The sequence below is a fragment of the Thermaurantimonas sp. genome, assembly GCF_046299575.1.
GTDB lineage: Bacteria > Bacteroidota > Bacteroidia > Flavobacteriales > Schleiferiaceae > Thermaurantimonas.
In genome coordinates, this window is sequence record NZ_JBKBHX010000003.1 from 1 (window position 1) to 56,538 (window position 56,538).

Genomic DNA, 56,538 nt, shown 5'->3' on the forward strand with positions numbered 1-56,538 from the left:
CAAAAAACGGGCTGCAAAGGTAAATACTCATATCTCTTCTGTACAAGTGCTCTGAAAAAATTTTTTGAGAGAGTTATTGTAGATTGAAATTCAAAACCTTACAACAGCCTATTAAATGACCTATTCTCGTTTATGCAATGCGCAATGAAAAGTCACCTTGCAATTCAGCCATTTAAGGTATAAAAGCGATATATCTCTAACCTATTTTGTTAAACCCACAAATTACGCCCCTAAAGCCCATATTTGCATACGTGAAACAGCGAAGTGTCTTGGAATCCAAATAATTGAAAGATGATACGAGAAGTTGAAATTGGAGACTTCCTGAACTTAATTGAAATGGGATTCCCTACGATCGATGCAAGAAGTGAAAGTGAATATTCTGTCGGCCATATTCCGGGCAGCTATAATATTCCTCTATTAAACGATGAGCACAGGGCTGCGGTGGGCACCGCTTACAAGCAAATGGGACGCGAAGCAGCAGTAGAACTTGGTTTTAAATTAGTTGGGCCACTCTTTTTTGAAAAATTCAAATCATTACAACAAAAAGCAGGTAAAGAAAAGAAGTTGCTCATCTATTGCTGGCGCGGAGGTATGCGCTCAAACATCTTAGCATGGATGATGCATCTGGCTGATTACGAAGTATATGTACTGAAAGGAGGTTACAAAGCCTTTAGAAATTGGGCATTGAAATACTTTGAAGCTCCACATTCTTTCATCGTACTTGGTGGAATGACCGGATCGGGCAAAACTGAAATTTTGCGCATATTAATGACAAAAGGGGAGAAAGTTCTGGATTTAGAGCATTTAGCCTCTCATCGCGGTAGTGCTTTTGGCCATATCGACATGCCTCCTCAGCCTACAAACGAGCATTTTGAAAATCTAATAGCAATACAACTATTTCGATATCACGATTTGAAACCTATCTGGGTAGAAAATGAAAGCAGGAAAATCGGAAGACTCAAAATTCCTGACGCGCTATTTGATCAACTTATAAAAGCGCCAACTGTAGTAGTAGAAGTCCCTGAATCAATTCGAAAACGGCGAGTTTTAGATGAATATGGAAAATATGACACAATAGCCTTATCTGAAGCAACACGCAAACTGCAAAAACGCCTCGGAAATGAACGAATGAACTCAGCACTTAATGCCTTGCATAATAAAGATTTAAATAAATGGCTAGACACAGTTCTTCCATACTATGACAAAACCTATCAATATGACCTCGAAAAACGAAACTCTACTGTACTGTTTGTTCCTTTTGACTGGAACAATATTGATGAAAGCATCTCTAAACTGTTTGATTTGAGCATGAAACTATGGAAAAACGACTAACTCACTTCAGCAGCGGATCGGGATGTGGCTGCAAAATACATCCCTCTAAGCTGGAAGAAATTTTAAAAGATGTGCGTTTGGATGTGCATTCTTTTCCGAATCTTTTAGTAGGTAATGATGCATCTGACGACGCTTCTGTTTTAAAAATCAACGACGAATGGGCACTCGTTCAAACAGTTGACTTTTTTACTCCCATAGTGGATGATCCCTATGTTTTTGGACAAATCGCAGCTGCAAACGCCTTGAGCGATGTGTATGCGATGGGCGGTAAACCATTGATGGCCAATGCCTTGCTTTGCTGGCCTGTAGAAGAACTGCCAGCAGAGCAGGCGGCTAAAGTTTTAGAAGGTGCAAAAAAGGTATGTGATAAGGCGCATATCCCTTTAGCAGGGGGACATTCTATCAATATTAAAGAAATAGCCTTTGGGCTTTCTGTAACGGGCACAGTTCATCCGCTGAAAATTATGAAAAATGCCGGGGCAACTATTGGTGATGTACTATTTCTTACAAAACCTCTTGGTACTGGCATACTCAGTACAGCTCTGAAAAGGGGAAAACTGATCGAAAGTGGATACTATGCCCTCCTGCAAGTGGCTACTGAACTGAATGCTATCGGAGCAGAATTGAGTTCTATAGATGGCGTGCATGCAGTGACTGATGTTACCGGCTTTGGACTTTATGGACATTTAATTGAAATGTGTAAAGCCTCCGGGGTGAGTGCTGAAGTGTATTTTGATAAAATACCTAAAATCGCAGAAGCTGCGCAGTACATCCAGGAATTCATCTTGCCGGATAACACCTTCAGAAATTGGAACAGCTACGCTCAGTACATCGACTGCCCTCTACCTGAAGCATTTGCATGGCTCAACGACCCTCAAACAAACGGCGGACTTCTCATTGCTGTAGATGAACATACTGCCGATACATTCGCAACTGCACTAAAAAAACACGGCTTCACTCAATTTCCTGTAGAACCAATAGGCAGAATTCTGCCGATAGAAGAAAAATTAATTTACGTGAAACGCTGAACTAAAATCCCTCTTTCGCCTTAAGGATCTTTATCACTCTGGATGTAGCATCCGTGTATTTTGTGAACCAGCGATCGATGTGCTCTTTGACACTGTAGCGCAACTGAGCATTTTCGTAATGAAGAAGCCATTTCTCCAATTCAGCTGAAGTTTTGTAGGAATGAGCAAATTGTTGAGAAATGGCTTCTTCTGCCTCCCAAAATTTATGGTGCCTGGGGCCAAAAAGTACAGGAATTCCGTATGCAAGGGCCTCAACAATGTTGTGAAGCCCTGAGCCAAAAGCCCCTCCTACTAAAGCTACATCAGCATATCGGTACAACCGCGACAAATAACCGACGGTATCAATGAGTAAAACTCTTTTTTCAGCAATCTCCGAATCTTGGGTTTGAGTAAAGAGTGCTGCAGGAACCGAAAGAGTTTTAGCCAATCGCTGCACATTTGATTCCGAAACATCGTGCGGAGTAATAATCCAGCGCCATCGTGGGTATTTGTGAATTAATGGAACATATCTCTCTTCATCGCCACTCCAGCTGCTACCGACGATTATCGTGTAGTAATTCTCTCTAAAATTTTCGACCAATGAATTTGAATAGGCCGAAAGGCTTACTTCCCTTGCGCGATCAAATCGGGTATCGCCGGTTAAAAACAGATGGGTGGTAAGTCCATACTGCTGAGCCAGTTCAATGGATTGCTCATTCTGAACCATTATAGCGGTACAACTTTTCAGAATTTTTAAAACTGGATTTGCCGGTATATTCCAAAACCATTGATCCGATCTAAAGACTACACCGGCGAAAAACAAGGGAATTTTCTGAGCAATAATCGTTTTTAAAAGATTCGGCCAAAACTCATACTTGATAAACAGAACAGCTTTGGGTTTTACTATACCCAATAAGCTTTCGGCATTGCCCGGAGTGTCTAGCGGTAAATAAAACTTAACAGATACAAGACCTTCGTCTTTAAAATGATTGAAGCCTGATGGTGAGAAAAAACTCAAAACTATATGGATATCAGGCTTTTCATTTTTTAAAGCCTTTATGATAGGCCGGGCCATTTCATACTCGCCCAGCGACGATGCGTGAATCCAGAAAATTTGACCTTTAGGAAGGTTTGCTTTGAGCTTATTCTGCCAATCTTTTCTACCTTTAATCCAGTCTTTTGCTTTTGAATTCCAAAGTGATGCAAGCCAGATAGCTGCGTAGTATATCCTGATGCCTATACCATACACCAGTGAAAAAATCATCACGCAGGCTTTTTACTAAGTAGGATCAAATACCTAAAATGCTCAACGAGCGCCTGGCTAAAACGCGCATATTCTCGGTATTTGATGTTAAACTCCTCTGCTGTCTGTTTTACAATGCTGGCAATTTTTGGATAATGAACATGGCTAATGTGTGGAAACAAATGGTGTTCGATCTGGTAATTTAAACCACCTAAATACCAAGTAATCAATGGGTTGTTTCTCGAAAAATTGGCTGTAGTCTGCAATTGATGTACACTCCAGACTTTATTTTTCTTCGAGATGTCAGATATCTGCTGTACATCAGGCATCACATGGGCCATCTGAAAGATAAAGCTCAGCGTGATACCAGCGGTAAAATGCATGAGCAACATTCCCAAAAGTATCTCGTACCAGGCTCTATCGATTATTAAAAAGGGCAATGCAATGAATATGAAATAATTAACGAGCTTTGACACAATTAAGATAACAAGTTCTTTTGAATAGGTGGTGTTTGCTCTACGAAGCAATCCCTCGCGATGATAGCGATGAAGCTGCACAAAGTCTTTTATCAATAGCCAATTCAACGTAAGCAGTCCATATAAAAAGGGCGCATAAAAGGGTTGAAGGCGATGTATCGGTTTCCAATCTTGCTCCGGATGCAGTCGAATCAATCCACCTGTATCTACATCTTCATCTTTGCCATGCACATTCGTGAAAGTGTGATGCAGCATATTGTGTTGAATTTTCCAGGTAATCACATTACCAGCAAGTAAAAACATAGAATAGCCGGCAAGTTTGTTTACGGTTTCGTATCTTGAAAAGGCACCGTGATTGCCATCGTGCATTACGCCCATGCCCACTCCCGCCATACCAAGGCCCATGATGAACCAAAGTACATAAAACCAAAAAGTCGAAACATTAAAAAGTAACAAGACAAAAAATGGCAAGAGATAAGAAGTCATTAACACAAAAGCTTTAACGAATAGCTGGACGTTGCCTTTAGGGCTAAGTTGGTTTTCCTGAAAAAATCGATGAACGCGCTCGTTTAGCTTGCGGTGAAATTCTTTGTAAAGTTCAACAGCATAAGTGGGTTCAACTACATGATTTTGTTTCATTTTCAATTCTCTAAATTTTGAATAATCGTGTTAAAAATTCCATCGGATGACAGTCCTGTCAAATGTAACAACTCTGAGGGTGTACCATGCGTGATAAAGGCATGCGGGAGCGTCATAGGTACAATTTTAGGTAGTCGTTCACCATGTGCCTTCAACACCAAAGAGGCACTGAGCTTTTCTGCCAAGCTGCCTGTGAAATAATTTTCTTCAGCAATAAACAGCCAGTTTTGTCCTGCTAATTTTTCAAGCAAAGTGGAGTTTTCAACAGCATCCGGCGAGTGGAGAGAAACAAAATTCAATTGAACTCCCTTTTCAGTTAAGCGCTTAAAAGCCTTATAAGCTTGATGCGACAGTGCACCTACGACCAACAAGCTGTTAGGTGCATCGTTCCAAATAAAATCAGGAATATCGTCTTCAAAATCTGTAACAGTAGAATCTCGAGGAATTCGAAGTGCGGCCAAATGTGGCGAATTTGCCCAGTTTTGAATATCTTTTTCGAGGCAATGTGTCGAGTCAGGAAAGTACACCTTGAGACCTGGTATGGTAGAAAGTATCTGAAAATCAAATACACCGTGATGGGTGGGTCCATCTTCACCGACCAAACCGGCCCGATCAACTACAAACATTACCGGAAAGCCTTGTAAAGCTACATCATGGATCAGCTGGTCAACTGCTCTTTGAAGAAAGGTGCTGTAAATGTGTACGATCACCTTTTTACCGCCTTTTGCCAGTCCCGAAGCCACTCCTACACATGCTTGCTCAGTAATACCTGTATCGAGCACTCGATCAGGATACTTCTCTTTTAATTCTTTTATTCCTGCACCAGCTAACATTGCAGGGCTAAACACATAAAGATCAGGATGCTCTTGTAAACAAGTTTCTATTGCCTTTCGCAAGTAAGTTCTAATCGGAAGTTGCTTCGATGACGTATTGAATTCGACTTTAATTCGTTGGATGCATGTACACACGCGCAGTATTCGAGGACCACGTAATTGAATAGCTTCTTTTAATTTAGGGAGTAATTCGAGAATATTATTCCCATCTACTTCACCTAAGTATGAAAAATTCAATGCTCTGAAGAAGTCCTTATATTTTCCAAATGCGCTAAGCGCCCCAACATTAGGATCGATCGACAGTCCATTGTCGTTTAATATCACCAGAATGTCTGCATTCCACTCACCGGCTATGTTAAGTGCTTCAAAGGCCTGACCACCTGTAAGCGCTCCATCGCCAATGACAGCAACTGTTTTAAAATTATTATCGGCCAACCACAACCCTAAAGCCATGGAAATACTTGTAGAGGAATGTCCGGTGTAGAAAAGGTCGTATGGGCTTTCGGCTGGAGAGGGAAAACCAGATATGCCATCGAGTCGCCTGAGCGATTGATACATAGCCTCTCCCCTTCCCGTAAGCACTTTATGAACAGCCATTTGGTGGCCAACATCCCAGATTAAACGATCCCTTGGTGTATCGAGAAGATAGTGCAAGGCCACCGTTAGCTCGGTGACTCCCAGAGAACTTTCCAGGTGTGCCTTTTTATCGGTAGGAATTTGAGCTACATATTGCCTAAGCTCATTACAGAGTTCAGGCAGCTCCTCAACGGAAAACTGCCTGATATCAGTAGGACTTTTTATTTCTTTAGCCCGAAAAACAAATGGTTTCATTACCAAATGACAACCCGCTTATCGGCCTCTTTCACCATTGGATCACCCTCTTTGCAGCCCCAAGCTTCTCTAAATTCTTTCATCATGCTCATGGGGCCGTTTACGCGATAGCGCGCCGGACTGTGGTAGTCAGTAGTAACCTGAATGCGTAGATAGCCATCGGTTACATTGCTTTGCCATACTTGTGCCCACCCCAGGAAAACGCGCTGCTCTGGAGTAAAACCAGCTAGCATACCCGAAGGATGAGTAGCCTTATAGCGCTGGTAGGCATAATAGGCGAGTGTAAGACCTCCCAGGTCGGCAATATTTTCTCCCAAGGTCATTTTACCATTTACTGCATAACCTGGCAGTGGTTCGTACATGCTGTAATGCTCTGCCAACAGCCTTGCGCGAGCCTCAAACTGTGCTGAATCCACAGCATTCCACCAGTTACTCAGCTGTCCGAAGGCATTGTACTTTCGGCCTTGATCGTCGAATCCATGGCTGAACTCGTGGCCAATCACACCTCCAATGGCTCCGTAATTAATGGCGGCATCGGCCTTCGGGTCATAAAAAGGAGGCTGTAAAATGCCAGCAGGAAACACAATCTCATTAAAAGTCGGATTGTAATACGCATTGACTATGTGTGCGCCCATAAACCATTCATCCTTGTCTACCGGCTTACCTAAGCGACCCAGGTTGTCGCGAAACTGATACTGACGAATGTTCTGCAGGTTGCGCACATAGCTGGTCGGAGTTATTTCAAGACCTTCGTACGACTTCCACTTATTTGGATAGCCAATTTTGTAGGTAAAAGCATTGAGCTTTTCGAGCGCTTTTTGCTTGGTTTCTTCAGTCATCCAATCGCGTGTTGCGATGCGTTGACGGAAAACTTCGCGGATGTTTTCGACCATCAACTCTACATCGGCCTTGGCCTCAGGGGAGAAATAGCGCTCAGCAAAGAGACGGCCAAGAGGCTCCGAAAGTCCATCGTTCATTTTGGCCAATACGCGCTTCCAGCGAGGTTTCATCGTTTGAGTGCCATAAAGTACCCCTGAGAAGAAGTCGAAATGTCTCTTTACAAAAGCATAAGGCAGTGCATCGATATAGGCTTCATAGGTTTTCCAAACGGCATAAGCACGCCATTGCTCAGGTTTAAATTTCAGGAGTACTGAATCAAGAGCTTTTAAATAATTCACGTGGGTTATAACGATGGAATCGGTCGTTACCCCAAATTGGCGAAGGAATTCACCCGGCTTTAGATGTGAGGTCAATCGATTGGCCTCTGATATGATCATTTTGTTGTATGTGAGCTCAGGTCTGCGCATGTCCTGTCGAGCCATGTGAAGGCGTGCCAGTTCTGTCTCAATGGAATATACAGCTTCGCTCATTTCAGTCGCTAGCTGTGGCTTTCTAACACCATGTAGTGCAAAGAAATCAGCAAGAAACTTTTTGTACTCCTGCTGCTGGTAGAGGGTAACGCTATCGGTGCGCAAATAATTGTCGCGATCGGGCAGCGAAAGACCCGATTGCCCCCAATACACGATGTAGCGCTCGGGATTCTTTGCATCGGTGCGCACTCCCATGTAAAATGGAATTCGAATGCCTACCTTCATGGCGTAGGTAAACCAATCAACAAGCGTTTTGACATTTGTTATCTGATTTGTCAGACTCAGCAAGGGTTCTATTTCAACGGTAGCCTTGGACTCTATGGTAGCACTGTCCATAGCAGCAGCGTAAAAATCGGCACACAGCTGCCGGGCAGAGTATTTTTCAGAAGGCACATTTTTATTGCTGTATTCTTGCAAGATCTGATACAATCGCTCGTTGTTCTTTTCAATTAAAATGTTAAACGATCCCCATCTCGATTCACTCTCCGGAATCGGATTTCGCTCCATCCACCGAGCTGTGGTGTACTGATAAAAGTCTTCGCAAGGTGAATATTTTGGTTCTAGTAGTGATATATCAAAACCAGGAATTACCTGCTTTTCTGATTTTGTGTAAGCTCCAGCGGAATCTGTTTTTACAGATTTACAGGTAACAATAGTAAGTGAAATCGCTGAAACAACTAAAATTCTCTTCCATCTCATTGATTCAACCATTTTAAACGAAATTCTACTTCTTTTTCTGTGATGTTTTCAGAAGGTTCAAGGTAATGCTCCTGCTCGATGGTGAGCAATACCGCTTTAGCCTTAAGCATTATTTTTTTGTATTTGTTCTTCTTACCAGGGCGATTGATTTCAAAGGTCACAAGGTCACCTTCTTTGGTATTGTTAAAATAGTTCATTACTGTAGATTCAAAGGTCTCAATGGTTAAGGGCATTCCTTGAATGGAAAGAATTTCATCGCCCTGCTTTAGCCCTAATGCCTTACCAAACTCATCGAGATCGTCGGTGTCTGACACATAAATTGTTTTGCGCTCATCGTTGTAATTAAGCCTGATGCCGCCAAACGAAGGAAGGCGTTTTGAATAGGTAGGTTTATAAGTTATTCCAGACAACTTGAGCAATTCCTCAAGCGGCAGAGGTTCAGCAGCATCGAAGTAACGAGCAAAAAACTCCTTCATCTCCGGAAAAGAGTGCGCAGCAAAGACGTCAAAAAAGTCTTCATCTACAAAGAAAGTATCTCGACCATAGGTTTTCTGAAGTTTGTGGATAACGTCTCCCAAACCATTCTCTCCATTCGATAAGCTCCTCAACTTTAGATCGAGGCACATGGCCAGCACAGCACCCTTATTATATACATTCAGATATTGGTCTTCGTACACATCGAGCGCATATTTTGAGCTCGTAGTAATAGGCACATATTTATTAAAATTATCCATAGCCACAATTTTTTCGCGCATCCTTTCCAGAAAGTCTCTTACGTCGATGAGACCGCTCCTCACTTGAATCAGTTGCGAGGTATACTCCGTGACCCCCTCGTAGAGCCAAAGGTGTTTCGACATCTTCGGATGACTGAAATCAAAATTGTGCACATATTGACTTCTCAATGTTAAGGGAGTCACGATGTGTAAGAATTCATGCGCCACAATGTCGTTCATGTAACGATAAAACTCCTCCCCATCAAACTCAGGCATATAGAGCACCGTTGAAGTTTCGTGCTCCAAGGCCCCAAAGCCGGCACCAAAAATGTTTTCAGGAGAGGACAGATAAAGCAATACAGTGTAAACATCGGTAGGCAAAATGCCACCCAAATAATCGGCTGCTGCTTCGAAGATCGCTTTCATTTCATCAATGGCTTTTCGGGCGTTTACCTCATTATTTGGACTGTATACGGCTACTGAAATGATGGCATTTTTCACACGTACAGAAGCCGTATCGGGCACGGCGTACAAGATTGGATTATCGTGAATTTGAAAGTAATTCTTGCCCTGAAATACATCTTGATCCTTACCTCTGCTTATTACAGGCAGCGAAGTAGCACCATAGAGATACGAAGGTCTCTTAACCGTAAGGCGATACGGCATTTGGTGTTGCCCCTCTACATAACCAATGCTAGTAAACAGATTCATCAAAAAAACAGAATCTTTATAATCAGAGCCTGCCGGCTCAAAAATCCGCTTGCCTGACTCATCGCTGAAGGTCTCCTTCGCCTTATAGCGAATGGTAGAAAGCTTGCTGCCCGGATAGATTTTCCATTGATTTACACTCGATTTAATCACCTGCAGCGGCATACCCTGCGCATCGTAGGCTTGTAAGTCACTCACAAAGCGGCCAAAGTCATATATTTTATAAGTACCCGGCACAATGGCCGGCATGCTGTAAATCACCGTATCTTGACGCATCGCCGGTACACGCACCTCTACCGGTATCAGCCCATCCCGGTACTCATATAGCGATATTGTTACATCGTATTGTCGAATTTCTCGGTTGGTCTCTGGTCTTTTTTGCTGAGTAGTAGTCCTTGAAGGTTTTCCGTTTTGAGCGTGTACCCATCCAAAAATTAACAAAGAACTAATTACAAAAAACGATTTTCTCATAAAGATTCTGCGAAAATTACATGCGGCTAATGTACACTACACAGCCACAATCAACACCACAACCGACTACAAGTCCGTTTTGTCTTTTCATTTTAATTAAGTGAGCCTATGGTATGAGGCATAATAAAGCCTTCACATCGGTTTGTTCAGACGAGGCTGCGATATCTGACTTTGTAAGTTGCCAGTCACTTCAGGACATCTTCACTCCCGTGCTTCTGCAGCGCCTTATTCTACTGTAATTCAGCGCTTTCGCGCATGTGATATATCCTACTAGAAAACAGTTTTTTTCAACCTTTTTACCACCATGGTCTTTAATCAACAATGAACTTTTCAAGTTTAATTTATGCTTTTTCTTATTTTTTAACCTTGTCACCCTTCCAGAACATTTCACGATGATTGTAATTTAATGACATCAATCACACAATTTCAAACTACAGCCATCATTAAATTTGCAACTGCAAAGGGAAATGAAGAGAGCTCTCGTCTATTTTATACAATTCGCACTTATGATGCCCGCACTAATCGGTGCATTTAAGCTTTCTTCTTATTTTTTGGAGCTTGAGAGGTATAAAATTCAATGTAAGAATCGAGACAATACAGAAATCATCTGTAATGGATTGTGTAAACTTAGTGAAGAGCTATCGCTTGAAAGTCAAGATAATGAGCCTTCCAAACCCCTTCTTCCTCCAATTGAAAACATTATCCCTCTTTTTTACTGTACTGAAAATGATTCACTCCTTCCCGAAGTCCCTCTCTTATTTATAAAGAAAACAAACCACTATCATTACAAAGCCTTTCTCCCTCAGAACGTCATAAGTAAGCTTGAAAAGCCGCCAACCGTTGGTTGATATTTTCCATGTCTCATTTTGATAGCTTTTACATTCACATTCAATCTGCTAAAGGATTTTATTAACCAACAATAACGCATTATATAATGAAAAAACTATTTCTAATTGCCTTGGCGGCTACACTGTTTGCTTGTACTAAAGAAAACAAAAACGATGAAAATCCGGCTGAACAAACCGGAACAGTTGAAATCAAATTCGAACACGTTTGGGGAGCTAATATGGCACCCTTTGCCCTTAATCAAGAAATGACCCACCCCTCTGGTCAAAAAATGACCTTTACAACTCTTAAATATTACATTTCTAATATTAAGCTCAAAAAAGCTGACGGCACAGAATGGGTACAGCCCGAGAGCTACTATATCGTAGATGCACGTCAAAAGCCAGAAGCCGTAATCTCCATTCCAAAAGTTCCGGTTGGCGACTATGTAGAAGTAAGTTTCCTCTTAGGCGTTGACAGCCTTCGCAATACCTCAGGTGCTCAGGTGGGGGCTCTTAGTCCTGAACATGGCATGTTCTGGAGCTGGAATACAGGATATATCTTCATAAAAGCCGAAGGCACCTCTCCCAACTCGCCTACTGGCGATTTCGCCTACCACATCGGCGGATTTTCAGGTCAATTTAATGCAATCCGCGGCCGAACAATCAACTTTAATGGTGCCACCCTCATGGTGCGCAAAGACGCAGTACCATCCATCCATCTGATGGTAAATGCTGCTAGATTTTGGCATGGAGGCATTATGCTTGCTGACGTGAGCAAAATTCACGCTCCCGGGCCTATGGCTGTAACAATGGCCACCAATTTTCAAGGCGGAATCACTTTCGACCATATTCACAACTAATTTTCTCAAGTAATTGATTCGGTTCGGAACACATTTTAAGTTCCGAACCGAATATTTAATGAGTCGTTACTATGAATGTGAAAGTTTTCGTGCTATTGGCACTACTCATTTTCGTTTCTTGCCAAAAAGACATACTTAAAGACCCTGAACAGAATGAGCTAACCTTAGATATCCCTTCTTACTTCCCCACTCCTCGATATAAGTTTGAGCAAAATAGACTGACCCGTAATGGTTTTGAACTCGGTCGCAAACTCTTCTACGATCCCATCTTATCAGCTGACAGCAGCATCTCATGCGGCACCTGTCATGCGCAAGTACACGCCTTTGCCGATCACAATCAGTCCGTAAGCACCGGAGTGTTTGGGCGCATCGGCACCCGTAATGCCCTGCCGACTTTTAACCTCATCTTCGCTCCCTTTTTTCACTGGGACGGTGGCATTAACCACATCGAGATGCAACCCACAGCCCCGCTGCTCAATCACGATGAAATGGACATCTCCATGGCCGAAGCACTTCGCAGGTTGCGCAATCATCCTGAGTATCCCGGACTCTTCAAAAAGGTATTTGGAACCTCTGAAATTTCAGCTCGCGACTTTTTGTATGCTCTCACGCAGTTTCAAGGGGCAATTATTTCGGCTAATTCTAAATACGACCGCTACCTGCAAGGCAAGGCTCAGCTTACTGCCGACGAACTGGCCGGACTTAAACTCTTTGAAAAACACTGTGCCACTTGCCACTCTGGTGCTTTACAAACTGATTATGCTTTCAGAAGCAATGGCTTAGAATGGAACGGTAAAGAAGAGGGTCGATATCACATTACGCTCGACTCAGCTGACTTTCAAAAGTTCAGAACACCCTCCTTACGAAATGTTACACTCACCCGGCCGTACATGCACGACGGGCGATTTAATTCCTTGCAAGCAGTGCTCGATCACTACGCCGACTTAGGCAAAAACAAACCAGCACCACCTTTCACCGACCCTAAGCTTAAAAATGGCCTACCTCTCTCAGAAGACGACAAGGAAAAAATAATTACTTTCCTACACACCTTATCAGACTTTAGCCTTTTAGCCAATCCCATGTATTCAGAACCTAAAGCAAAATGAAATTACGATACAAATTCTTCGCTTTACTAATTGCCCTTTTTACAGTTCCAAAAATTCATCAAGGCTGTGACATATGCGGCTGTGGCGTGGGTGGCGGCTATCTAGGCGTTCTTCCTCAGTTTCAAAAAAACCTCTTAGGTCTTCGCTACTTACATAGCAGCTTTCACCATCCGGCCACCCTATTAAATTCTACCGATGGTCAACTCCTCAAGACCGACTTCTATCATTCAGCAGATCTATGGCTTCGCTACTATATGACTGATAAGTTGCAAGTTTTCACTTTTTTGCCTTACAAAGTGAACGTGAGAAGCTATGAAAATGGTTACAACGAGTGGCTGGCTGGTGTGGGCGATATTCAGCTGAATGCCCTGCACCAAGTAATCAATCAAGGCGCTGATCCAACCAAACTTTTGAGACATATTTGGTTTGTAGGCGGTGGAGTTAAACTGCCCACTGGTAAGTATATGCAGCGCGACAGTGGTCGCCGAATGTTTCCATTGCCTATTCAAGTTGGCTCGGGAGCATGGAGTTTTATATTCCAAAACCTGTATATCCTCCGTTTTAAAAATTTCGGATTTCAAACCGATGTTCAATATCGACATCAGCTGGCCAATGAACTTCAATACAGAATGGGAAACGCAGTAGTGGCAAGCGGCTCGGCCTTCTACTGGTGGCAAGTAAGTCCTCACATAGCCGTCTTACCAATCCTGGGAGGGCAATTCGAATATCTCGAAAAAGACACAGAATATGGTTACACGAAAGAAAATACTGGTGGCAAATACATACTTCTAACCACCGGGATGGATGTTTACTATCAAAAATTGATCTTCCAATTCTTTGGCCAATTTCCGGTGGTAAGCCAGTTACAGGAAGCTCAGCCGACGGTTGGCGCTCGGGTGGGATTAGGGATGGCTTTTTTTTGGTGACTATCTTACTATTGACTCATGCTGACCAAATGCGAAAAGGTATAATAGTCGTTTAATCCGCTCACAGCCACATGTCCCAATCTTTGATGATCGATGCTGCCGTTATTGCACACGGCAGCATCGTCTTTTATATGCACATCGATGACTTCACCTACCACTAATTGCGTTTGATTTGCAGCAATAAGGTGCTTTTCAACAAAGCGAAGCAATAATCTCAATGGACTTTCGGCTACTGCCGGCACGTTTGGGTTACAGCCGAAATACCAAGCCGTAAAACCCAAGATATCGAATTCATCTTCGCACGCTTCGAATTTCTCGGCTGTGCGATGGGCATTATACATCAGCTCTGAAGTAACGGAGTTAAGTGTATAAAACCCATATTCATAGATATTTTCAAGTGTATGGCGTGGCACGGTATGTGGCCTGAAAATCACACCTAATAATGGTGGAGAGGCTCCGATATGGACTAAAGAGTTAAACAGGCCCAGGTTTTTCACTCCATCATTTCTCTGCGTACCGACCATCCAAACCGATCTTACGCCTGAGAGTGTGTTAAAAAAGTTGATTCTGAAGTATTTGTCTTTGTCTTCTAAATAATCAAATAGAGTTTTCATATTTTCAGCGAACTCATACCACCGTCAATATGCAATATTTGACCAGTCATCCACGAACTTAAATCAGAGAGCAGCCAAATCACCGCATTTCCTACATCTTCAGGAGTGCCGAAACGCTTTAATGGATGCCGTTGTCGGGCTGAATCTTGCTTGGCTTCAGTATTTAGCAATTTAGAGGCTAGTGGAGTATCCGTCAAACTAGGGGCAATAGCATTTACGCGAATAGTAGGAGCAAGCTCAGCCGCTAAACTCCTTGTAAGGCCTTCAATAGCACCTTTAGCTGATGCTATACCGGCATGAAAAGGCATACCTATTTGCACAGCCACAGTACTAAAAAGCACAACGGATGCATTGGCGCTCTTCTTTAAAGCAGGAAGACACGCCTGAAGTATTCGAAATGCCCCAAAAAAGTTGATTTCAAACTCTTCTCTCAGCTCAGCATCCATTATACGATTAAAAGGTTTCAAATTGATGGTACCAGGGCAATACACGAGCCCGTCTAAAACCTCTGGAAGTTGTGAAATAGATGTCTGACTTGTGACATCGCAGATTATGTTTTTCACACCGGGTAAATCTGCACTTTTTCGCTGTGCAGCATATACGTTGTTACCACTTTTCAACAGCGATTCTGCCACAAACTTTCCAATACCTGATGAGGCTCCTACAACTAATATGTTTTTCATTTTTTTGCGATGATTGATAGAAATTCCTGTCGCACCAGACTATCTTTAAGAAACTTGCCGCTGTAGTGAGTAGTCACTGTAGTGCTTTGCGTATCCTCTACCCCGCGTGTCTTTACGCAGAAGTGCTCTGCATCGATATATACAGCCACATCTTCGGTCTGCAAAACCTTTTTTAGCTCCTCAGCGATTTGCTCCGTAAGTCGCTCTTGCACCTGAGGTCTTTTGGCAAAATAGCGAACTATTCTATTGATCTTACTTAGGCCAATTACCTTGCCACTGCTGATGTAGGCGACGTGAGCTACCCCAATGATTGGTACCAGGTGGTGTTCACAATACGAATGGACAGTGATATTTTTTTCCACCAGCATCTGATTGTACTGATAGGGATTGTCGAAAAGCTGCACTGAGGGTTTACGCGCAGGATGCAAACCGGAAAAAACCTCCTTCACATACATTTTCGCCACCCTTCGAGGTGTATCTTTCAAACTGTCGTCTTGCAAATCAAGACCAAGTATGTGGAGAATCTCAGCAAATTTTTCGGCTATCAAATCGATTTTTTCATCGTCTGTAAGGTCAAATGCATCAGGCCGTAGGGGCGTTTCCTTGCCAGTACACACGTGATCGTCGCAGCAAGCATCATCTGTGTGTATATGTAGAGCGTGAGCTGTATTTCCATTCAGATGGGGTACGCCATTACGCTTCTTCTCCTGAGTACTCAACATAATTTCTTGGCGTTTCATAAAGGGTGATTTTGAGTTTTAAGTTGGGTGAAATATGTGGGCGCAACCAGTCGTAAATGACAATTGCTATATTCTCAGCCGAAGGAATCAGATTCTTAAACTCTTCGACTTGTAAATTGAGATTTTTGTGGTCTAACCGGGCTTCTACGTGTTTTTTTATCAATTCGGTTAATTCTTTCATATCCATCACATAACCAGTATCCGGATCAACCGGACCAGTTACACTAACGATGAGCTCATAGTTGTGTCCGTGAAAGTACTCATTGTTGCAGAGTCCGAATACTTTCTCGTTTTGTTCACTGTTCCATGCGGGGTTGTGAAGCCTGTGCGCAGCATTGAAGTGCGCATGCCTTGATACTGTAACCAGCTTCATGTCAATCTTTTACGTGGGAATAAAAACGGTCGAAGATGATTTTGAACCACTCGGTGTAGTTATCTGGATTTTCCTGTAAATCGCGTTTTACCTCATCGAGTGGCATCCATTTGTATTCTGCTACCTCTTTGGTATTTATTTCCGGGTTTCCGTTAAAATACCCCACAAAAACATGATCGAATTCATGCTCGGTTAGCCCATCGGAGAAATCTGCTCTGTAGACGAAGTCTAATACCTTTTCCAGAGTACAATCAAATCCCATTTCTTCTTGCAGACGACGGTGGGCAGCAGCCTCAACATCTTCATCTTTTCGCGGATGGCTGCAACACGTATTGGTCCACAGTCCTCCGCTGTGATATTTGTCTAATGCTCTGCGTTGTAGCAGCAATTCTTTTTTATCGTTGAGCACAAAGACACTGAAAGCTCGATGTAGCAGGCCTTTCTGATGTGCTTCCATCTTCTCCATCAGTCCTAGCTCACGGTCGTGAGCATCGACCAGGATAACGTGTTCAGTCATGATTTACAAGAGATTAAGAGCGTGTTTTATATATGATTTAAAGAGTAAACGGATTTTTTTGTTGTTCGGTATGCGAATTCTTTTGTTGAGAATTTCAGCGGGAGGCAAGTTTTTAATTCTTTGAAACAGCTGGTAATAGTACACGTAAGCGACATAAACTCCCAGTCTGCTCGACTTGGGCAGCCTTCTAATGCCTTCAAAGCCAAGGGCAAAATCAATTTCGATGTCTTTTTCAATGGCTTGCTTGGTTTCGTAGTCAAACTGGCGCATATCTACGCCCGGAAAATACACTCTGCCAAGCTGAAAGTAGTCAGCATTTAAATCGCGCAAGAAGTTGATTTTCTGAAAAGCACTGCCGAGCTTCATAGCGTAATACTTCAGTTCTTCATATGCTTTTTGATCGCCCTCTACAAAAACTTTCAAGCACATCAGCCCAACTACTTCGGCCGATCCCAATATGTAGCGCTCATATTGTTTTTTGGTGTACGTGTGCTTGTAGAGGTCCATCTCCATACTTTGGAGAAACGTTTCGATCAAATCGAGATCGATGTTGTATTTATTCACAACCTTTTGAAAGCTGTGAAGCACCGGATTTAGACTTATACCCTCATGTATGGCACGATAGGTATCTTCTTTAAAACGCATGAGCAGCGACTCTTTGTCGTAGTCGTGAAAGGTATCGACAATCTCATCTGCAAATCGCACAAAGCCATAAATTGCATAGATGGCGTCGTGAAATTTTTTGTCTAGAAAATAAATGCCCAACGAGAAGGAAGTAGAGTACTTTCGCGTGACCATTTTACTGGTCTTGAAGGCAATTTTATCAAATAGGTCTTTCATAGCAGGGTGGTATTTAAGTAGGGTTGTTAAACATAAGAAAAATTCATATCCTTCACCACTTCATTAGCCACCACCCATCCGGATATGAGTGAGGGAGGAACACCCGGCCCTGGCACTGTCAATTGCCCGGTGTAGTACAGATTGTGCAACTTTTTGTTTTTTAACGAGGGTTTTAAAATAGCCGTTTGCAGCAGTGTATTTGCCAGCCCGTACGCATTGCCTTTAAATGCGTTATAATCGTTGATAAAGTCGTTCATAGCATATGAACGCTTCACCACTACATATGGTCGTATCTCCTGGCCAATGCGTTTTTCCAGTCGATCCATAACCACGTGATAGTACTTCTCACGCATTTGTTCACTGTCTTCCAAACCAGGCGCGAGCGGAATTAAAATCGTGAGATTTTCACAACCTTCGGGTGCAGTTTTTTCAGTTTTTGAAGTTACTGAAATGTAAAACAAGGGCTCTGTCGGCCATTGGGGCTTGCCGTAAATTTCTTCTGCGTGCAGGGCAAAATCTCTGTCGAAAAACAATGTATGGTGAGGCAATCCTTCGATGCGCTTGTTCACTCCTAAGTAAAACAACAAGCTGCTCGGTGCCATCTTGCGGGTTTGCCAATATCTTTCTGAATAGTTGCGATATTTTTCGGGCAAGAGCTGTTGATCTACATGGTGATAATCGGCACCGGCCACCACCACATCTGCATCATATCTATTATTTTCCGTCAGTACAGCTTTAATTTGGTTATTGGAAATTTCAAATGATTTAACCTCTTGATTGTAAAGTATTGTGACACCCTTTTCTTCAGCCAGCGAAACGAGCGCCTTTACCACCGAATACATCCCCCCTTTTGGATACCAGGTGCCAAGTACTAAATCAGCGTAGTTCATCAGTGAGTAAAGAGCGGGAGTTTTCCATGCCCTTTCCCCCAGAAAAAGAACTGGAAATTCGAGGAGCTGTATAATGTATGGATCGTTGAAATAGCTTCGAATGTGCTTGCTTATGTTAGTAAGAAGGTCCATTTTTAACAGACCTGTTAAGACTCGCCAGTCTGCAAATTCAAAAATGCTACGACCAGGTCTGTACACTAAGTCATTAATTCCTACCTCATACTTATAGGCTGCTTCTTTGAGAAATTTGTCGAGTTTGGCCGCGCTCCCGGGCTCACGATGCTCCATCCAATTTTTAAGCTTAGTAAGATCAGCAGGCACTTCCACTTCATCGTCTTTAAAAAAGACTTTATAAGCTGGATCTAATCGATATAATTCGTAATAATCTGAGACTTTCTTGCCAAATTTTGAAAAAAAAGCTTCAAAAACGTCGGGCATCCAATACCAAGATGGCCCTAAATCAAAGATGAATCCATCTTTCTGCCATTGCCGGGCTCTGCCCCCGGGCATGTTGTTTTTTTCCAAAAGAGTAACTTCATACCCTTTGTGCGCCAAAGAGATGGCTGCCGAAAGTCCTGCAAAACCACTTCCTATTACAACTGCTTTGTCTTTCATATAGTGCGAAGCGATGAAACGTTTTTACCGGTAATCTTTTAAGCGCTCCATCATTTTCTTTCTGGCCAAGAATATTCTGCTCTTAACAGTTCCGAGAGGTATATTCATAATTTCAGCGATCTCCTCGTACTTATATCCGTTATAATACATCATAAACGTTTCTAAATAAACTCGGTCGATGTCTTCAATGCGCTTCATCAGATACTCCATATCTAAATTCTTATCAGAATATACCTCTTTATCTCTTGGTGATTGGCTTATAAAGAATTTGTTGTCTGTTTCGTCTATAAAGGTATTTTGAAATTTCTTTTTGCGGTACTGGTTTATAAAGGTATTTTTCATAATTGTGTAGAGCCAACCCTTGATGTTGGTGCCCTCCTCATATTTATCCTTGTTTTTAATTGCTTTAAAAAAAGTTTCCTGAATTAAGTCTTTGGCATCATCGATGTCCTTGGTGAGCTTCATGGCCAGCTGATGCAGGAATGAACGATGTGATGATATCAGGTTAGTAAACTCAAGAGTTGACATAGCATATTTGTTTATGTTTTTATGCAACAAAGTTAAACAAGGAATCCATTTAAACAAGACTTTTGTTTAATTTTTTTCACCATTAATTAAACAAATATTGTATTTATTTGATAATTAGTGTAATAATTATTTATATGTATGTACAATTATAATAATTTTTTGGATAGCGTAGCAGGCTGAAGGCTCTTTTTAAAAAAAAATTTCTGAAAGCCTCAGATAAAACTTGAATTCGATGACTTTTAGAAAGAATCGCAGATCGACTCTACCGTCGGATGGATGTGAAAACGCTCTTTATTTATCTGTAAATCAGATGAATTTTGTAATTGATACCCAGTAAAATGGAACCAACAATCGTTCTCACCAAACAATTCATCCAGCTTTTTAATGTAGTCTTCTACTTCTTCTGAAAAAGGATTGGAAGTAAATATTGAAATAAAAAGGCGCCTGCCTGTTTTGTCAAAAAGTTCTTTTAAGTTCTCAGCCGGTACAGATTGTCCTAGGTAAAGTACTCGATAGCCTTTTTTCTTTAGATTGTAATAAATGTAGAGCAAACTTAGTTCATGGAGCTCGTTATCAGGTAAATACAATACTACAGGCTCAGTATTGGGCTTCGGCGTAACGATCATTTGGTCGATGGCCGCGAAGAGTTTTTGCTTAATCAGGTTTGAAATAAAGTGTTCGTGAGCAATGGAAATTGAGTTTGTCTGCCACAATATGCCTATTTCGGCTATGAATTTGCCTAAAATTTGATTGAAAGTGACGTCAGGGCCAAAGGTGAAAAAGCATTGACCTAATAGTTTATCAAAGTACTCTACATCGAAGTCAATCATGGCCATTTTTAGTCCATTGATTTGAGCTTCGTATTCTCCTCTGTAGCGGGAATATTCAAGTACTAATGCTTGGATTTCTTCGTTGCTGAGTTGTGAGATTTTGCTAATCTTAATACCTTTTTTTACTAAAACACTGATATTAAGAAGCTTTTTCAAATCGCTATCTAGGTAATAGCGAATATTTGTTTCTGTCCTTTTAGGAGTAATCAGCTTGTAACGTTGCTCCCAAATCCGAATTGTATGAGCTTTAATTCCAGATAATTGTTCTAGATCTTTTATGGAATATCGATTGGTCATTTAATAAACTACACACATTAATCCGACAAAAGTAATGGTGTTTAAATTTAAACTTTTAAAGGTTAAACAATTTAAATTCATTCAAAGTAACCTCTCAAAAGTTGAAATGTTGACGAAAACAAATAATTTTCTAAAACTTCTCATCTGTCACTTTCGATACTGATAAAAGTTAGCATTTAATGTGATAATTACTACTGCCCAAGTCTTTTAAAGAACCCGAATTTTGTTTACGAAAATTTAACAATTAAAAATGGTACGACTATGGTAGTAGAACAGATTTATACCGGATGCCTCGCTCAAGGGGCATATTACATCGAAAGCGAAGGAGAAGCAGCTGTAATTGACCCACTTAGAGAAATACACCCCTACATCGAGAGAGCTGCAAAGTCGGGAGCACGAATTAAATATGTATTTGAGACCCACTATCACGCCGATTTCGTATCAGGGCACTTAGATTTAAGCAAAAAAACCGGTGCAAAGATCGTTCTCGGTCCGGTTTTGATCGAACCAGGATACGATGCTTACATTGCTAAAGATGGTGAAGAGTTCCAACTCGGTAAAGTTAAGATTCGCTTGATCCACACTCCCGGCCACACTATGGAGAGCAGCTGCTACTTGCTCATCGACGAAAATGGCAAAGAGACAGCTCTCTTCACCGGCGATACTCTATTTATAGGTGATGTAGGTCGTCCTGACCTGGCACAAAAGGTAGTTGAAGACCTCACTCCAGAGAAGCTGGCTTCGCACCTGTATGATTCCATTCACAACAAGATTCTGCCACTCCCTGATCATCTGATCGTATATCCGGCACATGGAGCCGGCAGCCCCTGTGGTAAGAAGATGAGCAAAGAAACTTCTGATACACTAGGCAATCAAAAAAAGACAAACTATGCTCTCGATCCCTCCCTGACACGCGAACAATTCATCGCGAAGCTGCTCGACGGACTTACACCTCCGCCGGGTTACTTCCCTGCAAACGTGATCATGAACGTCAAGGGCTACGAGTCTATTGACAATGTGTTTGAAAAGGCCAAGAGAGCTCTCAAACCAAAAGAATTTGAAATCGTAGCTACTGAAACTCGTCCGGTAATATTGGATACTCGCAATGCCAATGATTTTGCTAAAGGACATATCCCAAACTCAATTAATATTGGTCTCGATGGCAGCTTTGCCATCTGGGTGGGCACACTCATTCCTGATGTAACTACACCTTTGTTGCTCGTTTGTGACGAAGGCCATGAAGATGAGGCTATCACTCGCCTGGCTCGCGTTGGTTTTGACAATGTAGTTGGCTATCTAAAAGGCGGTATTGAAGCCTGGAAGAACGCGGGATTTGAAATTGACACAGTTGAACAAGTTACCGCTGAAGAACTCGCTGAACTATACGCAAAAGAAGACATCAATATAGTAGATGTGCGCAAAAACAGCGAATACAACAGCGAGCACGTAGTAGAAGCTATGGTAGCTCCGCTCGACTATATCAACGACAGCATGAAGCTGCTCAACCCTGAAAAGAAATACTACATTCACTGCGCAGGTGGCTATCGCTCTATGGCGTTTATTTCCATATTAAAGAGTAGGGGCTACGACAAACTAGTGAATGTAATCGGTGGTTTTAAGGCAATGAAAGAAACTGGAAAGTTTCGCGTAACAGATTACGTTTGCCCAACTTCCGAGTTATAATTATGTGATTTATTGAGATTTAATAAAACCACTTGCCAAAAGTGCAAGTGGTTTTTTCTATTTGTAACATAAGTACCAAAAACATGACATAAATCAGCCTGACATTTGCAATAGAAATTTTAAAACAATAAGAAGTATGTTTTTCCAGCACGTTTATGATAAAACTTTAGCACAAGCCAGCTATGTAATCGGATGTCAGGCAGCAGGCGTAGCTGCAGTAATTGATCCTCGCAGAGATGTAGACGTATATCTTGAAATTGCAAAAGCCAACAAGTTAAAGATTACCCACATCTTCGAAACACATATTCACGCCGATTTCCTTTCCGGAAGCCGTGAATTAGCACACCTAACCGGAGCTCAGATCTACCTGAGCGACGAAGGTGGAGCCGACTGGCAATATCAGTTTCCTCACATCGGGCTCAAAGATGGAGATGAGGTAATGGTAGGCAATCTGAAAATCAAAGTGATGCATACTCCAGGTCATACACCTGAGCACATCAGCTTCTTACTAACCGATACTCCTGCTAGCCCTGAGCCTGTAATGATTTTTACCGGTGACTTCGTATTCGTAGGTGATATCGGAAGACCTGACCTGCTCGAAAAAGCCGCCGGACAAACTGGTACACAACGTGCCGGAGCTGAACAAATGTTTGAATCACTTAAAAAGTTTGCAGCTCTTCCAGACTTTGTACAAGTATGGCCCGGCCATGGTGCAGGTTCAGCCTGTGGTAAAGCCCTCGGTGCAGTACCCAGCTCAACTGTAGGTTATGAGAAAATGCGCAACTGGGCATTCCGCTACATGAACGATAAAGAAGGGTTTATAAGCTATCTGTTGGCCGATCAACCCGAGCCTCCCCGCTATTTCGCAATGATGAAAAAGCTCAACAAAGTAGAAAGAGCCCTGGTAACCGAAGTTCCAAAATTTAAAAAGCTGAGCGACAGTGAATTTATGGAGGCTTTCAATCAGGGAACTCCTTTGATTGATACCCGCAATAAGGTTGATTTTGCCAAAGGCTTCATACCTGGTAGCATTAACATTCAAAACAATAACTCTCTGGCTACCTGGGCAGGTTGGTATCTTGACTATGACAAGCCTTTCATGCTGCTGGCTGCTGAAGATCAACTCGAAGATATCGCTCGCAAGCTGATGCGAATCGGCCTCGACAATGTAAAAGGATACATCGATTCTACAGAACCCTTCACAAAAAATGGAGGCAAACTGGCAACCGTTGAGTTTGTAGACAAAGAAGAATTAAAGAAACTGCTCTCTTCTAATAACATTCAAGTTGTTGACCTGCGTGGTGCCAGCGAATACAAATCAGGCCACATCAAAGGTGCTGACCATGTATTTGTAGGAACTCTTCCCAATAATCTCGAAAAAATCAAAAAAGATAAAAAGGTTATTATCCATTGCCAAGGAGGTGACAGAGCGTCAATCGGCTACTCACTGCTCACCAAATATGGATTTAACAACATCGTAAACTACTCTCCGGGCATCAACGAATGGGCTGCTGCCGGCGAAGAGTTAGTTTTTGAATAATCTAATGTTGGGTAAGGCCTATGGGCCTTACCTCTTCTTTCCTACAAACAACCACAATGGAAATCTTAGGCTATATAGCATCAATACTGATTGGAGTTTCTCTCGGCCTCATCGGCGGTGGTGGAAGTATTCTCACAGTTCCGGTTTTAGTATATCTGCTTCAAGTAGAGCCGGTGGCAGCTACCGCATATTCACTTTTCATTGTAGGTCTGACTAGTGCTATCGGTTCGTACACCTATTTCAAAAATCAACTTGTAAATGTTCGTACAGCTATAGTATTTGGTATCCCATCCATCGTAGCTGTATTCGCAACCAGGGCCTACATAGTGCCAGCTATACCGAAGGAGGTGTTTGCCATAGGCGATTTTGTTGTGACCAAAAGTCTTCTTCTAATGCTGCTCTTTGCAGTTTTAATGATTGCTGCATCCTACAGCATGATCAAAAAAGACAATCCTGGTAAACTAGGTAATGATGAAACCGGAAAACAAGATTTCAATTATCCGCTCATACTCCTCGAAGGCACAGTAGTAGGCATTCTTACAGGTATGGTGGGTGCAGGTGGTGGATTCCTCATTATACCAGCGCTTGTAGTACTCAGTAAGTTACCAATGAAAGAAGCCGTAGGTACTTCACTGGTAATAATCGCAGCTAAATCGCTCATTGGCTTCTTCGGAGAAAGTAGTGAAACACCAATGAATTGGCCACTGATACTGATGGTATCGGGTATGGCTATCGTTGGAATTCTCATTGGCAGTGCACTTTCAAAAAAGATCGACGGAAAAAAACTTAAACCTGCCTTTGGCTGGTTTGTGCTCGTCATGGGCATCTACATCATTTTAAAAGAAACAATAAAATAAATTCCTACAAATATGACAGAGACAATAAATCTCAAAGAAATCATCAACCAGGAAGGCACCCTTTTGGTAGATGTACGAAGTCCAAATGAATTTATGGAAGGTTCTGCTCGCAATGCGATCAACATTCCTGTTGATCAGATTCCATACCACCTGTCTGAATTTCAAAACAGAGAGAATATCGTGGTATTCTGCCGCTCTGGAAACCGAAGCGAAATGGCTAAGCAAATGCTCACCAGCTACGGTATTAAAAATGTGTATAATGCCGGTACATGGCAAGATGTTTTGAGAAATCAATATTGATTGCGATGAAAAAAATCATTTTCGCATCCATATTCACTTTGTTTGCAGTAGTAACTGCAATTGGTCAAATGCAGCAGGGTGAAATAGATTATCGCAAAGCACTTCTTGTTGATGTACGCACACCTCAGGAATTTGCTGAAGGCACAGCTAAAGGCGCCATTAACATTCCACTGCAGGAAATACAATCGCGTATCAATGAATTTAAAACAGATAAGCCGATTGTAGTTTTCTGCAGAAGTGGCGCCAGAAGTGCACGAGCCGAGCAAATACTAAAACAAAACGGGATCACAAACGTGATAAACGGCGGAACTTGGCTCGATGTTGATCGAAAGGTAAAAGGCCAGAAATAAACTGTAAAAAAGTTCTTTTCAAAGGATGTTTATAGATAAAAAGCCGGCTAAATGCCGGCTATTTTTTGCATAAGTTTACATTTGAAAAGATTATGAATTAATAAAGCTAATTTGCCCTTTAAAATTAATAAAATTGTTAACTTTTTTTAATAAAAGTAATATCTTAGCGAATTAGAGAAAATTATATGTCAATTATTAAAATTAAACATTAAATCGAATTATTAAACTAAATATTTCAATACAATGAAGCCAATAAAAATTCTAATTCCATCCGACTTTTCCATTCAATCAGAATATGCCTATATTCTGGTTAAAAAGTTGGAAGAAAAACTTCCGGTGGAAATTCATTTCATTCACGTACTCAATACACCGGAAACAGTTACCATTGATGATAGTGGAAAAATTACAACATGTGGCGACATAGCACCTGCCTTTGTACAAAAACAATACGACCTGGCCGTTCAAAAATTTGAAGAATTCAAAAAGCGGATCGGCGGCTATGTGCACACTCATATCCGCTCCGGCAAAATCACGGAGGGCATCATCTCTTTCGCTGAAAAAAACAACTTTGACCTGATAGCAATGGGTACCAAGGGCGTAGAAGGACTGCGAGATAAAATAGGCGGTACTGAAACACAGTTGGTAGTACGCAAATCAAAAGTACCCGTGCTCTCTTTGAGCTGCAATCGCAGTCAACTGGAAATCAAAAACATTCTGTTTGTTCACGATTTTCTGGCCGATGAAGACTTCGACATAAGTCTGATGAAGCGCATCAGAGAAGCTTTTCAGTGCAAAATTCACATGCTCCACATCCTTACATCGCATACCAAAGCTCAGGATGTAGAGAGTATAAAAGCAAAAATGGAAAGCTTCGCCAAAGAGAATCAGCTAGAAAATTATTCCGTCAATGTACTGAAAGACAAAGATGTAGAACAGGGTGTATTTCACTTCGACCAAATGAATTCCATGGATATCATCTGTATTGGTACCCACGGAAAAGGCAGCCTTTTCTACTCTAGCATTGCTGAAAAATTAGTAAATCACATGTATAAACCTTTAATAACCTTCAGACTCTATGAAAAATAGCTTTATAGACTTTATAATGAATCCATGGCCGTGGTGGTTTTCAGGTGCATTAATAGCGGCCACAATGTTTGCCCTCTTATTTTTCGGTAAACAATTTGGATTTTCATCAAACTTAAGGACAATTTGTGCTATTGCAGGCGCCGGAAAACGAGTTAAATTTTTTGACTTCGACTGGAAATCTCAAGCCTGGAATTTGATGTTCCTCACCGGATCAATCATTGGTGGCTTTGTGGCAAAAAACTTTTTAAGCTATCAGGAGCAGCCTGTAGATATTTCACCAAAAACTATCGAACGGCTGGCCGAAATGAACTTTCAGGCTCCTACAGGCATGCAGCCCTCTGAGCTAATGGACTGGAGCAATGTACTAACAATCAAGGGATTCCTAATTCTTGCCCTCGGTGGTTTCATGGTAGGATTTGGCTCGCGCTACGCTGGTGGTTGTACCTCAGGCCATGCAATTTCTGGCTTGAGCAACTTGCAACTTCCCTCACTGGTGGCCGTAATTGGCTTCTTTATCGGCGGCCTTTTAATGACGCATATCATTTTACCCATGTTGTTTTAAAAATTTTAAAAAACTTACTACCTCGCTATGAAATACCTAAAATTTTTACTTGCTGGAGTTTTCTTTGGTATCATCATGGCCAAGTCGGAGGCCATATCCTGGTACAGAATTTTTGAAATGTTTCATTTCGACGCCTTTCACATGTATGGTATCATTGGTACTGCCGTTACATTAGGAGCGACAGGCGTTTGGATCATTAAAAGGTTCAAAATCCGCGATATCGAAGGTAATCCTATTACCTTCTTTCCGAAAGATAAAACCTACAAGCGCTACATCTTTGGAGGTACCATTTTTGGACTTGGATGGGCTCTAAGCGGTGCCTGTCCGGGACCAATGGTAGTAAATATCGGTTACGGTTATTTACCTTTTATCATTGTTTTTGCCTTTGCCGTAGTTGGCACCTATTTATATGGATTTTTTCAAGACAAACTTCCTCATTAATAATTACTTATAACCATGAGCACAACAAGAGTAATTGTTTGGCTAATGGTGCTTGTCACCGTAGTAGCCTTGATCGTGGTTTGGGTCGAAAATTCAAAGGGAGATGCTTCGACCACATCCGAGGTTACCGCTACAGAACAACAGGTTCAGACTGCCACAGTTGAAGAGCTGTGGCAGGCACCTGATCCTGAAAAAATTTCAGATGAAGCACAACGCGAACTTGTTTTATACGGAAAAGATTTAATCGCACATACAGCCAAATACCTCGGACCTAACGGATCAGTGGCAAAAATTACCAACGGGATGAATTGTCAAAATTGCCATCTTGAGGCCGGCACTAAGCCTTGGGGAAATAATTACGGATCCGTGGCTTCAACCTATCCAAAATTCAGAGCCCGAAGCGGTGGCATGGAAGACATATACAAGCGCGTATCCGATTGTTTTGAAAGAAGTTTAAACGGAAAAGCACCTGATACTACTAGTCGCGAAATGCAGGCCATAAAAGCTTACATCGAATTTTTAGGAACCAACGTAAAAAAGGGTGAAAAAGCTCCCGGTTCTGGTTTAAAAGAGTTTGCAATGCTCGACAGACCTGCTGACCCCGCCCGCGGTAAAATCGTGTACGAACAGAAATGCCAGAGCTGCCATCAGGCTGATGGACAAGGTTTAAAGCATCCTGATGGAGTAGAATATCTCTATCCACCTCTTTGGGGCAAAAATTCCTACAACGATGCAGCTGGCTTATACCGCATTACCAATTTTGCTAAATACGTGAAATTCAACATGCCTCTCGGAGCAAGCCATACCATGCCAATGCTGACCGACGAAGAAGCATGGGATGTAGCGGCTTTTGTGAATTCACAGCCGCGCCCGCATAAAAAAGTGCCGAAAGACTGGCCAGACATCAGCAAAAAGCCTGTGGATCATCCCTTTGGCCCATACGCAGATACCTTTAGCGAGCAACAGCACAAATACGGACCCTGGCAACCCATCATCACTTTTTACAAAGATTTGGAAGCTATATCACAGAAAAAACAGTAATCTTTACATGACATTTGGAAAAATATTTGAAAAATGAAAAAGTTTTTGTACCCGTTTGTTCTTCTTTCGTTTTTAGTAAATCCCGCTTTTGCTCAGAAAAAGAACAAGAAAGCCGAAGAACCACTGAAAATCATTTTTCAACTAACTACTGATGATACACTGGCTCACAAAGCCTTGATGAAACAGCTCTCTAACATCACAAGTGTAGAGCCAGGAGTTCAAATTGAAGTAGTATGCCATGGACCGGGATTGACCCTACTACAAAAGTCCAAATCAACACAAAAAGCCAAAGTGACTGAATTTGCCAATAAAGGTATAGCATTTAAAGCCTGCGAATTCTCAATGTCTGAGCGCAACGTGTCAAAAGAAGATATTCTCGATGAGGCTGGATTTGTAAAAGCTGGTATAGTGCACATTGTACGCAAACAGCGCGAAGGCTGGAACTACATAAAATCTGGTTTTTAGTAGATCTTAAAAAAACTTTTTTGGATTGATGAGAATATTTCCGTTTGGGAAAGCTTTTACTTTATTACTCCTGTTTCAGACAGTTTTTGCTCAACACCAAGACATTCTCGAAAAACCAAATATCTGGAAAGGCCCGGAGAGAAATCCAAAAAATCAAAATTCACCTTTGAACGCCTTTAAAAATGGGACGATTCACGGGCATTTCCGATACTTCTACAGTCATACTGATAACAATGGACTTCTAAGTGATTATTTCGCTAAAGCCTTTGGAGGAGGTTTTAAGTACGAAAGTGCTCCTTACAAAAATTTTCAGTATGGTTTGGGAGGATTTTACATCTTTAACCTGCACTCATCACCCCTCGACCGTTTGGACTCTCTTAGCAACAAGGGGAGTCGTTACGAACTTGAACTTTTTGACATTACCGATCCGCGCAACAGACATGAAATGGATCGGTTGGAGGAATTTTACATAAAGTACAACTTCGGCAAAAAATCATCCCTAAAAGTAGGCCGTCAACTCATCAACACACCATTTATCAATCTCCAAGACGGAAGAATGCGCCCAACGGCGATACAAGGCATTTGGAGCGAAATCAATGAATTTGAAAGTTTTTCAGTAGATGCGGGTATTTTTAATTCTATTTCGCCCAGAAGTACCATTTCTGTATACAAAATTGGCGAATCCATCGGCCTGTTTCCACAAGGATTTGATGAGACTGGACATCCCAATCATTACCACGACCACGTAAAAGCTCAATACGTCGCCCTTGCCGGACTCTTATATCATCCTAAAAAATATCTTCAGATTTCCAATTGGCACATGCTCATCGACAATGTGATGTATTCCACTTTCGTTCAGGCTGATGCATTTACACCAACCCGATTTGGAAATCTCTTCAGTGCTGTGCAAGGCATCTTTCAACATGCCATAGGAAACGGTGGCAACGATGACCCACAATTCCGATATATTCCAATACATCATAAGGCAGCTACATATGGATTAAAAGCTGGTTTAGATCTTGAAAAATTTCAATTTTCGCTTAACTACAACAGAATCACGTCACAAGGCAGATATATCATGCCCAGAGAATGGGGACGCGAACCGTTCTTCACCTTCATACCTCGCGAGCGAAACGAAGGTGCCGGCGATGTTCATGCATATGCCTTAAAAATAACTTATGAACCTTCAGAATCATGGGTCATAGCTTTTCACTCGGGATATTTCGATTTACCTAACATCGACAATGTTCGACTGAACAAATACAAAATGCCCTCTTATTACCACATCAATCTCGACGTTTACCATGAGTTTAAAGGCGTTTTGGAGGGTTTAGATATGCATGTATTGATAACTTCTAAAATCAACGCTCAAGATCAATCCCTTACACCTGATCTTGAAATCAACAGGGTAAATATGTTGCTTTACAACGCTGTAATAAATTACCATTTCTAATTTTTCCTTTTAGCTATCAATCGATTTCCACTTAATTGACTAAATTCCTTTTTTTTTAATTTGGGGGCTAAAAAGGAATTTCTATAATCAATTGATTGACTGTGCGAAAACTAATCTTCTGAAAGACCTAAGGTCAGGATTTCAAATTTTTCTCTTGGCACTACCCCTTAGCCTGGGCATTGCCAGAGCCAGCGGATACCCACCTGCTATGGGCATACTCACTGCCATGATAGGCGGCATGGTTACATCGCTTTTCAGAGTTACACCCCTTGCCATCAAGGGGCCGGCGGCTGGTCTGATCACAGTAGTGGCAGCAGCTATAGCAGATTTCGGTGGCATAGACTCGGCCTGGGGTACAATCTCAGCCATTGTTTTGCTTGTGGGTGTTGCACAGATTCTTTTTGGGATTTTTAAACTCGGTAGTATAAGCGAGTATTTTCCCGAGACAGTGGTTCATGGTATGTTGGCAGCCATTGGCTTAATCATAATTCTGAAGCACATACCCATACTGCTCGGTGTGGATCCTGCCTTATATAAAAATCTCAGTCCTGTGGAGTTATTCGTGTCAATTCCTGTTTTTTTTGAAAACATTCAGATGCAAGTGGCAATCATTGGATTCCTCAGTTTGGGACTTCTGATCATTTACCCGTTTATTACAATAAAATCGATCAGGAGATTACCTGCTCCCATATGGATACTGACAGCGTCCATCGGATTGGCAATATACTGGCAGATGAAGACCAATGCATTGACCTATGAATTGGTGCACATCGGAAACTTCTGGGACTCCATCAATATCAGGCCTGATTTCACTGCAGTAAAGCAAGGGTTATTCTGGAAATATTTTATCATGTTTCTGTTTGTGAGTACGATTGAATCCTTACTTACCGTGAAAGCGCTTGAGTCAATAGATCCTAAGAAAAGAGAGGTCAATCCAGATGGGGATTTAATCGGACAGGGTGCCGGAAATATGTTTTCGGGTCTGCTCGGCGGACTGCCGATGATTTCGGAGGTTGTGCGCAGTACTTCGAATGCATCTTTTGGGGCACAGAGCAAATGGGCAAACTTTTTCCACGGTTTTTTTATGCTCCTTGTGATGCTTCTGTTTATCCCGGTCATTGAATGGATTCCGAATGCATCTCTTGCTGCTCTACTGCTCTTCGCAGGATACAACCTGGCTTCCCTAAAACACTTCATCCATGTCTATAAAATTGGAAAAGAGCAATTTGTAATTTTTTTGGTGACAATATTTTTCACCTTATATGAAGATCTGCTGGTGGGCGTGGCAGCCGGAATGCTGATTAAAGCCGCAATTGAAATGCATTATGGTCTTACATTTAAAAATCTCTTCCGTGCTGCCTATACATTGGAAAAATCCGCTACATCACTCACTATCAGGATGAAAGAAGCAGCCATATTCACTCACAGAAATGCCATTAAAAATTTGCTGGAATCAAATAAAGAATTTCCTCACCTGATCATCGATCTTTCAGCTGTAAAAATCATTGACCATTCGTTTATGGTGATGTTAGATTCTCTAAAAAAAAATAAATATGGAGATAGATTGACAATAATTGGTTTTGAAAATTTCAGAGCCCTCTCTGAGCATTCGCTTTCGACCAAAGTTTCAACGGGTTAATCAGCTTTTTCTTTTTTCTTAAAATCGCTAAACCGCGTGGTAACACTAAACAAGTTAGCCGCGCCACTCACATGATATACCCCTCTGGAATATTGTATCATAAACTTACTGACTCTGAAACCAAATCCAAACGTCAGACCGGCGGATGACCTTCGAGTATTCATTCGCAACTCTTGCTGCATGCGAAAGTTGTACCCGATAGCGACATTAAAACCTTTGGTAGGAGACAGCTCTGCCCCGAAACTGAGATGACGGAATACTTTGTTGGCCAAAGTGATGTTTTCTTCGATAAGCTGGCTGGTGATAGGATCCCTGCGAGAATTGGCGGGATTGATAAAACTGACATCGGGTCTGTGCAACTGATCAGCCGTGATGTGCCAACGAAGCGGCAGATGTCTGAACCGATTGCTCACACCGATCTGGAGGTCAAAAGGCAGGCGACCGCGCTCTGTCGTATAGGGATCCCATTGGAAGCCGGCATTTCTGATCAATAGACTCCATGTCAAAAGTTTTTCAGGTATGTGATAGGTCACCCCAAGGTCAGTAGCCAGCCCAAAGGAACTGTACTGCTCATAGGCCGAATTTATGATTTTTAAATTGGCCCCTGCATAGAGGTTTTCATAAACTTCGCGGCCATGACCAAGAGTGATGACAAGATCTGAAACATCAAATTCACCGGTCTGCACACCAAACTGATTGGCCGCCACAAATTTTCCGTACTGAAAACTGCGAATGCCCAGTGTGAAAGTACCTGCCTTATCAAAGTGATGAGCATAGTTGGCACTTCCGATGAATATATCAGCCGGAAAGCTCACTGCATTCAAGCTAAGCGAGCCATGAAGCTGAGCGTGAATCAATGCTGGATTGAGGATGGCAAAATTTACATCCGGCTCCCAGTAGGCTATGGGCAGCCGACCCATAGCCACCACTCTGGCCTCAGGGGTGATATTCAGAAACTGGTACACCTCTCGCCCACCGATCTGGCCTGAGAGCCCTGCCGATGCTAATGAAAAGAAGACCGTAAATAAATGCCTGAACTGCATCAATCTAAAAACTACAATTTTGATAGCTTATTGCGCGGCCAGCTTTGCATAGTTCTTAAAAAACAACGGAATAGTCTCAATTCCGATAAAGTAGTTGAAAAGTCCGTAGTGTTCGTTGGGTGAATGGATAGCATCGCTGTCGAGCCCGAATCCCATCAGGATTGATTTCACGCCGAGTTCACGTTCAAAGAGTGCTACGATGGGTATACTGCCACCGCTGCGTACCGGGACAGGTTTTTTACCAAAAGTCGCTTCCATCGCTGCACTGGCTGCACGGTATTCTGCACTATCCAGAGGTGAAACGTACGGATCGCCTCCATGGTGGGGCTTTACTACTACGGATACACAATCAGGGGCAATCGCTTCAAAGTGCTTTTTGAAGAGTTCGGTAATTTTTTCGGGATTCTGATTGGGCACCAATCGCATTGAAATTTTGGCAAAAGCCTTGGAAGGAATCACTGTTTTGGCGCCTTCTCCGGTATATCCGCCCCAGATGCCGTTTACATCCAAAGTAGGACGGATAGATGTGCGTTCAGGTGTGGTGTAGCCTTTTTCACCCCATGTATTTTTAAGGCCTATGGATTTTTTAAAGGCTTCATCGCTATGCGGTGCCTGAGCCATTAATTCTCTCTCCTCTGCCGAAAGCTCTACCACATCGTCATAAAAGCCCGGAATGGTAATATGGTTGTTTTCATCATGCAGGGAAGAGATCATCTTTGCGAGGATATTGATTGGATTGGGCACGGCACCGCCGTACAAACCGGAGTGCAGGTCTCGGTTTGGACCGGTCACTTCCACTTCTACATAACTCAATCCGCGCAGACCGGTGCATATAGATGGAGTATCATTGGACAGAATACCTGTGTCTGAAATAAGTATTGTATCGCACTTCAGGCGCTCACGGTTATTGACCACAAACCAACCCAAATTGGCAGAGCCCACCTCTTCTTCACCTTCAATCATAAATTTTACATTGCATGGCAAAGTATCGGTAGCAATCATGGCCTCTACGGCCTTTATATGCATGAAAAACTGCCCCTTGTCGTCACAGGCACCACGAGCAAAAATGGCTCCCTGCGGATGAATATCCGTTTTTTTAATTACCGGCTCAAAGGGGCCTGATTCCCAGAGATCCAATGGATCCGGTGGCTGCACATCGTAATGGCCGTAAACCAGTACAGTCGGCAATTTCGAATCCTTTATGTATTCTCCATAAACTACCGGATATCCAGGCGTAGAGCAAACTTCCACATCTTTTACACCGGCTTTTTTAAGAAAGTGTGCGGTAAGCTGTGCAGCCTTTTCCACATCGCTTTTGTATTTAGGGTCAGCACTCACGCTCGGTATGCGCAGCAATTCCATGAGTTCTTCTAAAAATCGATCTCTGTTGGTCTGGATATAGTTTTTAATTTCAGCGTGCATGAATGATTGATTAGGAATGTGCCAAAGATAGGGAGTACTGCATACAAGCTGCATTTTGATTAGCTTTTTTCCAGATGGGATAAATCTGGTAAGGCCTGATTCGTTACATTCGTCCAAATTTCTGCGCGATGAAACTCCGGATGCGCATAACGCTGTGGTTTACTTGTATTACGGGGATCATACTATTGATTTTTGCTGGAAGCATGTACTACAGCGCCAGTTCTACCCGCGAGAAGGAATTTTTCAACTATCTGCAAAACGAAGCCATCACCAAGTGCAATCTCCTCTACTCCGCCGGACTGGAGCCTACTACCTTGCAAAAAATCTACAAGAGCAACCGAATGCTTCAGATCGAAGCTGAAGTAGCCGTGTACGACACTTCCTTTTCGCTTTTGTACCACGACGATGTCAATATCGATTTCGTTAAAGAGACACCCGAACTACTAAAGCAAATACTTATTCTTGGAGAAGTAGGCTTCTATCAAAAGGATTGGCAGGTAATAGGGCTAAAGCATCAAATCAGTGATCAGACCTATTTAATAACAGCCGCTGCGTACGACCGATACGGATATGCCAAACTGCACAGTCTGCTGTTGACCATGATAGCTTTATCCATTCCGGCACTTGTGATGATTTATATATCCGGAATATTTCTGTCGAAAAAGGCCCTTGACCCTATCAAGGAAATCACACGGCGAGCTCGACGAATCACCGCCACAAATCTCGACCTTCGATTACCTGATTACCATACACGCGACGAGCTTTCTGAATTGGCTCAGACTTTCAACGAAATGCTCGCAAGGCTTGAAAATTCCTTTGAAGCTCAGAAGGCTTTTGTATCAAACATAGCCCATGAGCTACGAACCCCTCTTACATCCATAATTGCAGAACTCGAATACTTGCTGGCCAAACCACGCTCACCTGTAGAACTCCACAGATCCCTTCAATCTGCACTTACAGACGCACGCAGGCTGTCTCGAATGTCATCCAGTCTGCTGGATTTAGCCAGAGCCAGTTATGACCCTTCAAAAATTGCATTTAAAAATGTGCGAATCGACGAAGTACTACTCGATGCCCGTGAACTCCTGCTGAATGCAAATGCTGAATACTCCGTTGAAATTTCTTATAACCAAAACTTTACAACTGAAATGGTGGATGTGCTGACGTGCCGTGCCAATGAATATTTGCTGAAAACGGCTTTTCTGAACCTTATGGAAAATTCCTGTAAATATTCCCCGGATCATACATGTATCGTACGCATTTCGGCTGAATCAAATTCAGCAGACAAAGGAACCGGTCACGTATTGTCAATTCAATTTATAGATCATGGCCCGGGGATACCTGACGACGAAGTTGAAAAGATATTTATCCCATTTTACAGGGGCAAAAACAAGCATCTATCCAATGGATCCGGAATCGGCCTCTCATTAACCAAAAAAATAGTCGAGCTTCACAAAGGCACCATCAGTGTCGAATCCGGAGACCAGGGCAGCACCTTTACTGTGAAAATCTGAATTTGAATGTACTGGATTTCGTAAAAATTTTGGTCATTATTTCCTGACCGGCATCACAGTATCCGAGAAAGCTTTAAGTATGGCTACCAGCTGACTTTTTTCCTCATCGGTCAGCATCAGCGGACGGATCAAAGGCGACCTGGCCGGATGATTTTTTCCACCACTGTTGTAATGCTCCACTACACTTTCCAGAGTTAAAACACTGCCATCGTGCATGTAAGGTGCTGTGTAAATTAAATTTCTCAAAGTTGGTGTCTTCATTTTTCCGATATCAGCCGAATCCCTGGTTCTTCTAAAGAGTCCTACATCTTCATATTTTTCATGTAGGCCGATATTCTGAAGGGAGTAATCCGTCAGGTCAGGCCCGTTGTGACAGCTGATACAGCCGGCTTTTCCGGTAAAAAGCCTCCAACCGGATAATTCATCTTCTGTCAGAGACTTTTCGCTCAGATAATACCATGCATCCCAGCGCGAAAAACCTGAAACCAAGGTTCGCTCATAAGTGGCAATAGCCCTGCTCAGGTGATAGAAATCCACTGTATCTACGCCATAGGCTTTTTTAAATAGTTTTCGGTATTCTGAATGGGCATTTATCCGATCGATGAGCATGGGAACATTTGTGGCCATTTCTTCAGGATTTTCAAGCGGCCCAAGCATCTGTGACTCCAGTCGTGGATTTCCACCTTCCTTAAAAAAATAAGGATGCCATGCCACATTGAATAGAGTAGGCGCATTTCGGGCAGTCGTTTGACCAGCATGGCCGATGCTTTTTTCAAGTCCATCGGTAAAGGCTAATTCCGGTTTATGACACGTACCACAGCTAACTGTAGAATCGATTGATAATCCCGGGTCAAAAAACAACTTTCGTCCCAGGGCTACCCGCTCTTCCGATGGTAGGGCATCGGCCGGATAATGCACTACAGGAAAGCCCAAATGTGGCCCTCTCCAAAGAGCTGTCGCATCATCTTTCTCTCCAGAGCATGCAGCTACTATAATCGCTAAAAGATTCGCCCAAGAAACTCCCCACCATTGCATCTTATGGAATTCCTATGTATTTATGCGTTTGCAGTGAAACCCTCCACTTCGGATTTGCCATCACATACTCAGCAATGATGGGCATCACTTCCTTTCGACGGCTCCACTCCGGCTGCAGGAAGAGCGCACATTGCTTTCCTACTTTCTCAGCGTGCATTTCAGCCCACTTCAGGTCGTGGCGATTGTACACGATTACCTTTAGTTCATTAGCCAGTGCATACCACTCAGGCAGAGGAGGCTTTGTCTTTTTGGGCGAAAGGCACACCCAATCCCATGTGCCGGTGACGGGATATGAGCCTGAAGTTTCAAGGTGTATTGTTATTCCACGCTCTTTTAATGCCTTAGTCAGTGGCCCCATATTCCATGTTAAGGGTTCCCCACCAGTTACTACCACAGTAGTTGAATGTTTTGCCGAACGCTCGGCAATTTCCTCAACTGCGGTCGGCGGATGCAAAGCAGCATTCCAACTCTCTTTCACATCACACCAGTGGCAGCCCACATCGCACCCACCGATGCGCACGAAATAAGCTGCCTTGCCCGTGTGAAATCCTTCCCCCTGAATGGTGTAAAACTCCTCCATTAGAGGAACATATCGTCCATCAGCTACCAGTCTTTCATTTACTTCTTTGTCGTGCACATTCATACGCCACAAAGGTACGTTGGCTCCTTTCAGTCATTTGGGTGTATTTTTTTTGTTGATATTTTGATATTGTCCCAGGTTGGGTGCCTTATTCGCCTTGCAGGTGGGCGCATTACAAATGACTGAATTGTCTGCCCTACGGGCTAGTTCTTACAAGGCAGCTAAAGCTGACATCGTATGGAGTTGCTATCTGTACCCTTATACCACAGCACCCACCTGCTGCGGCTTATTTCTGCCATCCGTCAGGCGGCAGCAGCGTGAGAGGCTTATTGTTCATTTCCGAAAACATACGAATTCCTTACGAATGCCTCCATTTACCCGTGCCAAATTGATTTTAATCCACTTCGTGTCTTCTACAGCTATCACCAATTCTACAGCTCACCCAAACCACAATAAACAATTTTCCAATATTTTTTCTTTTAATGAAAAATCACAAAAAATTATGTACCAACTAAAAGAAGAAGTACTCATTCAAGATACTATGGACAACGTGTGGAAATTTTTTGCCACACCCTTTAATCTTCAAAGAATAACACCACCAGATATGGGCTTCGTAATCAAAACTCCTGTGCCCGATGAGATGTACGAAGGTCTCATCATCGCATACACTGTTCGTCCGCTTTTCGGCATACCCACCGAATGGGTCACCGAAATAACCCATATTCGTCGGCACGAGTTTTTTGTGGATGAGCAGCGTATTGGCCCTTATGCCATGTGGCATCACGAGCACCATTTTAAGCAAACCGACCAAGGCATTCTCGTCACTGATATCGTAAGCTATCAGCTGCCACTTGCACCTTTAGGCAACTTTTTGCACCCGGTCTTAATAAAACCTAGACTCCAAAAAATCTTTAGCTATCGCACCAAAGTTATCAAAGAAATTTTCAAAACCAAATGACATGCCTGCCACCTGAATGCGTTCTCTTTGGTGTTGATTTTGGCAGTCGGTATGCCGGCACCACTGTGATAGCAGTTTATGAACCCTTTAAAATCTATTTTCTTAGCTGTAAAAAAGAGGAAGATGCTGATGCATTTATTGAGCAGTCAGCAATTCACTTTTCACCAGATTGCATTTTTCTCGACGCGCCCCTCTCTCTACCTGGCCGGTATGTCGGTCTTGAAGGGTTCGACGATTACTTCTATCGCAAAGCAGACATCCAATGTGGAGCTATGTCGCCAATGTTTTTAGGCGGACTTACCGCCAGGGCTATAAGACTGCGCGATAAACTAGCTCTGATGGGTATTTTTGTTTTTGAAACTTATCCCAAACTCCTTGCAAGCGAACTCGACCTATTAGTTCTCGGCTATAAAAAAGATAAAACTCACCTACAGACCTGCCGTGCAAAAATTGCATCGCTCTTTAACCCTGCCATCTCTTTAAAAGAATCATCTATTGAATCTTGGCACCATTTCGACGCCCTCCTTGCTCTAATGTCGGCCATGAAATACATCTGTAAAAAAGCCAGCGCTCTAGGCGACCAGAAGGAGGGTCTTATTTTTTACTAACAAGTGTACTTTTGACCTTAAATTTCAGCAAATTCACCCCAAAATGATTCAATACCCCTTTAAATTATTGTGGACCACTACTAATTCACTTTTTTCTCAATGTTGCTTTAGCACTTTTTTTATCCTTTTCATTTCAATAAGTACATCGATTAATCATGTTGCAGCTCAATCTTCTCAAAGTTGGGTATATGAATGCCGATATTTATGCAGTTTCGATTGCAGAGGTAAGATGTTTATGGAAGGTGTTGATATTAAGTGTGCATGTGACGATTGCCAGCCTATGCTTACGCGTTATGAAGGAACCCGACTGGTTGCAATTTACGCGGGCCGACGAGCAATGGAAGAGGTTTCTAGGGCAGGACAAAATTTCTACCACTACACCGATGAGCTGAACGAATATATTGCAAAATTCTGGCCTAACGACGGCTATCAGATCACCAGAGTAGAGTATCACCTCACAACCGATGCGCGCTTTGTAAAGTACTTTATGCAAAGTCTAAGTGGTCAAAAGACGGCTGTAATTTTTATGACTGACAAACTCTCGAGTCACTATCGCCTCCGCTGCCGTGAAAACTGCCCACTTGGGCCGGAAATCACCGTCGTTGACAGAAGGCCTCAAGAACACTGTTCACAAAAGGATTGCAAGACTTTAAAAGAAAAAATCCAGTTGCAACAGTTTTAAAAGGCTACTTCGGAATGTTCTCCTAACCTAAGGCATGTCATTTGCCGTTTTATAAGTTGATAAAAAAAATGACACACATGAAAAGAATCTCTATCTTTCTTATCACAGTCTTTTATTCAATCTTTTTATTCGTATCAGGTGGTCCGATTAAAGAATACGAACTTAAAAAGAAGAAGCAACTGGAAGAACTGAGAAAGAATCCGCATCAAGAGCTTAAAAAGATGCTACGCGCTGCAAGCAGGTCTTCCTCTCTGTATCAACAAAAGCCTGCTAACGTTTTGATTCCCGATTCGATTGTCAACTATTCTTTCGATGGAACCCAGTATAATCTCATCGGCTATGAAATTCTTCAGTATTCCGCACTCCAAAAGGTGGATTTTGTAAAAACGTATGTGCAAGGCAACCTTACTCAGACCATTGATTTTCAGTATCCAGGAACACCCTTTGCTACCACAATACTTGTAAATTCGAGTCCGTCTTCGAGTTCACAGCCTAACGAAAAAATGGAATTATTCTTCGACAGTCAAAACAAGCTTATTAAAACAAAAACCTACATGTGGGTAAACAACAGCTGGCAACTATCGATGGCCGATTCTCTTCATATTATAAACAATACTGCAAACCCACCAAAGCCTCAAGAAATCAGATATTTCGTATCAGAACAAGGCGGCCCGTACAAAAATGTAATGTCGATTAAAAACATTACTTACGACGCAACTACTGGTCTTGAGAAAAACGTGACTTTTGCCATTGACCTTGCTCAATTAGGAGTGCCAATTGATTTCATCAAATATGAAAACTGTACCTGGGAGTTAGGCCATCTCGATTTACGGAGTATTTTTCTTAATTATGAGGAGTTATGCAAAAGCATATATCCAAGATATGAATTGTTTGAAACGTATAACTATGCTTACAACAATGGCCCTACCAGCTATCAAGCCAGTGAACTCGATCCGGCAACCATGCAAATGAAGCTAACAGAAAGACTTCTGCCCAGCTACAGTGGCAGTGCTATCGCCTTTTTAACCAGACAAGAGCACAACGGTACAGCATGGGATACTGTAGGCAGAATCATCCCCACTGTAAATGCCGGCAAAGTGCAAGTCATCGATTATCAAAAAAAGGTAGGCACATCATTTGTGCTCGAAAACCGCAAACTCATTTTATATGACGCTCAAGGAAATTACAGCGGTGAGTTGTACATATTCTACACCGCGCAGTCAGTAGATACCTCAGGAAACAAATACGAAAGAACTTATACTGGTGGCAAGCTTACTGAAGAGATACTCATGTTTTACACACCTGGAATAGGTTATCAACCTAGCACAAAAGATGTTTTCTTCTATAGAAGCAACATTTCAGTAAATGAGTTCAAAGACGATCAAAACTATATAAACATATATCCTAATCCAGCCTCTACAAGCATTCACCTGACCCTGCCGTTTGATGCCGAGTGGAAAATCTCTTTAACCGATTTAACCGGAAGACCATTAAAAAATGATGTTTTATCCGGCCAAATGGGAGAAATTTCACTCAACGGTCTTCCGGCAGGCACCTATATATTGACAGCAAACAGTGCAGAATACATAGCAGTTAAAAAGTTGATTGTTCGATAAGCAAACTCAAATTTATCAATTTAACCCTCCCGCTTTTATTCGGGAGGGTTTTTATTTACGCAAAAAAAAAAATCCCAAATGTCATATTATGCTTGAAGAAATTTTGTTTTTTTTGAAATAGTTAAAGCTTCAAATAATAATGTACTGCTTTTCAAAGAACTTCCTACTTCCCTTTTTAGCTATATTACCTATCTTTATTCAAAGCCAATTTTTGCAAAATTATCCAGCCCCAGTTGCTGATCATATTACAGCTAGATTTCTGGATACCAAATCGCACTTCAATGGATACCTTGCGCAAAAAAAATTAACCAATGAGCTACAAGTGCAGCTCACCCCTGATTCAATCGTTCATTTAAAATACAATCACCTGACACAATCATATAACCTCTACCGATACGATGTGTTGCATTACACCTCTGATGGTCGAATAGCATATGTTTATTCAAAACCTGATTCGGGTCAACCTCGTTCCATACATTTCTATTATTCTTCAGGAAGATATCCAGATTCATTAATCGCCTACCTCGAACCATGGCGTACACCATATCCAATGAAATATTATTTTATCACTGATCACAATAAAAACCTAACAGTAATTAAACGTTATTCGCAAAGACCTGACGGGGTATGGATTGAAGTGGAAAAAGATTCCATTTTTATTGAATATAATTTTTTACAAAAACCTGCAAAGGTTTTTAATCAAAAAGGCCAATTAGTTTTTACAAATATTCAGTATCATCCTGTCACCGGATTGCCTACTTCCGACAGACAATTGTCTGGAGCTGATGAATATGGTGAAATGGAAGATATGACATGGGAATATGGATATATCGACAGATATACTCTGGACCATAAATTTAAGTATATATGTACTCAGCTATATGACTATTATTTTAGGTTTACTTAATCGTATTATGAAGATTTAAATACAGGATTTGGACCTACAACTTATACATTTTACATGAAATTTTACTTCCTTAGTCCATTTGAGAGAGTGATACCATATTATCAAAACGGAAAACTTTTTCAGACGGAATATGAGTTTTTTAACGGAAAATGGCTAAAAATATCTAGAGGTACCTTCGTATATGAAGGTGACAGAATAAACAAAATAATCACCGAAAGTTTTAATAATTCAGATAAAAAATATACATATTCAGGTGATTTGTTTTTCTATTACGACAATTTGGGCTATTTATGCGGCCGAGTTTACGTACAAAAAGACTCGCTTTACAAAAATGGTACAGAATGGATTAGAACTATCGCGAACGATAGACTTTTGGAAGAATATGACTTGACTTATGAACAAAGTAATAACCCAAAAAGAAACAATAAAATTCTCTATTTTTATCGTGGCACTTTGAGTCAAAAAGAGGAAAATATCGTTGATAAAATTTTAATTTTTCCCAATCCAGCAAGAGATTTTTTTGAAATACAATTCCCAGTACAATCTTCTGCCAAAATAGCTATATTTGACATCACAGGTAGAGAAGTGTTGGCCATAAATACTGAACGGGTTACTGAAAGAATTTCAACCGAAACTCTGGCAAGTGGTCTCTATGTGGTAAAAGTTGATTTTTTAAATCAATATTTTACCAAAAAACTACATATTCAACGATAGTCTTTCTACTGCACTTCTTCAAGTTTTCTCAAAATAAATTCTGTCCTTTTTTCGGGCGTGTAAAAAGGAATTGACACGAGCTCGTAACCAAATTTTGTGTATGTTTCGGAAAGTAATTCATGGATGCGCACCGCAGTGGCCCAATCTTCTCTTCGTTCAGGGTCCCGGTTGTATATTTCGCGCCAAGGGGGTGCAATAAAAACAGTAGGAAAATACTTGTGTTGCAAAACCCAGGCTGTCATCTCTTCGTCGGGATTCAAATTGTCAAGAGGCAAATAGGCCAATGTATCGATCACAGATCGGTCGTAAAAGCTCAATCCATTATTCGCTGCGTGATATTGTTTAGCCCTTCTGAAAAAAACCTCGCGGGAAAAGTCCAATAAATTATCCCAGGGCAAAATATCAGAGCCAGATTGCAGACTCTGCCGAATTATCTCTCTGGAGATTTCTTCAAAAACAGGAAAACCTCTCTTTCGCAGTTGGTTTAGTATGGTGGTTTTTCCGCTCCCGGGCCCGCCGGTGATGACCACCCTTTTTGGCTCAATATGCATCTGTTTTTTAACACCCTATAATAAAAAGAAAGGGCAAGCTGACCATATCACACCGCTGCGACCCGCCACCCTTGCTTCATTCCTGACCTGGGGGATTCACGAGGAGCTGGTTGTATGGGACTTGCCCGACTGCAAAAGTAGTAATGCGCTTGGTTTAATAAAAACTTAATACCTATCAGGGCTTATGCCAGTGAAAGAGCGGAAACTCACGCATGAATTTCTTCACCTTTTTGTGAATTTCGCTGAGCATCTTGTCGTTGTCGTGGTGGCGCAAAGCCTCGTCGATCCAATGGGCAATTTTTTTGCAATCATTCTCGTCCAATCCACGAGTAGTAATAGCTGGTGTACCGATGCGAATGCCAGAAGTGATGAAGGGCGATTTGTCATCAAACGGTACCATGTTTTTGTTTACTGTGATTCCGGCTTTGCCTAAGGCAGTTTCTGCAGCTTTTCCACTGATGTTTTTGTTGCGCAAGTCAATGAGCATCAGGTGATTGTCAGTGCCACCTGAAATAACGTGATAGTCCATCTCAATCAAGGCGCTGGCCAAAGCCTTTGCATTTTTCTGTACTTGAAGAATGTAGTGCATGAAATTGTCAGTCAGTGCTTCGCCAAAAGCTACAGCTTTAGCGGCAATTACATGTTCAAGTGGTCCACCCTGAACGCCCGGAAATACGGCTGCATCGATCAGAGATGACATCATGCGAATTTCGCCTTTGGGTGTTTTAAGTCCGTAGGGATTTTCAAAGTCCCTTCCCATCAGAATTAATCCTCCGCGCGGACCGCGCAAGGTCTTATGGGTAGTGGTGGTTACAAAGTGGCAATGAGGTAGCGGATCGTTTAATACCCCTTTAGCGATCAGACCAGAAGGGTGTGAGATATCAGCTAGTAAAAAGGCACCTACTTCATCGGCAATGGCTCTGAATTTTGCGTAATCGATATCGCGGCTGTAAGCTGATGCTCCACAAATGAGGAGTTTAGGCTTTTCAGCCAATACGCGCTCACGCACTTTATCGTAGTCGATTAAACCGGTCTCTTTTTCAACACCGTAAAAAGTCGCCTGATAAAGCTTTCCACTAAAACTTACCGGGCTGCCATGTGTGAGGTGCCCCCCATGTGACAGGTCAAAGCCCATGATTTTGTCGCCAGGCTTAAGCACGGCGAGATAGACTGCAGCATTAGCTTGCGAGCCGCTGTGTGGCTGCACGCAGGCATATTCTGCCCCAAAGAGCAACTTTGCCCGATTAATGGCTTCGGTTTCTACTTCGTCCACGACCTCACATCCGCCATAGTAACGCCTTCCGGGAAAGCCCTCAGCGTATTTATTGGTCAAAACACTACCCATGGCTTTCATCACCTGCTCGCTCACAAAATTTTCAGAGGCAATGAGCTCAATTCCGTCGATTTGGCGTTTCTTTTCTCTCTTTATTAAGTCAAAAAGATAGTCGTCTTTCCACATAAATCTGATGTAGGTTTGCGTTGTAAATTTTGGTCAAATATCCAAATCAAATGCATACACGCGTAGTAAAAAACCTCAATAGCTGGATAGAAGTTTCGCCAAAACACCCCTTTCCGGTGTATAACCTGCCATATGGAATCGGGCTCTTTGAAGATGGCACGCACTCAGCCATTACTCGCATCGGCGACTTTATAGTCAACTTATCGCTGCTTTTCCAAAGTGGACTTCTGAGAGCTGATGGCCTCACGCTGAAACACTTGGCAGCCGAATATTTAAATGCTTACATTGCTTTACCGAAAGCGACCCATCTGGCTGTAAGAGAGCGGCTAATCGAACTTTTGACAGAAAAAAATGCCGGACTTTATAAACTTGACAAAGATCTGAAAGACAGCATTTTGGTGCCACATGGCAAGGTTAGATTGCTCTTACCTGTAAAACCAGGTGACTATACTGACTTTTACTCCTCTAAAGAACATGCTACCAATGTGGGCATCATGTTTCGGGGGCCCGAAAATGCACTAATGCCCAATTGGCTGCATATGCCCATCGCCTATCACGGGCGCTCATCGAGCATAGTGGTATCGGGCACTAACCTTCATCGACCATGGGGCCAAATCGTTCCACCTAATGCTGAAAATCCCATCTTTTCTCCCAGCAAACAGGTTGACTTCGAGCTTGAAGTGGCCTTTGTAACGCGTAGCGGTAAACCTTTAGGCCAGCCCATTAAAGTAAATGAAGCCGAAGACTACATTTTCGGACTTGTGCTTTTTAATGACTGGAGTGCCCGTGACATTCAGAAGTGGGAATATCAACCCTTAGGACCTTTTCTAGGAAAAAATTTCGGCTCCACCATTTCGCCCTGGATAGTGACTCTCGAAGCCCTCGAACTCTTCAGATGTGAAGGTCCTGCACCAGAAAAGGAACTACTCCCCTATTTACAAATCTCCGGAAAAAAGACTTTTGACATTCACCTGGAAGTTGATATTACTCCAAACAATGGCAGACCTACAACAGTGTGCAGAAGCAACTTTAAATACCTGTATTGGAACATAAGCCAACAACTTGCCCATCACACCGTAAATGGCTGCAACATTCAAGCGGGCGATATGATGGCTTCTGGTACAATCAGTGGACCCTCACCCGATAGCTTTGGCTCAATGCTAGAACTTGCCTGGAAGGGCACTAAACCCGTAAAGTTAGATGACGGAAGCGAGCGCACCTTTCTTCTCGACGGCGATACCGTAACCCTTCGCGGATACTGCGAAAACGATGGTCTCTACATTGGCTTCGGAGAAGCAACTACTACCATACTGCCGGCTATTGATTACTACAATTCGATCTATTAATCACTGCTCATGGAAACTCAACACTCTGAAACACCTATCTTAGAGCATTCCCGAATCTGCCACATCATCGAGCGCATGGCATGGCAGATTTTTGAAAACCACTACAAGGCTACGGAGATCTTCTTCGTTGGAATTACGCCTCGAGGCAATATCCTGAGCAACTTGCTAAAAGAGCACTTGCAAAAAATAGCTCCCCTGGCCATACACTCCTACGAACTAAGCCTCAATAAGGAAGCTCCCCACATGCATCCCATAGTTATCATTCCGTCATTACCTGATGTAAGTGGAAAGCATGTTGTACTTGTGGACGATGTACTCAACAGCGGAAGCACCATGTTTTATGCGTTTAAACCTTTTTTAAATTTCAATCCTTCCTCGCTCACTACCGTAGTTTTAGTCGATCGAAACCATAAGAGATTTCCGGTTTTTAGTGACGTTGTGGGCATTCAGTTGTCCACGTCGTTACAAGAACATGTTTTTGTAGATTTGACAGGCAATCACTATAAAGTAATTTTGAAATGAAAAGAATTTTATTTCATTCATTGCTTGCACTTTTTGCAATCGGAACTGTTCTGAGCACTTCAAGGTGTAAACAAGACCTTGAGACTGCCCAAGCCGATGTAACTGTGGAAGTTACTGCTGAAGGACCTCTTTATGAAGGGTCAAATACTTCAATAGGAGTATGGAAAGTGAACTTAGGTGAATTGTTCCCTGAGATCGATTTCTCGAAGACAAAAATCAAATCAGCGCGCATCGAAGAAGTAACCCTTGAATTCGATCCGTCTTATAAAGTAAAAGCTGCAAAGGTGGAAATCTCAGGCAGAAATGTGGACATGCAGAAAATAGCCTTTGCAAACAATATAGGCGAAAATGAATCGTCGGTAAAACTTTTGGTCGCTGAAGAACAAAAAGACATTGAAAAGTTTTTACTACTTGATGCCGTGAATGTGGTGACCGATGTGGATTTGGCAGAAGATTTGGAGTCAGACTTTTCTGCTGTTGTTAAACTTAAAGTTTCTATTAACTACTAAAACCTAAAAGTTATGAAAAAAATCCTGCTTACACTTACAATTACTTGGCTTACAGTCTGTTTTGCAAAAGCTCAAAATGTAGAAGCCGACCAGCTTGTCGGCGTATGGGAACCCTCACATGGAAAAGCCCGTATAAAAATCGAAAAAATCGGAGATAAATATTACGGTAAAATCGTATGGCTGCGCGAACCTATTGATCCGGTAACCAATCAACCAAAAGTGGACAAAAACAACCCCGACGAATCAATGCGCCAGGTGCCGCTCAAAGGTTACAGAATTCTCAAAGACTTTCAATACAGCGGTAAGGGTGAGTGGACTGACGGAACTATCTATGACCCAGAAAATGGCAATACCTATAACTGTGTGATAAAGATGCGCGATGAAAATACACTGGACATCAGAGGCTACATCGGTGTAAAAGCTTTAGGTAGAACAGATGTGTGGACCCGAGTAGCGGTGAAGAAAAAAGACTAATCTATGGCTAAGCGATTAACACACTGGACCATTTTGCTCTACCTTGCAGCGCTACCCATGATGGCGCAAGTAATTACTGAGACAAAAGAAGATGAAGAGGAAGAGGAAGACGAAGAAGACTACGGACAGGTAGAATATCTCGGTAAGCCCACCAAGACATACGCTAATGCTCGCATCTTTGGATTGTCGCCACAGCGGTTCGTTTCGCTGGGCTGGGATGTACAGCTGCCTTATGAAATGCGCTTTACAGAGTTGGGCACCTATTCCACAGATAGCACTGATCTGAACTTTGATGCAGAAAAAGGATTAGCCAACTATACCGGTGGATTTCGGCTGCAACTCATGACACCTGTTATCTCAAACAACCGGTTCTTGTGGCAGTCGATGCTAAATATGTGGGATGTACAGTACACCGCCCGCAAACGCTCACATGAAAGCTGGCGCGACTCTCTCATGCACTTGACAGATACCCTCAACAAATACGGCCTAAAAACGGCCAACTGGGTAAATACGTTTTATGTGCCCTTCGACGATAAGAACTTTATCATCGCTCAGCTACAACTCGACCTGAGTGGAAACTACGACTGGCTGAATCCGTTAGAAGGTCAATTACTGTATTCAGGAGCGATATTGTACGGCCAGCGGCCGAATGATAGAAAGCAATGGGCAGTGGGTCTGTCACGTACATACAGGGCTGGAGGCATGAACTATATTCCACTGTTGCTTTACAACTGGACCTCCCTGAGCCGCAAGTGGGGTATTGAGTTCCTGTTACCAGCGCGTGGACATGGGCGTTATACTTTCAATCCTCGCTCTATGCTGCTATTTGGCTATGAATTAGAGGGCTCAAGCTATCGAATCAGGCAGTTTAGCAACGATGAAGTCAATTTTTTGATTCGCCGTGGAGAACTGCGTTTCAGGTTGGACTATCAGCGGCAGATTGCCGGTTTCTGGTGGCTGGGCTTGCAAGCCGGCTATCGGGTGATGTACTCTTTCGATGGCGACAGATTAGAAAAGGGACAACCTGACTTTTTCAACTTGCTGCGCACACACCCCTATGCCATGCGAAACCAGACGGATGGGACTTTCTATTTTAACATTTCGATCAACTATGTAAGTCCCTAAAAATTCAATTTTTAATTACGCATGAAAAAAGCCGCCCTTGAGAAAATGGCGGCTTTTTCATTTTTTAGAAAAGACTTAGGCAAACACTATCAGAATTTAACTATATGCAAAGAGGCCAGTACTTGAGTCTGCGTGAGGGATAGTGGCGGATATGAGCCGCAGTGGGTGGGCATGCAGCACATGGGCGAGGCTGGCTGCCATGAGGGCAGACAACGCAGCCCATACAAAATAAGCGAGCGCTGATTTAATAGTCAACCCCAGAAGAATAACTATGTGGCATATGTAGGGCAGGCTTGTTGTGCTGCGCCCACGCACAAGGCGAATATGAGCCACTAGCCCGACCGAAGCAGTTGCCCAATTGGGCAACCTGCGGAGGGCACGCCCAAAAAATAATTATAAAGCCGGCTCAGAAAAATGACCGGCTCTTGATTAAAAAATGGCTAAAAAAATTCAAGCTGAAAAAGTGCTTGCTGCTTCGGCTATATAGTCGATATCATCGAGGGTGAGTGCATTGCTGAGGAAGTAACTTTCGAAGGCTGAAGGGGGCAAATAAACTCCCTGGCCGAGCATATGGTGAAAGAACCGACGGAAAGTCTCTTGATTGGCAGCAGCAGCTTCTTCGAAGTTGGTGACCTGCTCTACATCGAAGTGAAAGGAGAGCATAGAACCCAGCCGATTGGAGATAAAGCGCCAACCGTTGACTGAAAGTGCTTCTGAGAGCTTTTGCTCGAGGAGCTGGGTTTTGTGATCGAGCTCGGAGTAAATCTGCGGATTGTTGTGGAGGATGGATAGGGTGGAATAGCCGGCAGTCATGGCCAGGGGATTTCCTGAGAGGGTGCCTGCCTGATACACCTTGCCGAGGGGAGCAATGGCGCTCATAATGTCGCGATTGCCACCAAAAGCCCCAACGGGAAGGCCTCCGCCTATTACCTTGCCAAAGGTGACTAAGTCGGCCCTGACGCCAAGGCGCTCTTGTGCGCCACCCGGAGCGAGTCGGAAGCCGGTCATTACCTCATCAAAGATGAGTATAATGCCGTAGCGATCGCAGATGATGCGCAATTTCTCCAGAAATCCGGGTATAGGGGGCACACAGCCCATATTTCCAGCCACAGGCTCGACTATAATGGCGGCAATGTCGCCAGGGTTTTGATCAACCAAATTCTGCACAGCATCAATGTCGTTGTACGGGGCAGTAAGGGTGTCGTGTGCCGTGCCACCGGTCACTCCGGGTACCGTTTGAATGTCAAAAGTGGCAACACCGCTGCCTGCCTTTACGAGAAAGGGGTCAGCATGGCCATGATAACAGCCTTCGAATTTGATGAACTTATTTTTTCCAGTGTATCCACGGGCCAGGCGTATGGCACTCATGCAGGCTTCGGTTCCGCTATTTACCATACGCACCAGTTCCAGTCCGGGCACCATCTCTTTCATGAGCTCGGCCATTTCGATCTCGAGGCGCGTCGGAGCCCCAAAAGAGAAGGCTTTATGGACCTGACGGACAACGGCCTCAACTACCTCTGGATGTGAATGGCCTAAAATCATGGGACCCCAGGAGGCGATAAGGTCTATATAGCGGTTGCCATCTTCGTCATACAAGTAAGCGCCTTGTGCTTCTTTAAAAAATACAGGAGTGCCGCCAACACTTTTAAAAGCGCGCACTGGTGAGTTTACACCGCCAGGTATGCTTATTTGAGCACGTTCAAACAGTTGATAGCTAGTTTTTGTGGAGTTTTTTAACATCATTGGATGGTTGAGTTGAGAGTTAACACAGCTGTAACAGGATAATGGTCTGACAAAATAGGTCGCTGGGCTACTGTATAGCGAATGGCTTTAAACTGAGGGCTGTGCAACACATAGTCGATGCGAAAGGGATAGCGCGTCCGATTGTATGTATGGCCGATTCCAGTACCAGCTTGAGTAAAAGGGTCTTTAAGCTGCTGGGTGAGTACTTTGTAGGTGTACGAAATTGGCGTATCGTTAAGATCGGCCAAAAGAACAACAGGGTAAGGGCTATCTGCTATAAAACGCTTGAGCTCACGCACTTGAAGGGCTCTCTTTTCAAAAGCCTTGTTGATTTTACCGATCAGTGTTACGTAATCTGACTTAAGCTTTTCAGCATTCTCTCCGATATCGGGTTTCTCGACTAGATTAAGGTCTTCGTTGGTCAATTTAAAAGAAACCAAATGAGCGCAAACGACGCGAATGAGTCCGAGCTTTGTTTCGATATCAGTGTAGATAAAACCCCCGCGATCTTCAGCAGCATCGGCATCGAAGGGCACAAAATCTTTTTTACGCATTGGATATTTGGAGAAAATTGCTAGACCGAAGTCTTTGTTTTCATATCCGGTGACAATGTGACTATATTTAAATTCTGAAAGATCGGGTGAGAGGTGACTTTTGTAATACTCCTGTATACCAAGTATTTCTGTACCAAGCGAATCCAGAAGCCGGGGCATCTCCTGTTTTACATCTGCATCTACCCAATGCCAAAAGTTAAAAAGGCGCACATTGAATGAGGTAAAGGTAACAGCATCAGAGTTGTACACCTCTTCATTTCGCAAAAAATTTTGAAAAATGGAATTGACCTGAGGAAGTACAGCCGCCACTGTGACGATCGTAAGCAGCACTTTTAACTTTAATCGGATAAGCCAGTACAGGCCAAACAACAGGTTCAGGAAAAACAAAACAGGAAAGATCAACCCTGCTATGCCAGCGTATTTGAGAATATCGGGAGGTATATAGCATGAGTAAGCTGACAAAAGCATCAGAAGAGCTATAACAATATGGAGCGTGTAAAGCAGAGAACTAAACAAAGTTTTCAAGGGATCGAAGGAGATTATTGCTTGCCGATTTTAAAAAGGAATTCTTTTTCTTCTTTGCTCAAGCTATCGTAGCCAGATAGGGAGATTTTATCCAGTATTTGGTCAAGCCTTTGTCTATCTGAAAGGTTTGCATCTTTAGAATATACGCGCGTGTACCCCTTAGAGGCATACACTTTTTTGAGTTTTTTGGGTTTAAAGATTCGCATAATAAAATCGGATAAGTCAAAAACCCACTGAGTGAGGCTTATGCCTTTGTTGTACGACTTGGCCATTAAATAGCCAAAGATCGCCCCTCCAAGGTGCGCGATATGTCCGCCGGCATTGCCGCGCTCAATGCTGGCTAAATCAAAAAGCACAGAGATTACAGCCACAACCCATAGACGAATTTCGAGCACGAAGAACAGCCGGACAGGAAAATTGGGTGCATATGCAGCGGCTGCTATGATGATGGCCATCACTGCGGCTGAGGCACCTCTATTGGTAGAAGTAGCGACCACTGGCTCGAAAACGGGAAATATGTTATACGATAAAATGTACAACAATCCGCCCATAAGACCACCAGTGATATATGTACCCAAAAGCTGACGTTCGTTAAAAAAATTTAAGAAGATCAACCCACCAAAGTAGAGCCATAGCATATTAAAAATCAAGTGGAAGGGAGCCTCGTGCAAAAACATATACGACAATAAACTCCACGGCCTCAGAATAAGTGAAGGCAGAAAAGTGGGAAGAGTAAACCAGACGATAATCTGATCCGCAAAATTTTTTTGAAGAAGAAATTGAAACAGTTTTACAAAAACTACCGCGACGAACACAAGCACGTTGATCACGATCAATCGAGTGAGCATGTCGCCTTCGCGCATCAATCTCTGAATCTCTGACCTCATTTGAAGTAGTTTTTTACAAAGTAATGCATAAAGTAAAGATCGGAAAAAATTGGATTAATAATAGTCCGGATCGGTTTTGTTTTGCCAGTATTTGATCAGGATATATCCAAAGAGCATACCGCCCAAATGCGCAAAATGAGCTATGTTTGAAGAAGGATCATTACTCAGCCCATTGATCAGCTCAAGTGCACCGTAAATCATTACAAAATATTTGGCTTTGATGGGAAATAGAAAATAGATAAATATGTATTGATTGGGAAACATCATTCCGAATGCTAAAAGAACACCAAATACAGCTCCCGATGCACCCACAGTAGGTATATTGAATTTCAGATAATATTGCTGAATCACCTCTTTCGATACAGCTATAGCTAAGCCCGGATCGACCTGTCCGTTGCGCACCATCGCCAGGTCAGCATTATCGAAACCGGCACTGCGCAATATAGACTCAAGCTGAAGCATTTCCCAGTAATTCACACCTAAATGAAGTGCAGCCGCTCCGAGACCGGTAAATAAATAATAGACCAGAAAGCGTTGCCCACCCCAATAGTTTTCGATACTGGTTCCAAACATCCATAGGGCAAACATGTTGAAGAAAATATGGCCAAAATTGCCGTGCATAAACATATGAGTAACAAGCTGATAAGGCTTGAAATGGGGTGAGCCGGGCAAGTAAAGACCCAGAATTTCATTCAAGTCAAGGCCAAAGGTATTTCTAAAGGAAAATGTGGCGAAGTAGAAAATACCATTGATAATCAAAAGATTTTTAATTACTTCAGGAAGTAAATTAAATCGTACGGGTTGATAATACATCAGTGCTTTTAATATCAGTTAAACCATTTATCTATATCGGTGGATTGTAGTTGTATAAAAGTTTTTTTTCGGCGAATGCCTGTTGCCGGATTTTCGAGTTTAAACAAATCTGCAACCATGCGAGCCATCACTTCGTGGTGTAAGACCTGACCCGAACGATAAGCCGAGGCAATAGCTATCTGCCGGCAAAGAACATCTTTGATTACTTCTTCAGCATCCGTAATTTCAGTCAGGTTTTGACATAGATTTTTAAAAATCTCTTCTGCGTGTTCGATTTGTAAGTCTACGGGCATACCATAGAGCGCAATCTCATTTCGGCCGATCCATTCAAAGTCAAAACCAAAGTCGTTGAGCTGATGCTTGATTTTGCTGAGATACTCAATTTCGTGTGAAGTAAATTCAATTTTTACGGGTATTAGCATTTGTTGCGTGAGAATCGATCCATTGCGAATAGACTTTTGAAAATTTTCGTATAAAATGCGCTCATGTGCATATTGCTGATGAATGATGAAGACCTGTGAGCCCTTTTTATACACAATGTATTTTTTAAATAATTGAAAGATCTCTGTCTCTTCGTTAAGTAATATTTCGCTTTGCTCCGATTGAGCAATTAAAGCATTCTCTGCTGAATGCAAATTATACACTTCAGCCTGCTTGAGTGCTGCTATTTTATATAGTTCTTCCCATTTTTTGGAAATTTTAACGGTAGGAACGTGAAGTTTATCGACAGACCGGTCCTGTGGTGCTGGATTAGTAAAGGGATTGTAATCTGGGTGAACTTCAATTGTCGGAATTTTCGGTGTTTTGTTTTGGTCAAAAGGTATTTGAAAAGCAGGTTCCACATCGAAGTCCATGGGTTGAGAAACTGCATTGATACCTAAAGTTTTGCGAGCAGCTGCTTTCATTAAGTGATATACTGTGCGATCGTCTCTGAATTTAATCTCTGTTTTAGTTGGGTGGATATTCACATCTATTTCAGCCGGATCAATATCGATGAAAATGAAATAAGACGGATAGCTCTCAGGCTGTAAAAGGCCTTCATATGCAGCCATAATGGCGTGATGAAGGTAGCTGTTTTTTACAAAGCGCTTATTGATGAAAAAGTATTGTTCGCCTTTTATTTTTTTTGCAATCGAAGGTGTGGTAAGAAAGCCCGAGATAGAAAGAACAGTGGTCTGCTCCCGTATTTGTAAGAGGTTGTCAGCCATTTTGTTGCCAAAAATGGACATGATGCGCTGCTTGTGAGTACCTGATATAAGGTTGTAAATCTCAGTGCCGTTGTTGATGAGTTTGAAGCGTTTATCAGGATGGGCAAGTGCAATACGGATGAATTCCTCATAAATATGGCGCAGCTCTACACTATCTGATTTTAGAAAGTTTCGTCGTGCGGGGATGTTGTAAAAGAGATTCTTCACGGCAATAAAAGTTCCCGTTGTGCAAGCTTCGGGGAGCTGTTCTTTTACTTTACCGCCTTCTAGTACAATGCGTGTACCGGTTGAACTTTCTGGAGTTTTAGAGATGCATTCTACCTGACTCACCGCTGCTATTGAAGCCAGCGCTTCACCTCTGAAACCCATTGTAGTAATAGCAAAGAGATCTTCAGCTTTTCTTATTTTGGAAGTTGCGTGCCTTTCAAAAGCCAACCGAATGTCTGTTTCACTGATTCCGCATCCGTTGTCAATCACTTTAATTAAGCTCTTACCGGCATCTTCTATTTGCAATGTAATTTGAGTAGCCCCGGCATCAACGGAGTTCTCCATCAGTTCCTTTACCACCGAAGATGGGCGCTGAACTACCTCACCGGCTGCGATCTGGTTGGCAATGTAATCTGGTAAAAGCTTAATGACACTGCTGCTCATGGATAAATGGGTTTGTTACCCTTACGTGTAAATTTCTTCAAGAGATTACCGGCTTTAGCAAGTACCAGAATAGAGAAAGCAATACAAGCAATATGAGCAGCAGGCGAAAATTTTGTGATGTTCCTAAAGCAGGCTTTGAGCTGCGAAGCCGCTGAATGTTATTTCTCAATTGGATACGTAGAGCTTCTCGATCCACCTTTCCTGAATCAGAAGAATCTGATGCATTGAGTTGTTTTTTTAAATTTTCAATTCGCTCTTTACTCTCGTCGTAATACAATGGCTTATAAGAAAATCCTTTAGGTTTTGGAGTTCTAAAAAAAATAAATTTACTCATGAAATCAACTAAACAATACCACCGCCCAAAGATACAATTTAGGCAAGAAAATGAGCAGGCCAGCCAGTGCAGCAGCAGCAGCGGCTATAAGTACTGCACCTGCTGAAATATCTTTAATGCGCTTTACCAGAGGGTGGCGCGATGGCATTACCAGATCACACGTAGTTTCGATGGCTGAGTTAATCGCCTCAGCCGTAAGTACCATTCCTATGCAAACAAGTAGCACTGCCCATTCTAAAAAACTAACCTTTAGTAAAATCCCAGAAAGCACCACTACTGCAGATGCAATGAGATGGATTTTAAAGTGTGATTCTTGAAGTAACTCATTAATACCATAAAAGGCAAACTGAAAGGCATGTTTTCGTTTTACGAT

At 42.4% G+C, this 56,538-nt stretch carries 58 protein-coding genes and 1 other RNA gene (1 of these 59 only partly in view); 31 read left to right on the plus strand and 28 right to left on the minus strand.

The genetic code is table 11. From position 1 onward, the window contains the following. Nucleotides 1-291 precede the first annotated feature (291 nt). Nucleotides 292-1,332 (plus strand): tRNA 2-selenouridine(34) synthase MnmH, encoded by a 1,041-nt coding sequence (gene mnmH / locus ACK4EX_RS05015; RefSeq protein ID WP_409770388.1) that lies wholly within the window; start codon nucleotides 292-294, stop codon nucleotides 1,330-1,332. After that, on the plus strand, nucleotides 1,317-2,360 hold the full coding sequence (selD, locus tag ACK4EX_RS05020) for a selenide, water dikinase SelD (RefSeq protein ID WP_409770390.1): 1,044 nt from the start codon (nucleotides 1,317-1,319) through the stop codon (nucleotides 2,358-2,360). The genes mnmH and selD overlap by 16 nt, the downstream gene beginning before the upstream one ends. Nucleotide 2,361: 1 nt before the next feature. Here selD and ACK4EX_RS05025 read toward each other — a convergent pair whose 3' ends face one another. Genes ACK4EX_RS05025 through ACK4EX_RS05045 form a run of 5 tightly spaced genes read right to left on the minus strand, consistent with a single transcriptional unit; the run spans nucleotide 2,362 to nucleotide 10,322 of the window. Further along, a complete protein-coding gene (locus tag ACK4EX_RS05025) occupies nucleotides 2,362-3,603 on the minus strand; it encodes a 3-deoxy-D-manno-octulosonic acid transferase (protein ID WP_409770392.1) in 1,242 nt (413 codons plus the stop codon). Beyond that, nucleotides 3,603-4,697, minus strand: coding sequence for a fatty acid desaturase family protein (locus ACK4EX_RS05030; RefSeq protein ID WP_409770395.1), 1,095 nt, complete (start codon nucleotides 4,695-4,697; stop codon nucleotides 3,603-3,605). Before ACK4EX_RS05030 ends, ACK4EX_RS05025 begins: the two co-directional genes overlap by 1 nt. Nucleotides 4,698-4,699: 2 nt before the next feature. Beyond that, nucleotides 4,700-6,361 (minus strand): 1-deoxy-D-xylulose-5-phosphate synthase N-terminal domain-containing protein, encoded by a 1,662-nt coding sequence (locus ACK4EX_RS05035; protein WP_409770396.1) that lies wholly within the window; start codon nucleotides 6,359-6,361, stop codon nucleotides 4,700-4,702. Then, nucleotides 6,361-8,430, minus strand: coding sequence for a M13 family metallopeptidase (locus ACK4EX_RS05040; protein WP_409770399.1), 2,070 nt, complete (start codon nucleotides 8,428-8,430; stop codon nucleotides 6,361-6,363). Before ACK4EX_RS05040 ends, ACK4EX_RS05035 begins: the two co-directional genes overlap by 1 nt. Beyond that, nucleotides 8,427-10,322, minus strand: coding sequence for a hypothetical protein (locus ACK4EX_RS05045; RefSeq protein WP_409770402.1), 1,896 nt, complete (start codon nucleotides 10,320-10,322; stop codon nucleotides 8,427-8,429). Before ACK4EX_RS05045 ends, ACK4EX_RS05040 begins: the two co-directional genes overlap by 4 nt. A 113-nt stretch (nucleotides 10,323-10,435) precedes the next feature. Between ACK4EX_RS05045 and ACK4EX_RS05050 the strand changes: the two genes are divergently transcribed. The 5 genes from ACK4EX_RS05050 to ACK4EX_RS05070 all read left to right on the plus strand — a co-directional run bounded on the left by ACK4EX_RS05050 (nucleotide 10,436) and on the right by ACK4EX_RS05070 (nucleotide 14,041). Continuing rightward, a complete protein-coding gene (locus ACK4EX_RS05050) occupies nucleotides 10,436-10,561 on the plus strand; it encodes a hypothetical protein (protein WP_409770403.1) in 126 nt (41 codons plus the stop codon). 267 nt (nucleotides 10,562-10,828) lie between these two features. Continuing rightward, entirely contained in the window at nucleotides 10,829-11,170 is a 342-nt protein-coding gene (locus tag ACK4EX_RS05055) for a hypothetical protein (RefSeq protein WP_409770405.1), read from the plus strand. Between the two features lie 86 nt (nucleotides 11,171-11,256). Continuing rightward, nucleotides 11,257-12,009 carry an MbnP family protein gene (locus ACK4EX_RS05060; RefSeq protein WP_409770407.1) on the plus strand — a complete coding sequence of 251 codons (753 nt, stop codon included), beginning with the start codon at nucleotides 11,257-11,259 and terminating at the stop codon, nucleotides 12,007-12,009. A 71-nt stretch (nucleotides 12,010-12,080) separates the two neighbouring features. Then, entirely contained in the window at nucleotides 12,081-13,115 is a 1,035-nt protein-coding gene (locus ACK4EX_RS05065) for a cytochrome-c peroxidase (RefSeq protein WP_409770409.1), read from the plus strand. Next, nucleotides 13,112-14,041 (plus strand): hypothetical protein, encoded by a 930-nt coding sequence (locus tag ACK4EX_RS05070; protein WP_409770410.1) that lies wholly within the window; start codon nucleotides 13,112-13,114, stop codon nucleotides 14,039-14,041. Before ACK4EX_RS05065 ends, ACK4EX_RS05070 begins: the two co-directional genes overlap by 4 nt. Nucleotides 14,042-14,049: 8 nt before the next feature. Here ACK4EX_RS05070 and ACK4EX_RS05075 read toward each other — a convergent pair whose 3' ends face one another. The 9 genes from ACK4EX_RS05075 to ACK4EX_RS05115 form a co-directional block, all read right to left on the minus strand. Next, nucleotides 14,050-14,655 (minus strand): flavin reductase family protein, encoded by a 606-nt coding sequence (locus ACK4EX_RS05075; RefSeq protein ID WP_409770412.1) that lies wholly within the window; start codon nucleotides 14,653-14,655, stop codon nucleotides 14,050-14,052. After that, a complete protein-coding gene (locus tag ACK4EX_RS05080; protein WP_409770415.1) occupies nucleotides 14,652-15,338 on the minus strand; it encodes an SDR family NAD(P)-dependent oxidoreductase in 687 nt (228 codons plus the stop codon). Before ACK4EX_RS05080 ends, ACK4EX_RS05075 begins: the two co-directional genes overlap by 4 nt. Further along, on the minus strand, nucleotides 15,335-16,078 hold the full coding sequence (gene folE, locus ACK4EX_RS05085; RefSeq protein ID WP_409770417.1) for a GTP cyclohydrolase I FolE: 744 nt from the start codon (nucleotides 16,076-16,078) through the stop codon (nucleotides 15,335-15,337). The genes ACK4EX_RS05080 and folE overlap by 4 nt, the downstream gene beginning before the upstream one ends. Then, nucleotides 16,032-16,451, minus strand: coding sequence for a 6-pyruvoyl trahydropterin synthase family protein (locus ACK4EX_RS05090; RefSeq protein WP_409770418.1), 420 nt, complete (start codon nucleotides 16,449-16,451; stop codon nucleotides 16,032-16,034). Before ACK4EX_RS05090 ends, folE begins: the two co-directional genes overlap by 47 nt. A gap of 1 nt (nucleotide 16,452) precedes the next feature. Continuing rightward, nucleotides 16,453-16,971: an isopentenyl-diphosphate Delta-isomerase gene (gene idi, locus ACK4EX_RS05095; protein ID WP_409770930.1), complete on the minus strand. Its 519-nt coding sequence runs from the start codon at nucleotides 16,969-16,971 to the stop codon at nucleotides 16,453-16,455. Beyond that, nucleotides 16,972-17,808 (minus strand): phytoene/squalene synthase family protein, encoded by an 837-nt coding sequence (locus ACK4EX_RS05100; RefSeq protein WP_409770420.1) that lies wholly within the window; start codon nucleotides 17,806-17,808, stop codon nucleotides 16,972-16,974. It lies immediately after the preceding gene. Between the two features lie 26 nt (nucleotides 17,809-17,834). After that, the gene (locus tag ACK4EX_RS05105) at nucleotides 17,835-19,313 is read right to left on the minus strand and encodes a phytoene desaturase family protein (protein WP_409770422.1); all 1,479 of its coding nucleotides are present in this window, start codon (nucleotides 19,311-19,313) and stop codon (nucleotides 17,835-17,837) included. A 24-nt stretch (nucleotides 19,314-19,337) separates the two neighbouring features. Then, complete coding sequence (locus tag ACK4EX_RS05110) at nucleotides 19,338-19,841, minus strand: RNA polymerase sigma factor (protein ID WP_124398604.1); 504 nt, start codon at nucleotides 19,839-19,841, stop codon at nucleotides 19,338-19,340. A gap of 239 nt (nucleotides 19,842-20,080) precedes the next feature. Beyond that, nucleotides 20,081-20,968 (minus strand): MerR family transcriptional regulator, encoded by an 888-nt coding sequence (locus ACK4EX_RS05115; protein ID WP_409770426.1) that lies wholly within the window; start codon nucleotides 20,966-20,968, stop codon nucleotides 20,081-20,083. Nucleotides 20,969-21,229: 261 nt separating this feature from the next. On the opposite strand from ACK4EX_RS05115, the gene ACK4EX_RS05120 reads away from it, so the two are divergent. The 12 genes from ACK4EX_RS05120 (at nucleotide 21,230) to ACK4EX_RS05175 (ending at nucleotide 32,385) form a co-directional block, all read left to right on the plus strand. Next, complete coding sequence (locus ACK4EX_RS05120) at nucleotides 21,230-22,651, plus strand: MBL fold metallo-hydrolase (protein ID WP_409770429.1); 1,422 nt, start codon at nucleotides 21,230-21,232, stop codon at nucleotides 22,649-22,651. Nucleotides 22,652-22,787: 136 nt separating this feature from the next. After that, complete coding sequence (locus tag ACK4EX_RS05125) at nucleotides 22,788-24,191, plus strand: MBL fold metallo-hydrolase (protein ID WP_277028455.1); 1,404 nt, start codon at nucleotides 22,788-22,790, stop codon at nucleotides 24,189-24,191. 56 nt (nucleotides 24,192-24,247) lie between these two features. After that, nucleotides 24,248-25,048 carry a sulfite exporter TauE/SafE family protein gene (locus ACK4EX_RS05130; RefSeq protein WP_277028456.1) on the plus strand — a complete coding sequence of 267 codons (801 nt, stop codon included), beginning with the start codon at nucleotides 24,248-24,250 and terminating at the stop codon, nucleotides 25,046-25,048. A gap of 12 nt (nucleotides 25,049-25,060) precedes the next feature. Next, nucleotides 25,061-25,348, plus strand: a complete 288-nt coding sequence (locus ACK4EX_RS05135; RefSeq protein ID WP_277028458.1) for a rhodanese-like domain-containing protein — start codon at nucleotides 25,061-25,063, stop codon at nucleotides 25,346-25,348. A 5-nt stretch (nucleotides 25,349-25,353) separates the two neighbouring features. Continuing rightward, nucleotides 25,354-25,698 carry a rhodanese-like domain-containing protein gene (locus tag ACK4EX_RS05140; RefSeq protein WP_277028460.1) on the plus strand — a complete coding sequence of 115 codons (345 nt, stop codon included), beginning with the start codon at nucleotides 25,354-25,356 and terminating at the stop codon, nucleotides 25,696-25,698. Nucleotides 25,699-25,941: 243 nt separating this feature from the next. After that, nucleotides 25,942-26,784 (plus strand): universal stress protein, encoded by an 843-nt coding sequence (locus ACK4EX_RS05145; protein ID WP_409770432.1) that lies wholly within the window; start codon nucleotides 25,942-25,944, stop codon nucleotides 26,782-26,784. A gap of 4 nt (nucleotides 26,785-26,788) precedes the next feature. Next, nucleotides 26,789-27,346 carry a YeeE/YedE family protein gene (locus tag ACK4EX_RS05150; protein ID WP_409770933.1) on the plus strand — a complete coding sequence of 186 codons (558 nt, stop codon included), beginning with the start codon at nucleotides 26,789-26,791 and terminating at the stop codon, nucleotides 27,344-27,346. Between the two features lie 27 nt (nucleotides 27,347-27,373). Beyond that, on the plus strand, nucleotides 27,374-27,787 hold the full coding sequence (locus tag ACK4EX_RS05155; protein ID WP_277028466.1) for a DUF6691 family protein: 414 nt from the start codon (nucleotides 27,374-27,376) through the stop codon (nucleotides 27,785-27,787). Between the two features lie 15 nt (nucleotides 27,788-27,802). Further along, nucleotides 27,803-28,828 carry a c-type cytochrome gene (locus ACK4EX_RS05160; RefSeq protein WP_277028468.1) on the plus strand — a complete coding sequence of 342 codons (1,026 nt, stop codon included), beginning with the start codon at nucleotides 27,803-27,805 and terminating at the stop codon, nucleotides 28,826-28,828. Between the two features lie 33 nt (nucleotides 28,829-28,861). Continuing rightward, nucleotides 28,862-29,293 carry a DsrE family protein gene (locus ACK4EX_RS05165; RefSeq protein ID WP_277028469.1) on the plus strand — a complete coding sequence of 144 codons (432 nt, stop codon included), beginning with the start codon at nucleotides 28,862-28,864 and terminating at the stop codon, nucleotides 29,291-29,293. Nucleotides 29,294-29,321: 28 nt separating this feature from the next. Beyond that, nucleotides 29,322-30,746, plus strand: a complete 1,425-nt coding sequence (locus tag ACK4EX_RS05170; RefSeq protein WP_409770436.1) for an OprD family outer membrane porin — start codon at nucleotides 29,322-29,324, stop codon at nucleotides 30,744-30,746. A gap of 91 nt (nucleotides 30,747-30,837) precedes the next feature. Next, a complete protein-coding gene (locus tag ACK4EX_RS05175; protein ID WP_409770439.1) occupies nucleotides 30,838-32,385 on the plus strand; it encodes a SulP family inorganic anion transporter in 1,548 nt (515 codons plus the stop codon). On the opposite strand, the gene porQ is transcribed toward ACK4EX_RS05175, so the two are convergent. After that, entirely contained in the window at nucleotides 32,382-33,428 is a 1,047-nt protein-coding gene (porQ, locus tag ACK4EX_RS05180) for a type IX secretion system protein PorQ (RefSeq protein WP_409770442.1), read from the minus strand. The two genes, ACK4EX_RS05175 and porQ, sit on opposite strands and share 4 nt — an antisense overlap. A 27-nt stretch (nucleotides 33,429-33,455) precedes the next feature. Next, on the minus strand, nucleotides 33,456-34,850 hold the full coding sequence (locus ACK4EX_RS05185) for a dipeptidase (protein WP_277028619.1): 1,395 nt from the start codon (nucleotides 34,848-34,850) through the stop codon (nucleotides 33,456-33,458). Between the two features lie 128 nt (nucleotides 34,851-34,978). Here ACK4EX_RS05185 and ACK4EX_RS05190 point away from each other — a divergent pair, with 128 nt between their 5' ends. Beyond that, nucleotides 34,979-36,364 (plus strand): ATP-binding protein, encoded by a 1,386-nt coding sequence (locus ACK4EX_RS05190; protein WP_409770444.1) that lies wholly within the window; start codon nucleotides 34,979-34,981, stop codon nucleotides 36,362-36,364. A 36-nt stretch (nucleotides 36,365-36,400) separates the two neighbouring features. Here the strand turns inward: ACK4EX_RS05190 and ACK4EX_RS05195 are convergent, their stop codons facing one another. Continuing rightward, a complete protein-coding gene (locus tag ACK4EX_RS05195) occupies nucleotides 36,401-37,399 on the minus strand; it encodes a cytochrome-c peroxidase (RefSeq protein WP_409770446.1) in 999 nt (332 codons plus the stop codon). A gap of 1 nt (nucleotide 37,400) precedes the next feature. Then, nucleotides 37,401-38,042 (minus strand): 7-carboxy-7-deazaguanine synthase QueE, encoded by a 642-nt coding sequence (locus ACK4EX_RS05200; protein WP_277028474.1) that lies wholly within the window; start codon nucleotides 38,040-38,042, stop codon nucleotides 37,401-37,403. Between the two features lie 115 nt (nucleotides 38,043-38,157). On the opposite strand from ACK4EX_RS05200, the gene ACK4EX_RS05205 reads away from it, so the two are divergent. The 6 genes from ACK4EX_RS05205 (at nucleotide 38,158) to ACK4EX_RS05230 (ending at nucleotide 43,464) form a co-directional block, all read left to right on the plus strand. Then, the gene (locus tag ACK4EX_RS05205; protein ID WP_277028475.1) at nucleotides 38,158-38,937 is read left to right on the plus strand and encodes an SRPBCC family protein; all 780 of its coding nucleotides are present in this window, start codon (nucleotides 38,158-38,160) and stop codon (nucleotides 38,935-38,937) included. Further along, nucleotides 38,934-39,545: a hypothetical protein gene (locus ACK4EX_RS05210; protein WP_409770448.1), complete on the plus strand. Its 612-nt coding sequence runs from the start codon at nucleotides 38,934-38,936 to the stop codon at nucleotides 39,543-39,545. Before ACK4EX_RS05205 ends, ACK4EX_RS05210 begins: the two co-directional genes overlap by 4 nt. 235 nt (nucleotides 39,546-39,780) lie before the next feature. Then, on the plus strand, nucleotides 39,781-40,227 hold the full coding sequence (locus ACK4EX_RS05215) for a hypothetical protein (RefSeq protein WP_409770450.1): 447 nt from the start codon (nucleotides 39,781-39,783) through the stop codon (nucleotides 40,225-40,227). Between the two features lie 77 nt (nucleotides 40,228-40,304). Next, nucleotides 40,305-41,843 (plus strand): T9SS type A sorting domain-containing protein, encoded by a 1,539-nt coding sequence (locus ACK4EX_RS05220; RefSeq protein WP_277028479.1) that lies wholly within the window; start codon nucleotides 40,305-40,307, stop codon nucleotides 41,841-41,843. 211 nt (nucleotides 41,844-42,054) lie between these two features. Continuing rightward, nucleotides 42,055-42,750 carry a hypothetical protein gene (locus ACK4EX_RS05225; RefSeq protein ID WP_409770452.1) on the plus strand — a complete coding sequence of 232 codons (696 nt, stop codon included), beginning with the start codon at nucleotides 42,055-42,057 and terminating at the stop codon, nucleotides 42,748-42,750. A gap of 54 nt (nucleotides 42,751-42,804) precedes the next feature. Continuing rightward, nucleotides 42,805-43,464 (plus strand): T9SS type A sorting domain-containing protein, encoded by a 660-nt coding sequence (locus tag ACK4EX_RS05230; protein WP_409770455.1) that lies wholly within the window; start codon nucleotides 42,805-42,807, stop codon nucleotides 43,462-43,464. A 5-nt stretch (nucleotides 43,465-43,469) separates the two neighbouring features. Here the strand turns inward: ACK4EX_RS05230 and ACK4EX_RS05235 are convergent, their stop codons facing one another. The 3 genes from ACK4EX_RS05235 to glyA all read right to left on the minus strand — a co-directional run bounded on the left by ACK4EX_RS05235 (nucleotide 43,470) and on the right by glyA (nucleotide 45,474). After that, the gene (locus ACK4EX_RS05235) at nucleotides 43,470-44,015 is read right to left on the minus strand and encodes an AAA family ATPase (protein ID WP_277028481.1); all 546 of its coding nucleotides are present in this window, start codon (nucleotides 44,013-44,015) and stop codon (nucleotides 43,470-43,472) included. A 28-nt stretch (nucleotides 44,016-44,043) separates the two neighbouring features. Then, an RNA gene (gene ffs, locus ACK4EX_RS05240) (signal recognition particle sRNA small type) lies at nucleotides 44,044-44,142 on the minus strand. A gap of 48 nt (nucleotides 44,143-44,190) precedes the next feature. Next, nucleotides 44,191-45,474 carry a serine hydroxymethyltransferase gene (glyA, locus tag ACK4EX_RS05245; RefSeq protein ID WP_409770458.1) on the minus strand — a complete coding sequence of 428 codons (1,284 nt, stop codon included), beginning with the start codon at nucleotides 45,472-45,474 and terminating at the stop codon, nucleotides 44,191-44,193. 50 nt (nucleotides 45,475-45,524) lie between these two features. On the opposite strand from glyA, the gene fahA reads away from it, so the two are divergent. The 5 genes from fahA to ACK4EX_RS05270 are packed head-to-tail and all read left to right on the plus strand — an operon-like array spanning nucleotide 45,525 to nucleotide 49,450. Beyond that, nucleotides 45,525-46,820 carry a fumarylacetoacetase gene (gene fahA / locus ACK4EX_RS05250; RefSeq protein ID WP_409770460.1) on the plus strand — a complete coding sequence of 432 codons (1,296 nt, stop codon included), beginning with the start codon at nucleotides 45,525-45,527 and terminating at the stop codon, nucleotides 46,818-46,820. A 9-nt stretch (nucleotides 46,821-46,829) separates the two neighbouring features. Beyond that, a complete protein-coding gene (locus tag ACK4EX_RS05255; protein ID WP_409770463.1) occupies nucleotides 46,830-47,342 on the plus strand; it encodes a phosphoribosyltransferase family protein in 513 nt (170 codons plus the stop codon). Next, entirely contained in the window at nucleotides 47,339-47,851 is a 513-nt protein-coding gene (locus ACK4EX_RS05260; RefSeq protein WP_409770465.1) for a hypothetical protein, read from the plus strand. Before ACK4EX_RS05255 ends, ACK4EX_RS05260 begins: the two co-directional genes overlap by 4 nt. Nucleotides 47,852-47,863: 12 nt before the next feature. Next, a complete protein-coding gene (locus ACK4EX_RS05265) occupies nucleotides 47,864-48,325 on the plus strand; it encodes a DUF2147 domain-containing protein (protein ID WP_409770467.1) in 462 nt (153 codons plus the stop codon). Between the two features lie 3 nt (nucleotides 48,326-48,328). Then, entirely contained in the window at nucleotides 48,329-49,450 is a 1,122-nt protein-coding gene (locus tag ACK4EX_RS05270; RefSeq protein ID WP_409770469.1) for a hypothetical protein, read from the plus strand. Between the two features lie 450 nt (nucleotides 49,451-49,900). Here the strand turns inward: ACK4EX_RS05270 and hemL are convergent, their stop codons facing one another. The 7 genes in view from hemL to ACK4EX_RS05305 are tightly spaced (at most 54 nt apart) and all read right to left on the minus strand, a layout consistent with a single transcriptional unit that may run on beyond the window. Further along, on the minus strand, nucleotides 49,901-51,193 hold the full coding sequence (gene hemL, locus ACK4EX_RS05275; protein WP_409770471.1) for a glutamate-1-semialdehyde 2,1-aminomutase: 1,293 nt from the start codon (nucleotides 51,191-51,193) through the stop codon (nucleotides 49,901-49,903). Further along, nucleotides 51,190-52,272 (minus strand): endonuclease/exonuclease/phosphatase family protein, encoded by a 1,083-nt coding sequence (locus ACK4EX_RS05280; RefSeq protein ID WP_409770474.1) that lies wholly within the window; start codon nucleotides 52,270-52,272, stop codon nucleotides 51,190-51,192. The genes hemL and ACK4EX_RS05280 overlap by 4 nt, the downstream gene beginning before the upstream one ends. A gap of 14 nt (nucleotides 52,273-52,286) precedes the next feature. Then, complete coding sequence (locus ACK4EX_RS05285) at nucleotides 52,287-53,159, minus strand: rhomboid family intramembrane serine protease (RefSeq protein WP_409770477.1); 873 nt, start codon at nucleotides 53,157-53,159, stop codon at nucleotides 52,287-52,289. Between the two features lie 54 nt (nucleotides 53,160-53,213). Beyond that, nucleotides 53,214-53,972: a rhomboid family intramembrane serine protease gene (locus ACK4EX_RS05290; RefSeq protein ID WP_409770480.1), complete on the minus strand. Its 759-nt coding sequence runs from the start codon at nucleotides 53,970-53,972 to the stop codon at nucleotides 53,214-53,216. 14 nt (nucleotides 53,973-53,986) lie between these two features. Further along, complete coding sequence (gene mutL, locus ACK4EX_RS05295; protein ID WP_409770482.1) at nucleotides 53,987-55,831, minus strand: DNA mismatch repair endonuclease MutL; 1,845 nt, start codon at nucleotides 55,829-55,831, stop codon at nucleotides 53,987-53,989. Nucleotides 55,832-55,868: 37 nt separating this feature from the next. After that, nucleotides 55,869-56,165: a hypothetical protein gene (locus tag ACK4EX_RS05300; protein WP_409770484.1), complete on the minus strand. Its 297-nt coding sequence runs from the start codon at nucleotides 56,163-56,165 to the stop codon at nucleotides 55,869-55,871. 4 nt (nucleotides 56,166-56,169) lie between these two features. Continuing rightward, a protein-coding gene (locus ACK4EX_RS05305) for a diacylglycerol kinase family protein (RefSeq protein WP_409770485.1) crosses the window boundary here: on the minus strand, nucleotides 56,170-56,538 show its 3' portion. It continues 24 nt past the right edge of the window; 369 of the gene's 393 nt are visible here — the last part of the coding sequence; the start codon falls outside the window, past its right edge; its stop codon occupies nucleotides 56,170-56,172.

What these genes read in the sequence shown, in the direction of transcription:
- ACK4EX_RS05075 (WP_409770412.1), bottom strand. Translation starts at nt 14,655, where the DNA reads ATGAAAACTCTATTTGATTATTTAGAAGACAAAGACAAATACTTCAGA.
- porQ (WP_409770442.1), bottom strand. Translation starts at nt 33,428, where the DNA reads ATGCAGTTCAGGCATTTATTTACGGTCTTCTTTTCATTAGCATCGGCA.
- mutL (WP_409770482.1), bottom strand. Translation starts at nt 55,831, where the DNA reads ATGAGCAGCAGTGTCATTAAGCTTTTACCAGATTACATTGCCAACCAG.
- selD (WP_409770390.1), top strand. Translation starts at nt 1,317, where the DNA reads ATGGAAAAACGACTAACTCACTTCAGCAGCGGATCGGGATGTGGCTGC.
- ACK4EX_RS05040 (WP_409770399.1), bottom strand. Translation starts at nt 8,430, where the DNA reads ATGAGATGGAAGAGAATTTTAGTTGTTTCAGCGATTTCACTTACTATT.
- ACK4EX_RS05060 (WP_409770407.1), top strand. Translation starts at nt 11,257, where the DNA reads ATGAAAAAACTATTTCTAATTGCCTTGGCGGCTACACTGTTTGCTTGT.
- ACK4EX_RS05165 (WP_277028469.1), top strand. Translation starts at nt 28,862, where the DNA reads ATGAAAAAGTTTTTGTACCCGTTTGTTCTTCTTTCGTTTTTAGTAAAT.
- ACK4EX_RS05055 (WP_409770405.1), top strand. Translation starts at nt 10,829, where the DNA reads ATGATGCCCGCACTAATCGGTGCATTTAAGCTTTCTTCTTATTTTTTG.
- ACK4EX_RS05050 (WP_409770403.1), top strand. Translation starts at nt 10,436, where the DNA reads ATGAGGCATAATAAAGCCTTCACATCGGTTTGTTCAGACGAGGCTGCG.
- ACK4EX_RS05195 (WP_409770446.1), bottom strand. Translation starts at nt 37,399, where the DNA reads ATGCAATGGTGGGGAGTTTCTTGGGCGAATCTTTTAGCGATTATAGTA.
- ACK4EX_RS05190 (WP_409770444.1), top strand. Translation starts at nt 34,979, where the DNA reads ATGAAACTCCGGATGCGCATAACGCTGTGGTTTACTTGTATTACGGGG.
- ACK4EX_RS05235 (WP_277028481.1), bottom strand. Translation starts at nt 44,015, where the DNA reads ATGCATATTGAGCCAAAAAGGGTGGTCATCACCGGCGGGCCCGGGAGC.
- ACK4EX_RS05255 (WP_409770463.1), top strand. Translation starts at nt 46,830, where the DNA reads ATGGAAACTCAACACTCTGAAACACCTATCTTAGAGCATTCCCGAATC.
- ACK4EX_RS05270 (WP_409770469.1), top strand. Translation starts at nt 48,329, where the DNA reads ATGGCTAAGCGATTAACACACTGGACCATTTTGCTCTACCTTGCAGCG.
- ACK4EX_RS05110 (WP_124398604.1), bottom strand. Translation starts at nt 19,841, where the DNA reads ATGTCAACTCTTGAGTTTACTAACCTGATATCATCACATCGTTCATTC.
- ACK4EX_RS05140 (WP_277028460.1), top strand. Translation starts at nt 25,354, where the DNA reads ATGAAAAAAATCATTTTCGCATCCATATTCACTTTGTTTGCAGTAGTA.
- ACK4EX_RS05210 (WP_409770448.1), top strand. Translation starts at nt 38,934, where the DNA reads ATGACATGCCTGCCACCTGAATGCGTTCTCTTTGGTGTTGATTTTGGC.
- ACK4EX_RS05220 (WP_277028479.1), top strand. Translation starts at nt 40,305, where the DNA reads ATGAAAAGAATCTCTATCTTTCTTATCACAGTCTTTTATTCAATCTTT.
- ACK4EX_RS05130 (WP_277028456.1), top strand. Translation starts at nt 24,248, where the DNA reads ATGGAAATCTTAGGCTATATAGCATCAATACTGATTGGAGTTTCTCTC.
- mnmH (WP_409770388.1), top strand. Translation starts at nt 292, where the DNA reads ATGATACGAGAAGTTGAAATTGGAGACTTCCTGAACTTAATTGAAATG.
- ACK4EX_RS05025 (WP_409770392.1), bottom strand. Translation starts at nt 3,603, where the DNA reads ATGATTTTTTCACTGGTGTATGGTATAGGCATCAGGATATACTACGCA.
- ACK4EX_RS05145 (WP_409770432.1), top strand. Translation starts at nt 25,942, where the DNA reads ATGAAGCCAATAAAAATTCTAATTCCATCCGACTTTTCCATTCAATCA.
- ACK4EX_RS05105 (WP_409770422.1), bottom strand. Translation starts at nt 19,313, where the DNA reads ATGAAAGACAAAGCAGTTGTAATAGGAAGTGGTTTTGCAGGACTTTCG.
- ACK4EX_RS05125 (WP_277028455.1), top strand. Translation starts at nt 22,788, where the DNA reads ATGTTTTTCCAGCACGTTTATGATAAAACTTTAGCACAAGCCAGCTAT.
- ACK4EX_RS05135 (WP_277028458.1), top strand. Translation starts at nt 25,061, where the DNA reads ATGACAGAGACAATAAATCTCAAAGAAATCATCAACCAGGAAGGCACC.
- ACK4EX_RS05230 (WP_409770455.1), top strand. Translation starts at nt 42,805, where the DNA reads ATGAAATTTTACTTCCTTAGTCCATTTGAGAGAGTGATACCATATTAT.
- ACK4EX_RS05185 (WP_277028619.1), bottom strand. Translation starts at nt 34,850, where the DNA reads ATGCACGCTGAAATTAAAAACTATATCCAGACCAACAGAGATCGATTT.
- ACK4EX_RS05115 (WP_409770426.1), bottom strand. Translation starts at nt 20,968, where the DNA reads ATGACCAATCGATATTCCATAAAAGATCTAGAACAATTATCTGGAATT.
- ACK4EX_RS05030 (WP_409770395.1), bottom strand. Translation starts at nt 4,697, where the DNA reads ATGAAACAAAATCATGTAGTTGAACCCACTTATGCTGTTGAACTTTAC.
- ACK4EX_RS05100 (WP_409770420.1), bottom strand. Translation starts at nt 17,808, where the DNA reads ATGAAAGACCTATTTGATAAAATTGCCTTCAAGACCAGTAAAATGGTC.
- hemL (WP_409770471.1), bottom strand. Translation starts at nt 51,193, where the DNA reads ATGATGTTAAAAAACTCCACAAAAACTAGCTATCAACTGTTTGAACGT.
- ACK4EX_RS05170 (WP_409770436.1), top strand. Translation starts at nt 29,322, where the DNA reads ATGAGAATATTTCCGTTTGGGAAAGCTTTTACTTTATTACTCCTGTTT.
- fahA (WP_409770460.1), top strand. Translation starts at nt 45,525, where the DNA reads ATGCATACACGCGTAGTAAAAAACCTCAATAGCTGGATAGAAGTTTCG.
- ACK4EX_RS05200 (WP_277028474.1), bottom strand. Translation starts at nt 38,042, where the DNA reads ATGAATGTGCACGACAAAGAAGTAAATGAAAGACTGGTAGCTGATGGA.
- ACK4EX_RS05045 (WP_409770402.1), bottom strand. Translation starts at nt 10,322, where the DNA reads ATGAGAAAATCGTTTTTTGTAATTAGTTCTTTGTTAATTTTTGGATGG.
- ACK4EX_RS05120 (WP_409770429.1), top strand. Translation starts at nt 21,230, where the DNA reads ATGGTAGTAGAACAGATTTATACCGGATGCCTCGCTCAAGGGGCATAT.
- ACK4EX_RS05290 (WP_409770480.1), bottom strand. Translation starts at nt 53,972, where the DNA reads ATGTATTATCAACCCGTACGATTTAATTTACTTCCTGAAGTAATTAAA.
- ACK4EX_RS05300 (WP_409770484.1), bottom strand. Translation starts at nt 56,165, where the DNA reads ATGAGTAAATTTATTTTTTTTAGAACTCCAAAACCTAAAGGATTTTCT.
- ACK4EX_RS05155 (WP_277028466.1), top strand. Translation starts at nt 27,374, where the DNA reads ATGAAATACCTAAAATTTTTACTTGCTGGAGTTTTCTTTGGTATCATC.
- folE (WP_409770417.1), bottom strand. Translation starts at nt 16,078, where the DNA reads ATGAAACGCCAAGAAATTATGTTGAGTACTCAGGAGAAGAAGCGTAAT.
- ACK4EX_RS05205 (WP_277028475.1), top strand. Translation starts at nt 38,158, where the DNA reads ATGACTGAATTGTCTGCCCTACGGGCTAGTTCTTACAAGGCAGCTAAA.
- ACK4EX_RS05090 (WP_409770418.1), bottom strand. Translation starts at nt 16,451, where the DNA reads ATGAAGCTGGTTACAGTATCAAGGCATGCGCACTTCAATGCTGCGCAC.
- glyA (WP_409770458.1), bottom strand. Translation starts at nt 45,474, where the DNA reads ATGTGGAAAGACGACTATCTTTTTGACTTAATAAAGAGAGAAAAGAAA.
- ACK4EX_RS05215 (WP_409770450.1), top strand. Translation starts at nt 39,781, where the DNA reads ATGGAAGGTGTTGATATTAAGTGTGCATGTGACGATTGCCAGCCTATG.
- ACK4EX_RS05080 (WP_409770415.1), bottom strand. Translation starts at nt 15,338, where the DNA reads ATGAAAAACATATTAGTTGTAGGAGCCTCATCAGGTATTGGAAAGTTT.
- ACK4EX_RS05035 (WP_409770396.1), bottom strand. Translation starts at nt 6,361, where the DNA reads ATGAAACCATTTGTTTTTCGGGCTAAAGAAATAAAAAGTCCTACTGAT.
- ACK4EX_RS05265 (WP_409770467.1), top strand. Translation starts at nt 47,864, where the DNA reads ATGAAAAAAATCCTGCTTACACTTACAATTACTTGGCTTACAGTCTGT.
- ACK4EX_RS05070 (WP_409770410.1), top strand. Translation starts at nt 13,112, where the DNA reads ATGAAATTACGATACAAATTCTTCGCTTTACTAATTGCCCTTTTTACA.
- ACK4EX_RS05065 (WP_409770409.1), top strand. Translation starts at nt 12,081, where the DNA reads ATGAATGTGAAAGTTTTCGTGCTATTGGCACTACTCATTTTCGTTTCT.
- ACK4EX_RS05260 (WP_409770465.1), top strand. Translation starts at nt 47,339, where the DNA reads ATGAAAAGAATTTTATTTCATTCATTGCTTGCACTTTTTGCAATCGGA.
- ACK4EX_RS05285 (WP_409770477.1), bottom strand. Translation starts at nt 53,159, where the DNA reads ATGAGGTCAGAGATTCAGAGATTGATGCGCGAAGGCGACATGCTCACT.
- ACK4EX_RS05160 (WP_277028468.1), top strand. Translation starts at nt 27,803, where the DNA reads ATGAGCACAACAAGAGTAATTGTTTGGCTAATGGTGCTTGTCACCGTA.